This window comes from Sphingomonas immobilis, assembly GCF_030580995.1.
Taxonomy (GTDB): Bacteria; Pseudomonadota; Alphaproteobacteria; order Sphingomonadales; family Sphingomonadaceae; genus Sphingomonas; species Sphingomonas immobilis.
Map to the genome: position 1 here is coordinate 167,959 of NZ_JAUQSZ010000009.1, position 43,887 is coordinate 211,845.

At 64.8% G+C, this 43,887-nt stretch carries 63 protein-coding genes (1 of these 63 only partly in view); 46 read left to right on the plus strand and 17 right to left on the minus strand.

The features are described from left to right. From Q5H94_RS13915 to Q5H94_RS13935, 5 genes are all read right to left on the minus strand, one after another. Window positions 1-558, minus strand: the 5' portion of a protein-coding gene (locus Q5H94_RS13915) for a hypothetical protein (protein ID WP_304561883.1). 9 nt of this gene lie to the left of the window's left edge; only the first 558 of its 567 coding nucleotides appear in the window; it begins with the start codon at window positions 556-558; its stop codon lies beyond the left edge, outside the window. Beyond that, window positions 555-1,220, minus strand: coding sequence for a hypothetical protein (locus tag Q5H94_RS13920; protein ID WP_304561884.1), 666 nt, complete (start codon window positions 1,218-1,220; stop codon window positions 555-557). Before Q5H94_RS13920 ends, Q5H94_RS13915 begins: the two co-directional genes overlap by 4 nt. Then, window positions 1,217-1,525: a hypothetical protein gene (locus Q5H94_RS13925; RefSeq protein ID WP_304561885.1), complete on the minus strand. Its 309-nt coding sequence runs from the start codon at window positions 1,523-1,525 to the stop codon at window positions 1,217-1,219. Before Q5H94_RS13925 ends, Q5H94_RS13920 begins: the two co-directional genes overlap by 4 nt. Beyond that, on the minus strand, window positions 1,522-1,929 hold the full coding sequence (locus tag Q5H94_RS13930) for a hypothetical protein (RefSeq protein WP_304561886.1): 408 nt from the start codon (window positions 1,927-1,929) through the stop codon (window positions 1,522-1,524). Before Q5H94_RS13930 ends, Q5H94_RS13925 begins: the two co-directional genes overlap by 4 nt. Before the next feature lie 186 nt (window positions 1,930-2,115). Then, window positions 2,116-2,751: an XRE family transcriptional regulator gene (locus tag Q5H94_RS13935; protein ID WP_304561887.1), complete on the minus strand. Its 636-nt coding sequence runs from the start codon at window positions 2,749-2,751 to the stop codon at window positions 2,116-2,118. Between the two features lie 71 nt (window positions 2,752-2,822). On the opposite strand from Q5H94_RS13935, the gene Q5H94_RS13940 reads away from it, so the two are divergent. The 42 genes from Q5H94_RS13940 to Q5H94_RS14140 all read left to right on the plus strand — a co-directional run bounded on the left by Q5H94_RS13940 (window position 2,823) and on the right by Q5H94_RS14140 (window position 33,652). Further along, window positions 2,823-3,089 carry a YdaS family helix-turn-helix protein gene (locus Q5H94_RS13940; protein WP_304561888.1) on the plus strand — a complete coding sequence of 89 codons (267 nt, stop codon included), beginning with the start codon at window positions 2,823-2,825 and terminating at the stop codon, window positions 3,087-3,089. A gap of 4 nt (window positions 3,090-3,093) precedes the next feature. Next, a complete protein-coding gene (locus tag Q5H94_RS13945) occupies window positions 3,094-4,155 on the plus strand; it encodes a CHC2 zinc finger domain-containing protein (protein WP_304561889.1) in 1,062 nt (353 codons plus the stop codon). After that, a complete protein-coding gene (locus Q5H94_RS13950; RefSeq protein ID WP_304561890.1) occupies window positions 4,152-5,687 on the plus strand; it encodes a YfjI family protein in 1,536 nt (511 codons plus the stop codon). Before Q5H94_RS13945 ends, Q5H94_RS13950 begins: the two co-directional genes overlap by 4 nt. Then, entirely contained in the window at window positions 5,684-6,337 is a 654-nt protein-coding gene (locus Q5H94_RS13955) for a hypothetical protein (protein WP_304561891.1), read from the plus strand. Before Q5H94_RS13950 ends, Q5H94_RS13955 begins: the two co-directional genes overlap by 4 nt. 141 nt (window positions 6,338-6,478) lie before the next feature. After that, on the plus strand, window positions 6,479-7,150 hold the full coding sequence (locus tag Q5H94_RS13960) for a hypothetical protein (protein WP_304561892.1): 672 nt from the start codon (window positions 6,479-6,481) through the stop codon (window positions 7,148-7,150). A gap of 259 nt (window positions 7,151-7,409) precedes the next feature. Continuing rightward, window positions 7,410-7,592 carry a hypothetical protein gene (locus Q5H94_RS13965; protein ID WP_304561893.1) on the plus strand — a complete coding sequence of 61 codons (183 nt, stop codon included), beginning with the start codon at window positions 7,410-7,412 and terminating at the stop codon, window positions 7,590-7,592. A 250-nt stretch (window positions 7,593-7,842) separates the two neighbouring features. Next, entirely contained in the window at window positions 7,843-8,040 is a 198-nt protein-coding gene (locus Q5H94_RS13970) for an HNH endonuclease (protein ID WP_304561951.1), read from the plus strand. 135 nt (window positions 8,041-8,175) lie between these two features. After that, entirely contained in the window at window positions 8,176-8,604 is a 429-nt protein-coding gene (locus Q5H94_RS13975) for a P27 family phage terminase small subunit (RefSeq protein ID WP_304561894.1), read from the plus strand. Next, window positions 8,597-10,411, plus strand: coding sequence for a terminase large subunit (locus Q5H94_RS13980; RefSeq protein WP_304561895.1), 1,815 nt, complete (start codon window positions 8,597-8,599; stop codon window positions 10,409-10,411). The genes Q5H94_RS13975 and Q5H94_RS13980 overlap by 8 nt, the downstream gene beginning before the upstream one ends. 8 nt (window positions 10,412-10,419) lie before the next feature. Next, window positions 10,420-11,718, plus strand: a complete 1,299-nt coding sequence (locus tag Q5H94_RS13985; RefSeq protein WP_304561896.1) for a phage portal protein — start codon at window positions 10,420-10,422, stop codon at window positions 11,716-11,718. Beyond that, the gene (locus Q5H94_RS13990; RefSeq protein WP_304561897.1) at window positions 11,708-12,571 is read left to right on the plus strand and encodes a head maturation protease, ClpP-related; all 864 of its coding nucleotides are present in this window, start codon (window positions 11,708-11,710) and stop codon (window positions 12,569-12,571) included. Before Q5H94_RS13985 ends, Q5H94_RS13990 begins: the two co-directional genes overlap by 11 nt. Window positions 12,572-12,592: 21 nt before the next feature. Beyond that, a complete protein-coding gene (locus tag Q5H94_RS13995; RefSeq protein ID WP_304561898.1) occupies window positions 12,593-13,852 on the plus strand; it encodes a phage major capsid protein in 1,260 nt (419 codons plus the stop codon). Between the two features lie 61 nt (window positions 13,853-13,913). After that, complete coding sequence (locus Q5H94_RS14000) at window positions 13,914-14,213, plus strand: hypothetical protein (protein ID WP_304561899.1); 300 nt, start codon at window positions 13,914-13,916, stop codon at window positions 14,211-14,213. Between the two features lie 86 nt (window positions 14,214-14,299). Next, window positions 14,300-14,830 (plus strand): head-tail connector protein, encoded by a 531-nt coding sequence (locus tag Q5H94_RS14005; protein WP_304561900.1) that lies wholly within the window; start codon window positions 14,300-14,302, stop codon window positions 14,828-14,830. Continuing rightward, entirely contained in the window at window positions 14,827-15,177 is a 351-nt protein-coding gene (locus Q5H94_RS14010; protein ID WP_304561901.1) for a head-tail adaptor protein, read from the plus strand. Before Q5H94_RS14005 ends, Q5H94_RS14010 begins: the two co-directional genes overlap by 4 nt. Beyond that, window positions 15,177-15,713, plus strand: a complete 537-nt coding sequence (locus Q5H94_RS14015) for a hypothetical protein (protein WP_304561902.1) — start codon at window positions 15,177-15,179, stop codon at window positions 15,711-15,713. Before Q5H94_RS14010 ends, Q5H94_RS14015 begins: the two co-directional genes overlap by 1 nt. After that, entirely contained in the window at window positions 15,706-16,095 is a 390-nt protein-coding gene (gp17, locus tag Q5H94_RS14020; protein WP_304561903.1) for a tail completion protein gp17, read from the plus strand. Before Q5H94_RS14015 ends, gp17 begins: the two co-directional genes overlap by 8 nt. A gap of 69 nt (window positions 16,096-16,164) precedes the next feature. Then, entirely contained in the window at window positions 16,165-16,590 is a 426-nt protein-coding gene (locus tag Q5H94_RS14025) for a phage tail tube protein (protein WP_304561904.1), read from the plus strand. Between the two features lie 10 nt (window positions 16,591-16,600). After that, a complete protein-coding gene (locus Q5H94_RS14030) occupies window positions 16,601-16,873 on the plus strand; it encodes a hypothetical protein (protein WP_304561905.1) in 273 nt (90 codons plus the stop codon). Then, window positions 16,873-17,310: a hypothetical protein gene (locus Q5H94_RS14035; RefSeq protein ID WP_304561906.1), complete on the plus strand. Its 438-nt coding sequence runs from the start codon at window positions 16,873-16,875 to the stop codon at window positions 17,308-17,310. Before Q5H94_RS14030 ends, Q5H94_RS14035 begins: the two co-directional genes overlap by 1 nt. 17 nt (window positions 17,311-17,327) lie before the next feature. Next, window positions 17,328-17,432 (plus strand): phage tail assembly chaperone, encoded by a 105-nt coding sequence (locus tag Q5H94_RS20525; protein WP_431312172.1) that lies wholly within the window; start codon window positions 17,328-17,330, stop codon window positions 17,430-17,432. 12 nt (window positions 17,433-17,444) lie between these two features. Continuing rightward, entirely contained in the window at window positions 17,445-17,669 is a 225-nt protein-coding gene (locus Q5H94_RS14040) for a hypothetical protein (RefSeq protein ID WP_304561907.1), read from the plus strand. 86 nt (window positions 17,670-17,755) lie between these two features. After that, window positions 17,756-20,869 (plus strand): phage tail length tape measure family protein, encoded by a 3,114-nt coding sequence (locus Q5H94_RS14045; protein ID WP_304561908.1) that lies wholly within the window; start codon window positions 17,756-17,758, stop codon window positions 20,867-20,869. Beyond that, window positions 20,866-21,474 (plus strand): hypothetical protein, encoded by a 609-nt coding sequence (locus tag Q5H94_RS14050; RefSeq protein ID WP_304561909.1) that lies wholly within the window; start codon window positions 20,866-20,868, stop codon window positions 21,472-21,474. Before Q5H94_RS14045 ends, Q5H94_RS14050 begins: the two co-directional genes overlap by 4 nt. Then, window positions 21,474-22,115, plus strand: coding sequence for a hypothetical protein (locus Q5H94_RS14055; protein WP_304561910.1), 642 nt, complete (start codon window positions 21,474-21,476; stop codon window positions 22,113-22,115). The genes Q5H94_RS14050 and Q5H94_RS14055 overlap by 1 nt, the downstream gene beginning before the upstream one ends. Beyond that, window positions 22,112-22,543 (plus strand): DUF6950 family protein, encoded by a 432-nt coding sequence (locus Q5H94_RS14060; protein WP_304561911.1) that lies wholly within the window; start codon window positions 22,112-22,114, stop codon window positions 22,541-22,543. The genes Q5H94_RS14055 and Q5H94_RS14060 overlap by 4 nt, the downstream gene beginning before the upstream one ends. Beyond that, complete coding sequence (locus Q5H94_RS14065; protein ID WP_304561912.1) at window positions 22,540-24,645, plus strand: phage tail protein; 2,106 nt, start codon at window positions 22,540-22,542, stop codon at window positions 24,643-24,645. The genes Q5H94_RS14060 and Q5H94_RS14065 overlap by 4 nt, the downstream gene beginning before the upstream one ends. Further along, window positions 24,645-25,175 (plus strand): hypothetical protein, encoded by a 531-nt coding sequence (locus Q5H94_RS14070; RefSeq protein ID WP_304561913.1) that lies wholly within the window; start codon window positions 24,645-24,647, stop codon window positions 25,173-25,175. Before Q5H94_RS14065 ends, Q5H94_RS14070 begins: the two co-directional genes overlap by 1 nt. A gap of 22 nt (window positions 25,176-25,197) precedes the next feature. Next, window positions 25,198-25,608: a hypothetical protein gene (locus Q5H94_RS14075; RefSeq protein ID WP_304561914.1), complete on the plus strand. Its 411-nt coding sequence runs from the start codon at window positions 25,198-25,200 to the stop codon at window positions 25,606-25,608. Next, a complete protein-coding gene (locus Q5H94_RS14080) occupies window positions 25,605-27,107 on the plus strand; it encodes a hypothetical protein (RefSeq protein WP_304561915.1) in 1,503 nt (500 codons plus the stop codon). The genes Q5H94_RS14075 and Q5H94_RS14080 overlap by 4 nt, the downstream gene beginning before the upstream one ends. After that, the gene (locus tag Q5H94_RS14085; RefSeq protein ID WP_304561916.1) at window positions 27,107-28,156 is read left to right on the plus strand and encodes a hypothetical protein; all 1,050 of its coding nucleotides are present in this window, start codon (window positions 27,107-27,109) and stop codon (window positions 28,154-28,156) included. The genes Q5H94_RS14080 and Q5H94_RS14085 overlap by 1 nt, the downstream gene beginning before the upstream one ends. A 1-nt stretch (window position 28,157) precedes the next feature. Further along, window positions 28,158-28,415 (plus strand): hypothetical protein, encoded by a 258-nt coding sequence (locus Q5H94_RS14090; protein ID WP_304561917.1) that lies wholly within the window; start codon window positions 28,158-28,160, stop codon window positions 28,413-28,415. 7 nt (window positions 28,416-28,422) lie between these two features. Beyond that, the gene (locus Q5H94_RS14095) at window positions 28,423-28,857 is read left to right on the plus strand and encodes a hypothetical protein (protein ID WP_304561918.1); all 435 of its coding nucleotides are present in this window, start codon (window positions 28,423-28,425) and stop codon (window positions 28,855-28,857) included. Continuing rightward, window positions 28,844-29,209 carry a hypothetical protein gene (locus tag Q5H94_RS14100; protein WP_304561919.1) on the plus strand — a complete coding sequence of 122 codons (366 nt, stop codon included), beginning with the start codon at window positions 28,844-28,846 and terminating at the stop codon, window positions 29,207-29,209. The genes Q5H94_RS14095 and Q5H94_RS14100 overlap by 14 nt, the downstream gene beginning before the upstream one ends. 3 nt (window positions 29,210-29,212) lie before the next feature. After that, window positions 29,213-29,896, plus strand: coding sequence for an N-acetylmuramidase domain-containing protein (locus tag Q5H94_RS14105; RefSeq protein WP_304561920.1), 684 nt, complete (start codon window positions 29,213-29,215; stop codon window positions 29,894-29,896). Next, window positions 29,893-30,201 carry a hypothetical protein gene (locus Q5H94_RS14110; RefSeq protein WP_304561921.1) on the plus strand — a complete coding sequence of 103 codons (309 nt, stop codon included), beginning with the start codon at window positions 29,893-29,895 and terminating at the stop codon, window positions 30,199-30,201. Before Q5H94_RS14105 ends, Q5H94_RS14110 begins: the two co-directional genes overlap by 4 nt. Further along, complete coding sequence (locus Q5H94_RS14115; protein ID WP_304561922.1) at window positions 30,201-30,557, plus strand: hypothetical protein; 357 nt, start codon at window positions 30,201-30,203, stop codon at window positions 30,555-30,557. Before Q5H94_RS14110 ends, Q5H94_RS14115 begins: the two co-directional genes overlap by 1 nt. Next, complete coding sequence (locus tag Q5H94_RS14120; protein ID WP_304561923.1) at window positions 30,496-30,750, plus strand: hypothetical protein; 255 nt, start codon at window positions 30,496-30,498, stop codon at window positions 30,748-30,750. The genes Q5H94_RS14115 and Q5H94_RS14120 overlap by 62 nt, the downstream gene beginning before the upstream one ends. Before the next feature lie 37 nt (window positions 30,751-30,787). After that, window positions 30,788-32,290 (plus strand): SGNH/GDSL hydrolase family protein, encoded by a 1,503-nt coding sequence (locus Q5H94_RS14125; protein WP_304561924.1) that lies wholly within the window; start codon window positions 30,788-30,790, stop codon window positions 32,288-32,290. A gap of 129 nt (window positions 32,291-32,419) precedes the next feature. Next, window positions 32,420-32,842 (plus strand): hypothetical protein, encoded by a 423-nt coding sequence (locus tag Q5H94_RS14130; RefSeq protein WP_304561925.1) that lies wholly within the window; start codon window positions 32,420-32,422, stop codon window positions 32,840-32,842. Continuing rightward, window positions 32,824-33,333: a hypothetical protein gene (locus Q5H94_RS14135; protein WP_304561926.1), complete on the plus strand. Its 510-nt coding sequence runs from the start codon at window positions 32,824-32,826 to the stop codon at window positions 33,331-33,333. Before Q5H94_RS14130 ends, Q5H94_RS14135 begins: the two co-directional genes overlap by 19 nt. Window positions 33,334-33,391: 58 nt before the next feature. After that, the gene (locus Q5H94_RS14140) at window positions 33,392-33,652 is read left to right on the plus strand and encodes a hypothetical protein (RefSeq protein ID WP_304561927.1); all 261 of its coding nucleotides are present in this window, start codon (window positions 33,392-33,394) and stop codon (window positions 33,650-33,652) included. A gap of 100 nt (window positions 33,653-33,752) precedes the next feature. Here Q5H94_RS14140 and Q5H94_RS14145 read toward each other — a convergent pair whose 3' ends face one another. Both Q5H94_RS14145 and Q5H94_RS14150 read right to left on the minus strand, forming a co-directional pair. Continuing rightward, the gene (locus Q5H94_RS14145; protein ID WP_304561928.1) at window positions 33,753-34,136 is read right to left on the minus strand and encodes a type II toxin-antitoxin system HicB family antitoxin; all 384 of its coding nucleotides are present in this window, start codon (window positions 34,134-34,136) and stop codon (window positions 33,753-33,755) included. Window positions 34,137-34,168: 32 nt separating this feature from the next. Further along, window positions 34,169-34,357 (minus strand): type II toxin-antitoxin system HicA family toxin, encoded by a 189-nt coding sequence (locus Q5H94_RS14150; RefSeq protein WP_304561929.1) that lies wholly within the window; start codon window positions 34,355-34,357, stop codon window positions 34,169-34,171. 268 nt (window positions 34,358-34,625) lie between these two features. On the opposite strand from Q5H94_RS14150, the gene Q5H94_RS14155 reads away from it, so the two are divergent. Next, on the plus strand, window positions 34,626-35,435 hold the full coding sequence (locus Q5H94_RS14155; RefSeq protein WP_304561930.1) for a DNA adenine methylase: 810 nt from the start codon (window positions 34,626-34,628) through the stop codon (window positions 35,433-35,435). Between the two features lie 3 nt (window positions 35,436-35,438). Here the strand turns inward: Q5H94_RS14155 and Q5H94_RS14160 are convergent, their stop codons facing one another. The 3 genes from Q5H94_RS14160 to Q5H94_RS14170 are packed head-to-tail and all read right to left on the minus strand — an operon-like array spanning window position 35,439 to window position 36,149. Then, window positions 35,439-35,663 carry a hypothetical protein gene (locus Q5H94_RS14160; RefSeq protein ID WP_304561931.1) on the minus strand — a complete coding sequence of 75 codons (225 nt, stop codon included), beginning with the start codon at window positions 35,661-35,663 and terminating at the stop codon, window positions 35,439-35,441. Beyond that, entirely contained in the window at window positions 35,644-35,913 is a 270-nt protein-coding gene (locus Q5H94_RS14165; protein WP_304561932.1) for a peptidase S24, read from the minus strand. Before Q5H94_RS14165 ends, Q5H94_RS14160 begins: the two co-directional genes overlap by 20 nt. Next, window positions 35,913-36,149, minus strand: coding sequence for a YozE family protein (locus tag Q5H94_RS14170; protein ID WP_304561933.1), 237 nt, complete (start codon window positions 36,147-36,149; stop codon window positions 35,913-35,915). Before Q5H94_RS14170 ends, Q5H94_RS14165 begins: the two co-directional genes overlap by 1 nt. Window positions 36,150-36,223: 74 nt before the next feature. Here Q5H94_RS14170 and Q5H94_RS14175 point away from each other — a divergent pair, with 74 nt between their 5' ends. Further along, entirely contained in the window at window positions 36,224-36,625 is a 402-nt protein-coding gene (locus Q5H94_RS14175; protein WP_304561934.1) for an HIRAN domain-containing protein, read from the plus strand. Window positions 36,626-36,871: 246 nt separating this feature from the next. Here Q5H94_RS14175 and Q5H94_RS14180 read toward each other — a convergent pair whose 3' ends face one another. The 6 genes from Q5H94_RS14180 to Q5H94_RS14205 form a co-directional block, all read right to left on the minus strand. Further along, on the minus strand, window positions 36,872-37,819 hold the full coding sequence (locus tag Q5H94_RS14180) for a hypothetical protein (protein WP_304561935.1): 948 nt from the start codon (window positions 37,817-37,819) through the stop codon (window positions 36,872-36,874). 116 nt (window positions 37,820-37,935) lie between these two features. Further along, window positions 37,936-39,450 (minus strand): NAD(P)(+) transhydrogenase (Re/Si-specific) subunit beta, encoded by a 1,515-nt coding sequence (locus tag Q5H94_RS14185; protein ID WP_304561936.1) that lies wholly within the window; start codon window positions 39,448-39,450, stop codon window positions 37,936-37,938. A gap of 130 nt (window positions 39,451-39,580) precedes the next feature. Then, window positions 39,581-39,892 carry an NAD(P) transhydrogenase subunit alpha part 2 gene (locus Q5H94_RS14190; RefSeq protein WP_304561937.1) on the minus strand — a complete coding sequence of 104 codons (312 nt, stop codon included), beginning with the start codon at window positions 39,890-39,892 and terminating at the stop codon, window positions 39,581-39,583. A 3-nt stretch (window positions 39,893-39,895) separates the two neighbouring features. After that, a complete protein-coding gene (locus tag Q5H94_RS14195) occupies window positions 39,896-40,228 on the minus strand; it encodes a hypothetical protein (RefSeq protein WP_304561938.1) in 333 nt (110 codons plus the stop codon). Beyond that, the gene (locus tag Q5H94_RS14200; protein WP_304561939.1) at window positions 40,225-41,346 is read right to left on the minus strand and encodes an NAD(P) transhydrogenase subunit alpha; all 1,122 of its coding nucleotides are present in this window, start codon (window positions 41,344-41,346) and stop codon (window positions 40,225-40,227) included. The genes Q5H94_RS14195 and Q5H94_RS14200 overlap by 4 nt, the downstream gene beginning before the upstream one ends. A 9-nt stretch (window positions 41,347-41,355) precedes the next feature. Further along, complete coding sequence (locus Q5H94_RS14205; protein ID WP_304561940.1) at window positions 41,356-41,493, minus strand: aa3-type cytochrome c oxidase subunit IV; 138 nt, start codon at window positions 41,491-41,493, stop codon at window positions 41,356-41,358. A 146-nt stretch (window positions 41,494-41,639) separates the two neighbouring features. Between Q5H94_RS14205 and Q5H94_RS14210 the strand changes: the two genes are divergently transcribed. Next, window positions 41,640-43,064: a sigma-54-dependent transcriptional regulator gene (locus Q5H94_RS14210; RefSeq protein ID WP_304561941.1), complete on the plus strand. Its 1,425-nt coding sequence runs from the start codon at window positions 41,640-41,642 to the stop codon at window positions 43,062-43,064. 11 nt (window positions 43,065-43,075) lie between these two features. Next, on the plus strand, window positions 43,076-43,537 hold the full coding sequence (locus Q5H94_RS14215) for a hypothetical protein (RefSeq protein WP_304561942.1): 462 nt from the start codon (window positions 43,076-43,078) through the stop codon (window positions 43,535-43,537). Here Q5H94_RS14215 and Q5H94_RS14220 read toward each other — a convergent pair. After that, window positions 43,516-43,887: winged helix-turn-helix domain-containing protein (locus Q5H94_RS14220; RefSeq protein WP_304561943.1), on the minus strand; the 372-nt coding region annotated here is incomplete at its 5' end. The two genes, Q5H94_RS14215 and Q5H94_RS14220, sit on opposite strands and share 22 nt — an antisense overlap.

Consider the following 43,887-nt stretch of genomic DNA (forward strand, 5'->3'; position numbering starts at 1 on the left):
GTCTCCCGCCTGCAGGGCGGACAAGAGCTCGCGCTTCACTTGATCAAGGTGGTCTCGGTCCAGTCCGCACGCGCAGACATCGTATTGATCGTCGATCGCCTTGAGCTTGAGTGCGGCGTGTTTGGCATGCGTCACCGGCATGGCGATCATCGCGTCGAATGCCGCGTCCGTCGCCTCGATGATCGCTTCAAGGGCTGGCTCGGCAACCGCCTCTTCTTCGAGCGTCGCGCCGGGCGAGAACGCCTGCTCAGCCTGCCGGCATCGTTCAAACTCAGCGAGCGCTGCGTCGAACTCGGGCGCTGGTGGCTGCGGGGCTTCAATGTCAGCGAGCAATGCGTCCCACCACACGTCGCTGACATCGCAGTCCCGCTCTCGGATCAGCCGAATTTTAAGCGCCACGCTGGCGCGGTCAGGCGCAGGCGTGACGATCAACCCGTCCATCGCGACACAGTAAGCGTCGACGGCAGCGTCCTCGTCTGGCGCGCCCAGCGGCAGGCCGTCCGAATACGCGCGCTTCCGCTGATAGTCTGCGAGCGCCTCGTGCCACGCCGCGCTCATGCGGCTTGCTCCCGGCGATAGCTGGGATCGACCGCCTGCCGCGCGGAGACTGATGCCGCCTCAACGCTGCCGAGAGCCAGGAAATTCTGCGCCTCGGCCACGACCTGTGCGCAGAACCCCTCCGCTGGCTCGAAGCCCTCAATCACGGTCTGCGCAACATGGACGAGTCGGGCGACGACGTCGTCCGGGCACGCCGCGGGAGTGTTCACCAGCTGACGTTCGAGGATCCCGAGGCGAGCATAGATTGCCTCTCGGTCGGTTCCTTCGTTGTCGTCGTCGTTGAGAAACGCGAGATGCTTATTGCGCTCGTCGAGCCAAGTCCGATGCTGGCCCGCGGCCGGCTCCAGCGCATCGAGCGCCTCGATTGCCGACCATATGATCCGGTCGATCATGTCGGCACGATCAACCTTTTCGCGCTGACCGGGCACGCTGCCGCCGAGCGCGAGAGCCATCAGCCAAGGTTCGGCGGCGTTGGTCCAGAGCGCAAGGCGAAGCTGCGCGGCGACGCCTGCCGGCGTATTCGCACGAGCGTTGATCACCACATCGCAGGCGCTTTTGGAGCCCGGCGTAGCTTGGCGCCCATCATGATCCGCCCACAGTATTTCGGAATAGCTGCGCCAGGCATCGAGCAACGCGGCGTCAGGATTGATCGGCGTGATCATTCTGCCTGCTCCTGAATGAAGAGTGACATCGCAACGAGGCTCGCAACGCCGTCCAAGGCGGAGGAGATGAAGTCCTCATTGAGGGTCGAAAGGTCGCTCCCGGCGCCCTTGCGGTTCAACGTCGAGCTGTCGGTCCATGCGGTCGACAACACCTTCAGGATGCCGTGCGCCTCGGTCAGCAAGCCCTGTGCGGCATCAACGTCCGCCATAAACGGCTTGTATCCGTCGACCGTGAAGCGATTTAAGATGCGGCTGGTCGCCGCTCGGTCGGCTTCAAGCGCCGCGAAGTCTGCCGCGGCGCTCACGACTGGGTGCTCCGAAGGTCGGCGTATGCCTTTTCCGTCGTTGCACCGATCACGGCGGAAAGCTCGTCAAGCTTCTCGCCTGCGAGGATGTAGATCATCCAGGCATTGTAGAGACGGTTCCGAACCCCCTCTGGGATGGCGTCATCTTCGAGAAACTCGCCGAAGTCGGCGGTGTTGCTCTTGAACAGCGCGTCGAGCCGTTCGATCGAGCAGCCAATGTCGTCAAGGGCGCCGGTCACGCTGTTAATGGTCGGAACGGAATGGACAATGGCTTCGGTCGGAGCCGTCCGGGCCAGCAGCGAGGCGGAGGCTCCCGCGAGGTTGGTCCGTTCGGTGACGACACGGGGCGCGGACGCGCCCCTTCCTTCACGCGTCGACGACGCGCGCTGTTCTTCGGCGGCCATGAGCCTACCTCCCTGCAAGAGTGGAGCAGGTGGATCGGCGGAGGCTGGCCCCTATCGCTGGTGGCCGAGCGCGACTTTCCTATCCCTGCGCATCGGCGTCTGCGGCCCAAGGGCGCTCAACCGATGCGCAAAACATAGTTAACTATTGGTTTAGGTCAACAGAAAACTATTGATCCGTCGAAACGGCTACGCCTTCCGACCGATCCAGACGACGCGCCCGACCAGGTTGAGCTCATCTTCCGCTGCGGTAATGGGCGGAATTGCGGGGTTGTCTGAAAGGAGATGAAACTGGCCAGATGGCAGTCGCCGGACACGCTTGATCATGCCCAGCTCGCCATAAGTTAAGGCCCAAATTCTGTCTTGCTGCGTCAGCCGCCGCTGTCCTCGGTCCACTATCAGCGTGTCGTTATCGAGCAGCGTCGGCATCATCGAATCCCCGATACCGCGCGCCACGAACAGCATCTGAGGCGGTGACCGGGTAATCGCGATCAGCCAACGGGGATCAAATATCGCCTGATTTTCGTCCGATACGTCCTCTATGAATGTGCCGCCGCCCATCCCGTAGCCGATATCGATTTCGGTCAGCTGCACGAAATCGATATCGCCCATAGTGATCGGACGACCCGGCTCTACGTCTTCTCCGAGTAGCCAAGCGACACTCACGCCGAGCGTTCGTGCGATGTCGGGCAGCCATTTCGATCGCGAAGTTTTTCCATTGATAATCTGTTGGATCGCGCTCTGGCTGATCCCGACCTCTTGGGCGAGGCGGTTCTGACTGTAGCCACGGTTGCGCATGGCTTCGGCAAGGCGTTCGATTAGCATGTAAGCCATCTATCGCACCGCCAACAAGATTTCTATTGGAAGAATGCTACGCAGTGTTCTAAAAGGAGACTATGGAAATCGCATTGTCGCCTGAGGCCCTCGGCTTAGAACTCGCTCTTCGCGCCGTCGACGGCAATCAGACAAAGCTCGCTGAGATTTGCGGCTGCACTCAGGGTGCAATCTGGCAGATGAAGAACAAGCCGCAGCCGGCGCTGTCTGTAAAATACGTGTTGCGGGTAGAGGCGGCGTTGCAGATTCCGCGTCATCTACTCCGCCCCGATTACTATCCTGCTCCAGTCGCCGCCAACGCGCCCGAGCTGATCGCCCAGGCGGGCTGAGCCGGTGGCGGGGGCGCGCCGGGCATCCGGTGGCGGGCGGAGGGGTGGCCTCGATCCGGCGGAATTCCGGCGTCTGGTTGATGATGCAAAGGCGCGCCACAACCTCTCTGACATCGCGGGCCGCTATACGAAGCTGACGAACCGCGGGCGCGCCGAGAAGGCTGGCCTTTGCCCGTTCCACGACGAGAAGTCCCCATCGTTCGAGGTGAACGACGCCAAGGGCACCTATTATTGCCACGGCTGCGGCACGTCCGGCGACGCGATGTCGTTCCTGATGCGCAAGGCGGGGCTGACGTTCGCCGATGCCTATCGGGCGCTAGCTGGCGACGACTTCCCGGTCGTTTCCGAGGAAGAGCGCGCCAGACGGAAAGCCGAGGACGCCGCTATGCTGGCGTATCGGCTGGAAGTGGCGCGCGAAGTGTGGGCCAAATCCGTGCCCGCCGCCGGCACGCCTGCCGAGGTCTATGCCCGGTCGCGCGGCATCACGCGCCCGCTGCCCGACACGGCGCGTTTCGTGATGGCGCCCAGGTGGCGAAATCCCGAAACCGGCGAGGTCGGCCGCGACCATCCTGCTCTCGCCTGCGCCTTGCTGGACGCCGACGGAGCAGTTGTCGGCGTCCAGTGCGTATTCCTCGCAGCCGGTGGTCGGCGCAAATACGAGCGCACCTATGACGATGGCACGAAGGCCAAAGCGAAGCTGAGCTTCGGCGTCATCGTAGGATCGGCGTTTCGGGCCAGCGGAACAGCGTTCTACGGCGATGCGATCGACAATGACCCGGCCCGCGAGATCGTCGTTTGCGAGGGCCCCGAAGACGGCCTGACGCTGGCGCAGGAAATGCCGACGCGATCGATCTGGGTGGCGTGCGGCACGGCGCTAATGCCGCGCCTCGTCCTGCCGCCGGCGATCCGCTCAATAGTGCTGGCTGGGGACAACAATTCCGCAGGTCGTACCGCGGTCGAAGAGGCCCGTTCCGCCTTTGTGGAACAAGGGCTCGCCGTTTCAACCATGTATCCCGAGACGGGGTTCAAGGACTGGAACGATCAGCTGCGGGGCATCCGCGCATGAGCGGCATGTTCGATGATCGGTACGAAGAGGCGGCGCGGGAAGTGTCAGTGCCTCAACCGCTCGGCATTCAGGCAGTCGTCACCGACGCGACCGAGTTCCCGATCGCAGCGCTCAGTGCCACGCTCGGCAAGGCCATCCTCGCGATATCCGAAATGGCGCAGGTGCCGGTTTCGCTCGCGGCCCAGTCGGTGCTTGCGGCGGCGGCGCTCGCGGCACAGCCCTATATCAACGTCGAGACGATCACTGGCCAGTCGCGGCCCGTGTCGCTGTTCTTCTTCACGATCGCGGCGTCGGGCGATCGGAAGTCCACCTCGGACCAGTTCGCGATCGATCCGGTGAAGCGCCGCGAGGAGTTGCTCGCCGTGGACTACCAGCGAGCCAGTCTCTCATACTCGATCGCTGAGGCCGCCTATAAGGCCGCGACGCAGAAGGCGAAGGCCGGGGCCAATAAGACGCGCGACGATATCCGGAAGTGTCTTGAGGATTGCGGGACTCCGCCCCAGCCGCCGGTACAGCCGTTGCTTACGGCGGACGAGCCGACCGGGCCCGGCCTGCAGCGCCTGTTTGCAGAAGCCATGCCGGCGCTTGGCCTGTTTTCCGATGAGGGCGCAACCTTCCTCGGCGGCTGGTCGATGCAGGAAGAGAACCAAGCCGCCACCGGCGGCATGTTGTCGAAGCTTTGGGACGGGTCACCGATCAAGCGCATCCGCGCCGACAAGGAAAACGCTACCACGATCCTGTACGGTCGTCGCCTGAGCCTCCACCTGATGGTGCAGCCCGACATCGCGAACAGCCTGCTCGGCAACAAGGCAGTGCGCAATCAAGGGCTGCTGAGCCGTATCCTTGTCGCGGCGCCGAAGAGCCTAAAGGGCTCGCGCTTCTGGAAGGAGCCCAGTGACGACGCGAGGGCAAACCTCGATCGTTATCAAAAGAAGCTGGCGCTCCATCTTGAGCGACCGTTTGCGTACCGTGAGGAAACCAGTCGCGCGCTCGACCTGGATCTGATCGTGCTGCAGCCTGAGGCACGCACCAAACTCATCGCCTTCAGCGACCACTGCGAAAAGCTCCTTGGACCCGGCGGCAAATACGAGCAGATCGCCGATTTCGCGTCAAAGATGACCGAGAATGCGACGCGACTGGCTGCGGTGATCGCGTGGTTCGAGAGCAGCAGCACGTTGCTGCGCGAAGGGCTCAGCGAGCGCGCCGTGAACGCGGGGATCGCCCTGGTCGAATTCTACGCAGAGGAGGCTGCGCGTCTCTACGGCACGCCAGCGCTCGACGATGATGACGCCAACGCTGCAACCCTAATCGAATGGGTTCGAAAGCGCGAGTTCACGGCGATCGGGCTGCGGTTCCTCAATCGGCGAGGCCCAACGCAGGTGCGTAGCGCGTCAGTGCTGAAGCGTGCCATCCAGATCCTTGTCGAGCACGGCCACCTCGTCGCGATCAAGGGCGGTGCGACTTTGGAGCTTGAGGGCGGCCCCAAGTTCTATGCCGAGGCCTTCACCGTCGTCCCGGTTGACGTCGCATGAGCAGCGACCTGTTCAGCGCCAGTTTCGTCTGGGACGAAGAGCCAAGTGTCGCAGACGATGCGACACCGCTTGCGACACCGGAAAAGCCCGGAATTGCGCCGTTCTACGAAAACTCCGCCGACGGTGTCGCAAGTGTCGCAAGTGTCGCAAAATCCGGTTCGGCGTCCGTGAGTCCGCAAGTGTCGCACGGTTCAGTCGCAGAATTTGCGACACCGGATGCGACACCGGAAACGGCTGTTTTCGTAGGTGCCGCTCCCCGATACGACCCGAGTGTCGCACCTGTCGCAAGTGTCGCAGGCTGGTTCGACGCGGTCGAGATTTTGCGACAGTCGCAGGATCGCCCGTACCTCTATCACGGCGACTGGCGATACATGGCGCGAGACGCGCTTAAATTCGTTCGTGCTTGGGGAGAGGTAGCGCTGGCGGCCGGATGGTCGACGTTGGACGTGTTCGGGATAGAGCCCGACCCGTCTGCGCGTCGGCTCGATCGGATCGGCCTTGTGCCCCTGCTCGGCGGCCGGGAAGTCGCCGCGATCGACGACGTCGCGGCCTGGATCGGCTCAGGCCGCGACGCCACGCGCTTCGACCGACGACTGCGCGCCAGTGGTGCGGTGCCCGTTTGGTACTTGGTGAGGGAGGGTCGGCAGTGATGCCGGGCGTCGCCGCTAGCCTGAGGGGTTGGTTAGGGGAGCGCGCTTGCAGCGCTACCCCTAAACCCGGCCCCGCGTCAACAGGCTTCAGTTTTAGAGAATGGTCGGTCGGTTTTGACGATGGGAAGGGATGGGCTGTCGATGTCGTGCGTTGATAAAATGGATGGTGAGGCGAGCGCATTGCGTCGCTGGTGCATCTTGCGCACGTCCGGCGGCAAGACCTTGGCGCTGGCGAGGTCGTTGTCGGCGGGCGGCATCGAGGCGTGGACGCCGACCCGTACCGTGAAGCGCCCGAAAGGACCAAAGCGCGTTAAGCCGGGCACGCGCCGTCCGATGGTTGAGATCGAGATGCCGATCCTGCCAACCTTCGTCTTTGCCCGCGAAGCGCACGTTGAGACGCTGGCCGCTCTCGCGACGGATGAGCGCAGCAGACATCCCGCATTCTCGGTATTCACTCATGCCGGGCGCGCGCCGCTCATCGGCGAGCGGTCAATCACGGGTCTGCGCGAAGCAGAGCGCGTTGCCGCCGAGCTGATCGCCGTGGCGCGGGAGCACGAAACGAAGGAGGAGCAGCGCCGCGCCCGCGCCGCGTTGCTGCGCACCGAACGTGAGAGGCGCAAGGCGTTAAGGACCGAGCGAAGAGAGTTCACAATCGGGCAACGGGTGACCGTGCCGGATGCGCGAGCGCTGTCCGGTATGACGGGGATCGTTCAGGCGTCGGACGGGACATCGGCATTGGTCGCGTTCGGTGGCTCGCTGACGATGACGATCGAGGCTTGGCGTTTGCTTCCGAATGATCTACAGGCTGGATAGTCCCGGAAGGGGGATACTGTCGCCATAGCGACCACTCGGCCTGTTGATCTGGAGCTTCGTTCTCCTGCGACCGCCGCCCTAGACGTTGGAGCGCACGCTCCAGCGATGTCCGAAGGCATGGTGCAATTGCCGATAGCTTGAAGCTCTGCCCGCGCTGGAGGCGGGGGGGACGTGCGCGGGCAGAGCGAGCAAAGGTCATACACCCGACCTGCCGCCCTTTCTGCGCGCCTTTGGTTAAATCTTCGTCACTGGAGCAGCGATGCCCGAGCCGTCGCACATCGCTAACGCCCGCGCGCTTGAGCAACTGGCTGGCGATCTGCACAACCTAGCGGCCGACGTGTTGGAGCCGTCGCGTTGCGTTGCCCGATCCGATGCACTGACGGCTGAAGGCGAGCGCATCGCTGGTGCGGTGCGCGCTGTGTTCCGGGGTTTCGGTCGATGACAGACGAAGAGCTTCTCTACGGCGATGGGGTCTCGCACTATTGCGGCCTGTTGTGTGATCGGCATCACGGGGCACCGATCCCGCCTTCGACCATGACGAGGCAGCGGCGCAGGGCTGAGGCCCGGCAGGCGACCAAGGCCGCTCGATGACCGAGCGCATCCGTGGCCGAGCAGGCCAAGTCGCACGCAAGCGCCGCCTCGCCCGCACCAACGGCCTGTGCGAGCACTGCGACAAGGCCGGGCGCGTGGCGATGGCAACAGACGTCAACCACATCGTACCCCTCGCGCATGGCGGCGACGATGTTGATGAGAACACCGAGAACCTGTGCGGGCCATGCCACCTCAGGGTCACCGCCAAGCAGTTCGGGCATGCCGATCCTATCAAGGGGCGAGGCATAGCTCGCAATGGTCGGCCGACGAGCCGAGACCACCCGTGGAACAGGGCCTAGCATCCGGGCAACACACCCCACCCCCCGGTCAAAAGTCCCGCCTCGCTGGGGTCGGACACCGGACGGCCCCTCCGTACGCACCGAGAACAGTATTTGAGGGGGGAGGGTTTCGGCCCGGTCGTCCCGGAGGCTTCCATGGCCGACGTCATTACGATCGAAGGCGGCGACGGCGTCCCGCCCGAGCCGAACTGGCGGTCCATATTCGGCCGCGCTGCTGACCGCGAGGCGGCTTCGGCGTACTGGAAGAGCATTATCAGCGAATTGCGCTCGGCAGAAAAACTGGCCGTCGCGAACGCTCATTCGATCAAGCGGCTCGTCGTCGCCTATGTCACTTTCGATCTCAGCGCCCGCGAGGTTCTGAAGACGGGCCCGGTGATGAAGGCGAAGAAGACCGGCGTCCCAACCTACAATCCGTGGTGGACCACGATGTCCAACGCATCCAGTCAGGCGCAAGCCCTCGAAAAGGAACTGTGCATCACGCCTCGCGAGCGCGCGAACGGCGGAACGGTAGCGAAAAAGGAGCGTCGCCCGGCGGGCGGCGGCTACCTGAAGAACCGTGGCTAACCGCTTCCTCGCGGAGCCCGATCCTACAACGGCTTGGGCGAAGGCGGCGGTCGACGGCAAGCTTTTTACCTGCGGCGAGCTGGTCCGGTATGCGGCGGAGCGCCACCTTCGCGATATACGCGACGGAGAGCGGCGCGGTATCTACTGGCGGCCCGACGCGGCGGCGCATTTCCTGAACTTTCTACCGTCTGTGTTTCAGGTGACCGACGGACCCGCCGAGGGTGAGCCGTTCTATCCGCTCGAATATCACACCTTCGTCGGCGGGAACCTCTTCGGCTGGCGCACCGCGACGAACCGCTGGCGTTACCGCACAGGCTGGCTGGAAACCGGCAAAGGGCAGGCAAAGTCGCCGCTGATGGGCGCGATCGGCGTCTACATCATGGGCTGGTGCGATATTCCACGCGCGCAGTGCTATGCCATCGGTGAGGACAAGGCGACCGCCAATGTCATGTTTCGTGACGCGGTCGCAATGTGCCGCGCCGATGTCCCCGGCGGCGAGGACGGTGAAAGTCTAGAGGGCCTCGGCGAGGTCATCATCCGCGGCGAGCTGGAGAACGCTTGGAAGATCGAGCATCCAGACAGCGGCTCGTTCTTTATGCCGATCGCCAGCGGCGAGTCGCAGTCGGGCCCTCGCCCCTCGCTGGTGGCAGCGGACGAGATTCACGAGCTTAAGTCGGAGGCCGCGCTGCTGACGTGGAAAGCGGCGATCGACAAGGTCGCCGGCAACGCATTGATGCTGTTGGGCACGAACACGCCCGCCCGGTCGTCGCAGCACGTCGGCACATCGTATTCCGACACCTATCAATCGATCGTGAAGGGCGATGCGAAAGACGACACGGCGTTCGCCTTCATCGCCCGCATCGACAAAGGTGATCGCGAGACCATCTTCGAGAACGAGCGAGCCTGGCAGAAGTCGCTGCCTGCGCTCGGCGAGACGTTCCCGATCGAGAACATCCGGGAGACGGTCAATTCCGCGAAGCTGCGGCCGTCCACGAAGTCGAGCGTCAAGCGGCTCTATTTCGGCATCGATAGCGCCGCGGCCGACTTCTGGATCAGCGAGGAAAAGTGGTCGGCTGTGCAGGGCGTGGTGGATTCCCGTGCGATGCGGGGCCGCAAATCTTGGCTCTCGCTCGATCTTTCGCAAAAGAACGACCTCACCGCGCTGTCCCAAGCTTGGGAGCTTCCCGACGATCTGGTTGCGGTAAAGACCTGGTATTGGACCACGCTGGAGGGCCTGGAAGAGCGCGCCGACAATGACAAGGCGCCCTATCTCGATTGGGTCGAGGATAACTATCTGACCGCGACGCCGGGCGCGACGATCGATTACACCTTCGTCGCGGTGCAGGTGAAACAGCAAGTCACCGAACACGACGTCGAGGCGCTGGTGGTCGATCCAGCCTTCCTGACCTCTTTCACCGACGCCTGTGATCAGGTCGGGCTCGACTGGTGGCTGTGGGAAGGGCCGGGAAAGCCGGAGGGGCGCGGACTCAAGATCGTCAAGCACGCGCAAGGTCAGCGCATCATGTTCGAGGATCGGCAGCTTTGCATGCCGCACTCGATCACCCGGACCGAAGACCACATTCTCGATGGCAAGCTGATAGTCGACGATTCGCCCGTCACCTATTCGTGCGCCGCAAATGCCGTGCTCGAAGCGGATGGCATGGGCAACCGCATGTTCAATAAGAGAAAATCGCGCGGGCGGATTGATGGCATGGTGACGATCGCGATGGCCGTCGGCGCCGCGACCGCCGCAGAAAAGCCGAAGAAGAAATCGGTCTACGCCTCGCGCGGCGTGCGGCGGGTCTAGGAGGGCGCATGGCACTATCGCCCGACGATTATCGCCGCGCGGCTGGCGGCCGGCGCTCGCATGCGCCGCGCGCCACGGTGGGCCCGCCGACATTGGCAGGTCCGGTCCTGGCTTACACGGGGTACGATCTATCCGACCCCGCGCTGCTCGAAATGATGCGCGGCGATGGCGGAAGAACGGGCGTTGCCGGCGTCGCGATCAACGAACGACGGGCGTTGCGCAACAGCACGTTCTTCCGGGCCATGTCGCTCCAGTGCGGATCGATGGGGATGTTGCCGCTGCATCTGCGCAAGCGAGATGGCCGCAACACGGAAAAGGCGACGGACCACCCGCTCTACAATGTGCTCCTGCGCAAGCCGAATGACTTTCAGACGGCCAGCCGGTTCAAGTCGTACATGCAACTGTGCGCGCTGCTCGACGGAAACGCTTATGCGCTGAAAGTGAGATCGCGCGGCGCGGTGCGGCAGCTGATTCCGTTGCCGCGGCGCCGGGTGAAGCCCCGGCTGACAGACACCTACGATCTGGTGTTCGATTATGACCGCCCGCAGGGCGGCCAGGCCGTCCTTTCGGCTGACGACGTCTTTCACTTCGGCACGCCCCTGACGCTCGACGGCATCAACGGCATTTCCCTGCTCGATATCGCCGCTGACACGCTCGGTTTGTCGCTGGTTGCGCAACAAGCCGCCGGTCGCTTGCTGACGAAAGGATCGATGGCGCGCGGCGCGCTGGAAACGGCCGACACTCTCGGCGACGAAGCGTACGACCACCTGAAGGCGAGCCTCCGCGAGAACTACGCTGGCTCGGGTGCTGAAGACGACTGGATGATCCTTGAGGAGGGTCTGACCGCGAAGCCGTTCGGCAGCAATGCGCGTGATGCACAGCTTGTCGAGATCATGAAGCGTGAAGCCGAAGAGGTTGCACGATTCACCGGCGTTCCCCGGCCCCTGCTCATGTTCGACGAGACGAGCTGGGGCAGCGGCATCGAGCAGCTGTCGCTGTTCTTCATCACCTACTGCCTGATGCCGTGGTTCGTGATCTGGGAAGAGGCGATCTGGACCTGGCTGCTGACGCCCGCCGAGCAGCAGACGCTCTACGCAAAATTCAACGAAGGCGCTTTGCTGCGCGGTTCGATGAAGGATCAGGCCGAGTTTCTGAAGGCCGCGCTCGGCCCGAACGCCGCCTATCTCACCCCAAACGAAGCGCGAGACTTCATGGACCGGAACCCGCTGCCCGATGGCGACGACCTGCCCCGCCCCGGCACGACCGCGGCGACGATGATGCAAGAGGAAAAGCCAGATGCTGCGTAGCGGTCTCTTCGCGGTGCGCGCCGCGCGCCCACCGGAAATGCCCGACCTCGGCGCTGGCAACGATTGGCAGTTTGAGACGCAGGCGCTCGATCCCGGCTTCGCAGCTTTCGAGGTGAAGGCGCTCGCGTCGGACAAGCCGACCATCTCGATTTTCGATCGGATCGGAGCGGACTACGACGGCAATGGTGTGACCGCCACACGAGTTGCGGGCGCGCTGCGGTCAATCGGCAATCGCGCGGCCACCGTCGAGATCAACTCGCCGGGCGGCAACTATTTCGAGGGCGTCGCCATCTATAACCTGCTTCGGCGTCACCCAGCGGCGATCGACGTGCAGATCCTTGGCATAGCGGCTTCGGCGGCGTCCATCATCGCCATGGCGGGCGACACGATCGCTATTGCCCACAATGCCGAGATAATGATCCACCAGGCGCAGGGCGTGTTCTTCGGCAATGCCGACGACATGGAAGCCGCCATCCCAGTCCTGCGCAAGCTGGATGGCGCTATGGTCGACGTTTATGCGGCCCGGACCGGCAAGCCCGGCGACGAGTTGCTCCAGATGATGCGCGCCGAAACCTACATCGGCGGTCGCGATGCAGTGGCAGCCGGCTTCGCCGACACGCTGATGGAGCGTGACGCCGAGATGCCGGTCTATGCCTCGGCTGACGCCCCGACCGACAAGGCGTCCCTCGATAAGTTTCTCGCGACGAAGGGAGTGCCGCGGTCCGAGCGGCGCGAGCTTTACCGCGCGATGGGGATCACCACGCCGCGCGCTGCGGATCCCGACCCTGCCACGCCTCGCGCTGGCGATGAACCGGAGGCGCTCGCGCGCCTTCTTCAGGCCATGTCGGCCTAACCCCACAGAAGGAAACCACCCATGTTCATGCAGAACACCGTGCGGACGGCTGGTCCGCGCGCTCGGGGTCTCATCGCCGTGCGCGCCGAGGCTCCTGGCACTATCGATGCACTGGCGCGCGGCTTCGAGGCGTTCAAGGAGACGCACGCCCGCCAGATCGAGGAAATGAAAAAGGGCCTCGAAGACGTTGTCACCGCCGAGAAGCTGGAGGCCATCAACGCGGCGCTCACCGAGCTTCAGACGGCCGTCGACGATCAGGCGAAAATCCAGGCGGCCGCCAAGCTCGGCAACGGCGGTGTGATCGGCGATATTCAGGCCGACCCCGAGTATACCGCAGCGTTCAAGGCGCACATGCGCAAGGGCGATAAGGCGCCGGCCGAGATCGTCGCGGCGATGTCGAAAGGCACCGATGCCGACGGCGGCTATCTCGCTCCGATCGAGTGGGATCGCACCATCGGCGAAAAGCTGAAGCGCATCAGCCCGATGCGTCAGGAATCGCGCGTCATCACCATCAGCGTCGCCGGCTTCCGCAAGTATTTCGGCGACCGCAACGTGGGCTCGGGCTGGGTTGGCGAGACGGCCACCCGCGCCGCTACCACGACGCCGCAGATCGGCACGCTCGATTTCATCCCCGGCGAGCTGTACGCGAACCCGGCGATCACGCAGCAGCTGCTCGACGACGCCGCGGTCGATCTCGAGCAGTGGCTCGGCAGCGAGGTCGATACCGAGTTCAACCGTCAGGAGGGCATCGCCTTCCTTTCGGGCGACGGCGTCAACAAGCCGTATGGCGTGCTGACCTATGTCACAGGCGCTGCGAACGCAGCGCGGCACCCTTACGGCGCGATCAAGGCCATGCCCTCGGGCTCGGCGGCGGCGCTGACCGGCGACGGTCTGCTCGACGTCATGTACGACCTGCCGAGCGAGTTCGCCGCGAACGCGAAATGGCACCTCAACCGCTTGACCATCGGCGGCATCCGCAAGCTGAAGGACGGCCAGGGCAACTATCTCTGGCAGCCGAGCTACGCGTCGGGAACGCCGCAGACGCTCGCAGGGGCGCCGGTGGTCGAGTACCCCGACATGCCGCTGGTCACTGCGAACGCCATCGCGGCGCTGTTCGGCGACATGGAGGCGACCTATCTCGTCATCGACCGTGTCGGCATCCGCATCCTGCGCGATCCCTTCACGAACAAGCCGTTCGTCCACTTCTACACGACGAAGCGTGTCGGCGGCGGCGTGCATAACCCCGAGCCGATGCGCGCGTTGAAGGTCGCCGCTGCCTGATGAGCGATCCGAGCCGACTATGTCGGCTCGGACGTCTCGCCCCCGTCACGAGGAACCTACCATGACCGACAAACCGAACACCAAGGCCACTCAGGCTAAGCCCGCCGAGGTTCTCGCTGCCTCGATCTCCACTTCGGGCGCGCTCGATAATTCGGGCGCGGCAGACATCACGCCGGCCGCCGAGTTTTCCCCGTCCGGCGCGCCGCGCCAGGTGACCGAAATCGACATCGATCATCCCGCCGTCGATAACGATCCGCGCGCCGGTACCACGAACAACCAGAACCGTATCGACTTCAACGATCCGACCATTTCGGGCCAAGAAGCCGTTGAAAAGGCGCTCGCGGCCAATCAGGCCAAGTAACCCCCTCCCAAGCCGCCTCTACCCTCGGGCGGTTACCTCGGGCCGCGCTTTCGGGCGCGGCCCACTTTTCGCGGAGGCGCGCTTAGATGACCCTCCCCGTCTCGATCGAAGAGGCACGCGCTCAGCTTCAACTGGGCGGCGACACCTCGCACGATACCGAAGTTTCCGGCTTCATCGCCGACGCGGCCGCCTGGGTCGCGAAATACACTGGCCACCGACTTGAAGCGGCCGACGTCACCGAGACCTTCGACGGCTTCGGACGGCTCGAACTGCGGGCATGGCCGATTTTTTCCGAGGCGATCCCGGCTGTCGCTTACGCCGATGTATCCGGGACGCCGGTCGGCGTGACGGGCGCCCGCATTGATGTAAGCGCGCGCCCCGCGCGCGTTCTTGCGGCACTCGGGGCGCGCTGGCCCACTGTTTCATCGGGTACGCTGACGACCGTCACCGTCCGCGCAGGATATGCGGCTCCGGGCGATGTGCCCCGTAACTTCAAGCGCGCGATGCTCATCCTCATCAGCGCCTATGACGCAGATCGCGAAGGCGGCGACGTGTTCGCGAAAGCTGAGGCCGCCGCAAAGAGCCTTTGCCGTGATTACAGGCTTCGCCGCCTGTGAGCATTGGCGAGGGCCGATCCAGCCGCTTCCGCGATCGCGTCACGATCCAGGAAGCGAATACGATCGACAATGGCCGTGGCGGTCGCAAAGTGCCGCCTGGCGAAGACCCATGGCGCGACCTCGCCACCGATGTCGCCTGCGAGGTTCTGCCACTGCGCGGCGGCGAGGCGCTGAGCTTGGGCGTGCAGCGGGCGACACAGCTTTATCGTGTCACGATGCGCCCGAGGAGCCTCACGCCAGCACACCGCCTGCTTTGGAACGGCGTGCCGCTCAATATCCGCACGGCTCCGCCGCCGCAGCGCGGCGCCGACCTCGTGATGACATGCGAAAGCGGGGCAACAGGCTGATGGCGCGATCCAAGTTGCCTGGAATAGCTCGATTTCGTCGTCTTCTTCGTCGCCTGCCGGACGAGACGCGCGGCGAACTGGTGGTTGAGCTCAGCGTCACGGGCCGTCAGATTGCACAGGCGATGCGCGCGAAAGCTCCGCACAAGACGGGCGCGCTGCGGTCGGGCATTTCCGAGAAGGTGCTGCCCCGCTCGCTTCGTCTTCAGGTCGGCCTGCTCGGCACGCGCAGCGGTCGGTCGAGCCTGTTCTACGGTCGCATTCAGGATCTCGGGCGTCGCGCGCAGGTCGTACTGGTGCAGCGCCGGCGCAGGGTATCGTTCGAGGCTGGTGGTCGAAAGCTGAACGCGCTGCTGACGTCGCGCGGCCGCAAGCGTGCGGAGGATGTCGTCGCAACCTACCGCATGAAGGTAAAAGCGATGCAGCCGAAGCGGTTCATCACCGGGCGCTATCCTGATCTGCGCAGCACGCTCAACGCCAACCTGCGCGGCATTTTCGGCCGCGCGCTCGGCCGCATTGCCGGAGGCGCGAATGAGTAAGGCAAAATCGATAGTCGAGGCCGTCACGTTCGACGCCCTTGAAGCCGTGATTACCGGTGCGACGGTCTATCAGGATGCTCCCGAGAATGCACCGGGCAACCTCGTCATACTCGGCGATATGAAGAGCGTCCGGCTCGCGACGAAGGGCACAGACGCCGATCGTCGCGTTTCGATCAGCATCGTCAGCATTGTCGAGGCCGAGGAGCGCGCGCCGCTGCTCGCGCTGCAAGAACAGATCGACGACGCTCTCGACGGCCTCAGTTTCGAGCGGGACGGCTGGACGCTCGCATTCGAGTTCGAGGATGACGACGCGGTCCTCGCCGAGGACGGTTCGACCTACAACGGCATCAGCAGCTACAGCGTGCTCGCGCTCGCTCCCTGACGCTCCACCGACAGTTTTACCAACCCCGCCGCGCCTCGCCAGCGCGGCTTTTCACATGGGAGAAGCACGATGGCGAAGAAACTCGGCAATAACTACCGGCTGTTCGTCCAGTCGGCGACCCCGGATACTTTCAATCAGCCCGCAGGTCAGGGCAACTTGTCCATCCAGCGCGGCAAGAACTTCTCGTCGAACGCGACCAAGGATCAGGGCGGCGTCGACACGCAGCAGCCGGGCCTGCGTACGATCTCGCTCAAGCAGGATCTGATCCCGGATCTGCCGGACGCCAACGGCTACACCCGCATGGAGACGCTCGACCAGTCGAACGCGACGGAGAAATACCAGATCCGCAAGAGCCCGTTCGCCGTCGGCGATGTCGTGTTCGAGTGCCTGATGTACACCTCGCTCGACAATCAGGATTTCAACCAGGGCGAAAGCGTCAAGGTCGGCGTGACCCTCGCGCCGGCCGCGCAGCCGACCGTCGATGCCCTCACGTAAGGAAAAGGCGATGATCCGCATTAACGGAACAGACCTGAAAACGTCGCGTCCGTCGAACCTCGATGAGCAGCTGATCGCTGCTACCGGCTGCTCATCGAGCGAAATCGGCACGGTATTGGCGGGCGGCCCCGATCTCGCTGCTCGGGCGCTCCGCCCTTTCATCGACCCGGAGACGCTGCCCGGCGGTCAGCTGGCGGCGGCTATCGCTGCCGATGGCGATGCGTTGCTCGCGATCCGTAAGCTGTACGACGACGCACCCGCGTCGAAGGCGGAGGGCAAATAATGGCGAAGGCAGCTTCCAAGCCAGCCGCGCCGATCGTGGAGGATCGCGGCGAATTCTCGCTGGTGCTGGATGGCGCTACCTACGGGCTGCGCCCGTCGTACGAGGCGATCGAAGCCGTCGAGGCGGCCACCGGGCAGGGCCTGATCGATCTCGCGCGCGCCGGCCTCGCCGCAAAGCTGTCCCTCGCCGTTACTTCGCAGGTTGCGACGGAGTTCATCCGGGCGTGGGGCCGGGCCAATGGCGACAAGGGCGCATCTGGGGCCAATGCGCCGCGGATCGCGAAGCTGATCCTGAACAGCGACGGCGGCTTCCACGCCGCTCTGCAGACCCTGTCCGGCGTCCTTTCGCTCGCAGTTACGGGCGGCTTCGACGCTGAGGGGGAAATGAAGCCGTCGACGACGCCGAATCCGGCGAAGGAAGCCCGCGTCGACGGCTGATGGGTGCGGCGGCCGCCATGTTGGGTTGGCGGCCGCAGGAGTTCTGGGGCAGCACACCGTCTGAATTCTGGGCCGCTGCTCGCGCGTACGAACGCATGCATTGCGTGCGCGATGAACAGTGATAGGCTTGTCCGATGAAAGTCGCGCTCGCATTGTTTCTCGGATTCGCCTTGGCGGGATGTGGCTCGATTGGCGTGTCTAACGCCAAAGATCGTGTTCGCACCGCCCGAGCCAGCGGAGACCGAGACGCGGTTTGCAGCGCCGAAACGGCGCTTGCTCAGGCGTATCTCGACGCAGGCGATTCTGAAAACTATCGCCTGCAGGCCGCTATGGCGCGTTTGGCGTGCATGGCCGCCTAGACCGCAGCCACTTGTCGGCTGAGTGCCTTGGGCTTGGATCAAGCGCCGATCGTCACAAGCAGCGTTAGCCTGATAGAGGAGGTCGCATGGCCGACCAAACCGAGCGCCTGCTCCTGCAGGTCGATGCGGCGACCGAGTTGCTGCGTCGGCATCTCGCCGAAGGCGAACAGCCGCTTGACCGTTTCGAGAAGCGTGTCGGAAAGATGGCGGAAAACGTCGATCGCTCGATCGGCGATATGGGCAAGCGGTTCGGCGCGTTCAGCGCGCTTGCCGAGGATGCCGCCACGCGGGCGCAGAAGTCGTTCGAGGACAGCTTCACGCAGGTGCAGCGCATCGCTGCGACCGCGATCAAGGGCCCAAACATCAACGGTAGCATCAATCTCGGCGCCGATGATATTCGCGCTGGCGCGGCGGCGGCCCAAGATCAGGCGCGCGCCTTCGCATTGATCGGCGAGGCCGCGCAACGTGCGGCAACCGAGGTCGGTGACACCAGCGAGGCGACCCGCCTGTTCATCGCGGCCACCACCGCCTCGCGGATCGAAGCCGAACAGAAGGCAGCCGCATTGCTCTCGGAGGCTGGCGCGCTGGAGCGAGTAGAGATCGAGCTTCGCCAGAGCGCGGAAGCGGTCGACCTGTTCGTCGGTAAGCATCAGCAAATTGCCATCGCGGCAGAACAGGACAAGCTGCTAGCGTTGTCGGCAACAGAAGCTGCGGCCGCGCAGCGTGCCCTTGCCGCCTCTGCCGATGTGCTTCGCGCGCAGATCGACCCGATGTTCATCGCGCAGCAGCGTTTCGACCAGGAACTGACGCGCGCCGACGTGCTGCTGAACGCCGGCACGATCAGCCAGCGCGAACATGCACAGGCAATCCAGTTCGCTCGCGAAGCACTCTACGCGCACGCGCTGGCTGTGGGCGGATCGACAGCGTCGCAGGGCCGCCTGACGGTTTCCACCGGCCAGCAAAAAGCCGCGATGCAGCAGCTTTCCTACCAGATCAGCGACGTCTCGACGTCGTTCGCCGGCGGCATCAATCCGATGGTGATCTTCGCGCAGCAGGGCAGCCAGGTCATCCAGGCGCTGACGCTGATGAAGGGAGAGGCTGGCGGCCTGATCGGTTTCCTCGGCGGGCCTTGGGGAGCGGCGATTTTGGGTGCCGTCAGCGTGCTCGGCGTCCTGATCGACAAGCAGTTGACGGCGGCTGCGGCAGAGGATGCTCATAGCAAGGCGGCGGACCTGCTCGCGGCCGCGATGAAGCGGCTGTCGGACGCTGCTGCGGATCAAAACCACAAGACCGAACAGGGTATTCGGCTCGATATTCAGGCCGCTCAAACCGCGCGCGCTCGCGCCGTTGAAGAGCTTCGTTTGGCGAAGGCAAAGCTCGGTGCTGCTCAGGCAACTGAGCAGATTCCCGGCGGCACTGTCCCCGGCGCGGCGATACCTGGTCGAGGTGTGGGGACTCTAGGCGTCCAAATCACATCGCTAGACGCGCAAATTGCAGCTGCCACGAAAGATATTCGAGTTGGTCAGGTCCAGCTATCGCTGCGCCGTCTCGAAGCATCGATGGACGCCGGTACGGCAGCTACTCGCCGTTACGAAAACACGATCGACCGCCTTAGCCGCCGGCGCGAAAGCGGCGAAATCTCGCAGGAATCTTTCAACCAGCTCAGCAGGATCGCCGCCGAGCGTCGAGACCGCGTTCAGGAGGCGGCAAAAACTGTAGGCGATCCGACCGCGGCTATTTCCCAGCGGCGGCAGCAGATTGCGGATCTGGAGAAGCTCAAGGTCACCGCGAGCGGTAAAGACCTTGAAGGCATCAAGCGGCAAATCGCTCTCCGCGAAAAGCAAATTCGCTACTTGGAGCAGGGCGTAGGCGTCGGATCGGCGGTCGCCGCGACGCAGGGCGGTGGCGGCAGCGGCAAGCGCGGGCCATCCACCGAAACCTTGGCCAAGCGGGCCGAGGCCGCGAGGGTCAAGCTGCTCAACGACGACACAGCCTATGCTGACGAAGAGCGACAGGCGCGGCATCGTCTGCTCGACGCAATGAAAAAGACCGCAGCGACTGAGGAGCAGCGCGACGCGCTCGTTCGCGAAGACATCAATGCGGAAGCCGACGCGCAGGCTCGTAAGATCGCCAACCAACGATCCGCGGGCAAGATCAATGCGGCGGAGGAAAAGAACCTCAACGACCTGAACGAGCGTAACCGCACGCAGCGTCTGCTGAACGTGACGCTGGATCGCGCACGGGCAAAGGTCAGCGCGCAGTTCGAGGCCGACCAGTCCGATTTACAGTCTCGGCTCGCGGTCCTCCGCATCCGGCAGGATATGGCCCTCACCGAAGGCGAGCGCAGGCGCATCGGGAGCGAGATCCTCGCGATCGAGCAGGAATTGCGGCGCAAGGCTCTCGAGAACCTGCGCGACACATCGGACGATCCGAACAAAGTGCAACTGGCCAAGGATGCGCTCGGACGCCTGCCCACGCAAGAGGCGGCTGAGCGCGATCAACAGGCGCAGCGCACGTCCGACCCGCTCGATCAATACCGGCAACGGCTTGAGGGCACAGTAGGCAGCGCCGACGCGCTCAAGACAACGCTTGAAAGCATCGAGGTCCGAGGCCTCGATCGCGCGACAGATGATCTCGCCGGTGCCGTGACGCAGGCGCTGAAACTCAAGGGCATTGCGGGCGACATTGTGCAGGAGTTCTTGAAGATCGCCTTCCAGAAGGCACTGTTCGCGCTCTTTCCGTTTGCGCAGGGCACGGTCCCCGGCTTCGCGACGGGTCGCATTCCCGGATATGCCGACGGCGTCATTCGCGGTCCTGGAACCGGCCTGTCCGACAGCATCCTCGCGTTGATGGAAGGCAAGGGCCTTATCCGTGTCAGCAACGGCGAGTCGATCCTCACGGCGGCGGCGACCCGCGCTAACGGCCCGTGGCTCAAGGCGATGAACCGGGGCCTCAAGCTGCCGTCGTTCGCCACTGGCTCTGTGCCGGTGCTTCGATACCCCACGCTCCGCGTTTCGGGCCCGAGCGGCGGCCAGCAGGGGATGCGCGAAATGCTCTACGTGCAGGTCGACAAGTCGGAACTGTTCGATGTCCACGTGCAGCGCGCCTCGGCCCCGCTCGCGCAGCGCGCCGCCATCGCCGGCAGCCAGTTGGCGCAAAACGATATCGCCGAGCAGCGAATGCAGGCGATCCCGCTGTGATCTCCGGGCCGATCCTGCTTCCCGACACGCCGGGTTTGAAGACGGACCGACCCGCCATGATGGATTTCGGCGGCACGCTGACACCGCCGCTTGGCGGGCCGGTGCAGCGGCTTCTCCGCCTCGGCACGCGGCATTCGCTGACCTTCGTAATGCCGCAGATGGAAACCGAGCCGCACGGCCGGATCTGGTCGGCAAAGCTCCGCATGGCGAAGCTCTATGGCGTGCTGCTGCCGTTCGGGCAGGACGGGTTCAACATCGGGGCTCCGGGGGCGCCGGTTGTCGATGGGGCTGGCCAGTCGGGCTCGACGATCCTGTTGAAAGGCTTCACGCCGAACTACACGGTCATGTTCGGGCAGGCCTTCAGCCTTGTCCACAACGGCAAGCGGTATCTGCATTTCGCGGCGGCGCAGGGGCAGGTCGGTGGCGACGGCAAGGTCACGCTCGACATCTTTCCCATGCTGCGCGTCTTGCCCGCCAACAATGCCGTATGCGAATTTGGCAAGCCGATGATTGAGGGCTCGCTGTCCGGCAACGAGGTCGCCTGGGACCGGCTCACGATGCCGTGGAGCGACTTCGGCACCATCACGGTATCCGAGGACGAATAATGTCCGAGCTGGATGCGCTGCTCAGCGACGCCTTGCGCGCCGCGCGCCCGGTCCTGTTCGGGTCGGTCGAGATCAACCTGCCCGGCCATGATCTGCTGCTGCTCGACGGCTCTGCGGAATTGATGGTCGACGGGCGCAAGTTCGTCGGTCGCGATCCTGCCTACGGGGTGCTCGACAGCATCAAGGGCCTTTCGGACAGCATGGACGATCAGGCCCCGATGCTCACCATCGGCCTGATCGCGGCGAACACGACCGCTCTTGCGACCCTGATCGATCCAGCGGTGCAGGGTTCGCCAACCAAGGTTTCGATGGGCTGCGTCGATATGGCGACCGGCCTGTCGGTCGGGACGCCGTACCTGCTCTTTTCGGGCGAGTTGGACGTGCCGACGGTCAGCTGGAACGACCATGACCGCCGCCTCGAATACAAGGCGATTTCGATCGTCGACCGTCTCTTCACCGTTGAAGAAGGGCGGCGTCTGTCGAACGCCTTTCACCAGTACGTGTGGCCCGGCGAGCTTGGCTGCGCCTTCGTCACCAATGTCGAGACTTGGGTGCCGTGGGGCCAGAAGCTCAACACGGCCAGCGTCGAGACCCGCACCAACCTGCCCGGCTATGGCAACATAACGACGGCGCGCACATGACCTCAGCCCCGCACCCGCTCGTCAAGCGCGCTGAGGCAGCGCAGGCGACGGTCGATCGATTTCTCAACCAGCCCTTCGCGCTCGGTAAGCGCGATTGCGCGCAGATGCTGCTCTTCCATCTCCGCAGCATGGGCCACGTCGTGAAACTGGCGGGCGTCGGTGATTACAAGACGGTCCTCGGTGGCAAGCGGGCGCTACGTCGGCTTGGGTTCGCTTCGCTGACGGAAGCGATGGATTCGCGTTTCCCGCGCATCACGCCGGCTGCGGCGATCGTCGGCGACGTCATCGCGCTCGCATCCGGTGAGGCGCTCGATGCGCTGGCTATCGCGGTCGGCAATGGCCGGGCGCTCGGCTATCACGAAAATGCGGAGGGCGCCGTCATCATCCAGCCGCGCCAAACCGACACCGCCTGGCGCGTCGATCCATGAAGATCCTGAAGTTCGTCGCCGATATCGTCGTCATCGCCGTCGGCGTCGTTACCGGTACGCTTCCGCTGGTGCTCGTCGGTGCCGCGATGCTCGCCGGCGACGTCTCAGGCCCGAAGCAATCCCAGGGCGGCTCGCAAACGAAGTGGAAGGCGGACCCTTATGCGGGCCTCCCCTATGTGATCGGCCGCACGCTGGTCGCCGGCAACATCATCTATCGTCGCGGCCACGGCCAAAACAACGTCTACGAGACCTTCGTCACGGTTCAGAGCATCGGACAGATCCAGTCGATCGACACGACGTTCATGAACAAGACGACGACGACGTTCAACGGCGCGGGAAACGCCAACGGCACCTATTCGGGCCTGGTCTATCAGCGCACGCAGCTGGGCGCTCTGCCGGAAGCATCGGCGTTTTCGCCGCCGATCGGCTCACCGCCCGGCTGGACCAGCGCCCACAAGCTCTCAGGCCTCGCGGCCGTGATGAACACGTTCGTCTATAATTCGCAGGACGAGAACGGGCTGACGAGCGAGCCTTCACCCTCGTGGATCATTCACGGGGTCAAGGTATACGATCCGCGCCTCGACAGCACGTACCCCGGCGGATCGGGAAGCTGCCGAGCGCGAAACGAAGCCACCTATGTCTATTCCGAGGATCCGCACCTTCACGGGCTGACGTGGATCATCGGGCGTTGGCAGAACGGTAAGCGGGTGGCCGGCATTGGTGCCGATCTGACGTCGGTCGACGTCGCTGCCTATGTCGAGGGCGCGAACCTGAACGACGCGCGCGGCTGGAAGGTCGGCGGGCAGGTTTACACCCGGCCGGACACGTCGTGGAACACGCTCAAGGCCATCCTGCAGGCCGGCGCGGCGCGGCCGGTGATGATCGGCGGCATGATTTCATGCGTGAACCATGCCCCTCGCGTTAGCCTGGCGACGATCGGACCGGGCGATATCGCGGGCGCCTGCACGTTTTCTGGCACTCAGCCGCGCCGCAAGCGCCCGAACGGCATCATCCCGTCCTACCGTTCCGAAGAGCACGACTGGGAGATGGTGCCCGCCGACATCGTGCAGGTTGCGGATTACGTCGCCCTCGATGGTGACGAGCGCACGAAAGACGTCGCATATCCGCTCGTACAAGAGGTCAACCAGGTCGCGCAGCTGGCGGCCTATGACATCTGCGACGGCCGAGAGGCCGGGCCCGGAACGGTGCCGCTTAAGCCGTGGTGGCTGAATTATCGGGTCGGCGACTGTGTGACCTTCGCACCCGAGCCCGGCTTCAGCACGAAGGTGTTGATCACCGGCCGCGAGATCAATCCGCAGTCGGGCGTCGTCACCTATACCCTGATGACCGAAACGGACTCGAAGCACCCCTTCGCTCTCGGGCTGACCGGCACGCCGCCGCCGACCGCGTCGATCACCTATTCGACGGACGTCGATCCGCCGCCCAGTGCCGACTGGAATCCGGTGGGCGCGACGCTTACCGACAACGGCGTGTCGATCCCGGCGATCGTCATCACCGGCGCGGTGAGCAACCCGAGCGCCGAGGCTGCCGAGTTTCAGTTTCGCGTGCACGGCGTCTCAACGTGGACGAATGCGGGCCTGGAGCCGCCGACCGTTGTCCGCAAGGAGATCACCGGCCTGACGCCTCTGACGCTGTACGATATCCGCGTGCGCTACAGCGTGCGCGGCGTGCCCGGCGGCTGGACGGAATATCCCTCGATCGCCGCAGGCGCTTTCTCGGCGGGCGCATCGCGCGGCGCGTACCGGCTGATCGGCCAGAGCATCGACTATCCGCTGACGAGCAACGACACGACGATCACGATCGCGACGTTCGACGGGCTGCTCGACGATGGCACGACGATCGCATTCCCGGCCGGCTCGATCGGCAGCCTGACGGGGAGCACGAACTACGGCGTGTTCTGGAGCATCTCGGGCTCCGCCTATTCGGTCGAGGCCGATCCCGCGCTGACGTCGCTTGCCGATCCGGACCTGGTGTTCCTCGGCTGGATGGTGACGTCGACCGGGGGCACGTTCCCGACCGCGCCCACGCCGCCCGGCGGGTTCGGCGGCAACGGCACGCGTCCGAAGAACGAGTTCGCCTGATGTCCGACCCGATGCCCATCCCGGCCACGCGCCGGCTCAACGTCTCGGTGCAGCCCGGCAGCACGCCGGGGATGATGGCGTTCGTGATCTCGACGCTGTCGACCGGCTTCGCGGCCTCGGCGGCGCGCTTCCTCTGGCGCGGTTCGATGTCGGGTGACGACCTTTCGATCCCGTTCGTCAGCGACCCTTCGCTGGTGAAGGGACCGAAAGGCGACAAGGGTGACAGTGTCAAAGGCGACCGGGGCGACGCGGGCGCGCCGGGAGCAACGCTGATCGGAACAACGACGATCTCGCAGACGGTTACGCTCGTTGCCCTGTCGCTCGGCGTCCATGAGTTCACGGTGACGCGCGCAGGCGTGGCCGTCGGCGACAATATCCTTCTCTTCCCCGCCAGCGCTCTTCCGGCTGGATATGCCATCCACGGGGCGGTGGTGACCGCAGCGAATACCCTGAAAGTGACGATGACGACGCCGCTGCTGGCGATCGGCACCGCAATCTCGATCCCCTGCCGCGTGATGCGGATCGGCTGACCCCTCAGGCACTGGAGTTACAATGGCAGGACCGACCACGCCCGGGCGGGTGAACTGGCGCGTCAATCGCTGGGTGCCCTTCGTCGATACGATCGCCGTTCGCGGCATTGATCTGTCGGCCGGACCCTTTCTGATGCAGGTCAGGCTTTTTCGCGACGCACCGGGGGCGCCGCTGCTCAATCTGGTGGCGGCCGCTGCCAATGCAGAGGGCATTTCCGCTTCGGTAGCGACAAGCGGCGGCGTGCCGACGACCACGATCCAGATCAGGGTCAACGAAACGACTATCGAAGGCCTGCTTCCCTATCCGGGCAACGGCGTCCAGCCTGGCGCGGACGTGCCGCTCGTCTGGGACATGCTGATCGGAAGCGGCGCGACGAAGTCCCGCTGGTTCGAGGGCAGCTTCACGATCATTCCGGGAGTGACGCAGGCATGACCGCGACGTTCGAATATCTGGCCAGCGAGCAGGTGATCTTCCAGATCGATGGTGCCGATTTGCTGGCGCCGCTGGTCGAGCGCGCGGAGGCGGCTGCGGCCTCTGCTGAGGACGCTGTCGACGATGCCACCGCGCAGGCAGGGATCGCGGCAGCCGCCGCTGCGACTGCCGCGCAATCCGGCATTGCGCTCAAGGGCGATATTCTCGCCGATGGCGCCAACCACCCGAACTATTCGGCGATGGGTAGCTGGCCCGCGCAAAACCGAGACGGCACCTATACGGCTACCGGCGCCGCGGGCGGGGGCATGTCGCGGACCTATGCAGCCACGGGCTTGCTGGCAGCGGGTAACGCCGTTGCGCTCTCGGCGAAGATCAAAACCGGAGCTTTTGCCGCCGGTCGACCGCAAATCACGTTTCAGCCGAGCGGGACGATCGCCGTCTGCGCGGCTCCCGACGCGAACGGTGTTGCGCGCACGGTTGCTACGACCATCCCGGGCGGCACCACTTCGATCGTCGTCAATGCCCCGTCAAATGCCAATGGCGATAAGATGTGGATCGCCCTTGTCCCCAGCGCGATCTCGCAGGGCGCGGAACAGTACGCGACTGGCAGTGCGTCGGTGTTCACGACCGCCGCGCCGCAGGTCGGCGCGCAGATGCGGGTCGTAGCGCGCGGGCAATCGGTGCAGGTCATCCACGACATGAACGGCACCGCCGCGATGTTCGAGGTGGCGTTGCTGTCGCGCGGCGTCACGCCGTTTTCGGCAACGCTGGTGGCCGCGAAGATGGTCGAGGAAGCCATTCGCAGTGCGGGCCTTCTGTCGAGGCTCGATTATTTCAACATGTTCTGGGGTGCGGACGACTGGCTCGCCCTGCGGACCCCGTTTCTGTCCAAGGGCTATCTCGACCTCGATAACGTCCGGACGGCATTACTGGGCTCGGCGAGCGAGGCGGCGGGATTACCGGCAGGACTCAACGCGAATTTCGACACCGGCATCATTCCAGGCATGCTCGGAGAGACGCAGTTCGGGTTCGGCGGCGTCGTTTATGGGATGAACGATCAGGCGACGGACATTGCGTTTCCCGTATGGGGCGAGCCCATCACAGGCCAGTTGGGTTTCTATCCGCGTTACGTGAACCTGCATATCTTCGACCGCGGCAACGGCGGCGGAACCGGGCGCGTGCAGGTCAGCGCCGCTGGCGGCAGCTATGCGGCCACGACGTACACGACCAAGGGTCCGCTCGGCTTCCTATCCGATCGCGGTGGCGTAGGGCGCATATTCAAGGCGGGCGTCGAGCTCGGCAACGATGTGCGCGGTCCAGCCGGGACTGAAGCGGCGTGGAACAATCCGCTTGTCATCAACCCGCAGTATCTCGGCGTCGGCGGCATCGCGTTCGGTCACGGCTTCAATCCGGGCGACATCGCGACGCTCGGATACATCATGCACGATGCGCGCAAGATGATCGGCAGCGCCGTGACCAACGTGGAGGGGCTCTACTGATGGTCGGCGATTACGGATATCGCGAGGTCTTCGACCCCGCCAGCTTCAGCGAAAACGGTCGCGCGTCGGTGTTCACGGCTGTGGGTGGCGCGGCGGGTGCTGGCGGGTTTTGGAACCTTGGACCCGGCGCGCGTCGCACTTGGACCGGATCGACCCGGCGCGCGCGCCTGCTCGTCTATTCGACCGGGCTCGTTCGTCAGCCAGGCTTGCGCATCACGAACAATGCCGGGACGGTGCAGCGCGATGTCGTCAGCAGCGATGTCCCGGTCACGAACGGCTATTCGTGGTGCTATTTCGACCGCCTTCCGAAAGATCCGGCGGGCGCTTCGAAGATAGAGCTGTTCGTCGGCGGCCAGCACGCGCTTTCGGCGGGCGGCCCCGCGCAGGGGACATTCCCGGTCGCGATCGAGTTCGACGGCAAGGTGACGCCGGTCGCGCCGGTTACTACGGGAAATCATCTCGTGCTGATCGCCGATAGCATTCCGGTCGGCGGCAATGCCGTGATCGAAAGTCAGCTCGGCTTTGCCGGGTTGATGCGCCGCCCGGTCGCGCTGGGCGGTTACAACGGCCGGGTTACGCTTGTCGGACACGGCTATGCGATGATCCGCGACGACATGAACGGCGCGCCCGCGCAAGCCGCGTTCGCAGCATTCATCAATTCGCTCGGGCCCACAAAGATCGGCGTCGGTCGCATCGTCAACGACTGGTTGGCTGGCGGTGGAACCGCAGCGGCGACGCAAGCTATGCTCGCTGGATTCCTGAACGCGCTCAGCTCCACGGCGTCGGCGGCAGTGCCGGTGATCCTGCAGTCACCGTGGCTGACCGGCGTGCGCGAAGGCACAGGCGCGAGCGGCGACAACATGGATGCGTACCGCGCCGCTATCGCCAATTGCGTGACGGGCGGTTCGGCGGGCGTCACCAAGACGGGCGTGACGCATCTCGTCGGGAAGACTGTCCATACCACGGCCGACATCGCGCCCGACGGCATTCACCTTCTCGGCCTTGGCGGACACCCGAAGGCACAGACAGCATGGCAGGCGGTGGCTTAGCATGAAACCCTTCAGCATCATCCTCACGGGGCCGGCCAACTCGGGCAAGACCGAGAACGCCGAGGCCATCAAAAAGCACTACGGCATGTCGCGCATCGTCGATGATTGGGACGGTGAGACGACGCTGAAGCACGGCACGCTCGCCATCACGCGCGACGCTCGCGAGGATTGGGTGCGCGATCCGGACTATCATCCCGTCCATATCAACCGGGCGCTGGAGGATCTCGCGTCGACCCGCGCCGCGACGGCAACATCGTGAGGCGCGCGTGCTAATCGTCCGCTTCCGCCAGACCTTCCGCGAGCGCGCGAGCGAGTGGGTCGTTTCCTTCATCCTGTGCTTCTGGGGTTTCACGGTCCTGCAGTCGGTCGGGCTGTTTGATCGCCCGTTCTATGCGCCGCTGTCACACGCCGCGCCGCAGAGCGTCTGGGGGTGGGGTGCCTTCATGATCGGCCTGCTGCGGCTGGTCGTGCTGTTCATCAACGGGGCTTGGTGGCGCACGCCGATGTTCCGCCAGATCGGCGCGGGCTTCGGCATGATGGTCTGGATCATGCTGATGATGGGCGCGCTATCGATCGAATGGCGTTCGCCTGCGATCGCGGCCTACCTCGGCCTGTTTGCTCTCGACGCTCTCAATCTAAGCTTCGCCTCCCGCGACGCTGCAAATTCCACGCGCGGGAGCCGGGCACATGGCAGCGACTGACGAAGCGCCGGTCTGGCTTCAGCAGATCATCGGGGTGGCTGCGTTCCTCGGCACGGCCGGAACCGCAATCTGGGCTGGTCGCAAGAGCAAGAAGGAAGAACCTGTAGCCGGATCCGCGACTGTCGTCGCCGCGAGCTTTGTCGGCGGCCGGCAGATGGACGACGTCGTGACGGCGATCACCGGATTGCACGGCACGCTGATCGAGGTTTGCGATCACCTCGAGAAGATCAACGAGCGGGCGCAGAAGGAAGAGTTCAAGCACGAGGTGGTGAGCGACCTCGTAGCGCTGGCGGCCGAGCGCGGCGCGGCCTCGCCCGAACTGCTCGCGATGCTGAAGCAACTGAAAGCCTGACACATGGACATCGCCGATCTGCAGACGCGCCTCGGCGCGCATGGATACCCCGTGCCCGTCGACGGGCGGTACGGGCCGCTGACGCGCGCGACGGTGCTTGCGGCCATGACGGACCCGCCCGACAGGCTGGTGACGGCATCGAACGTGAAGGCGCTGGCGGAAAGCTGGGCGGTCGATCCGGCAGCGGTGTGGGCGATCCGCGACGTGGAGGCGACCGGCAAGCCGTTCGTCGAGGGCCGCCCGACGATCTTGTTCGAACCACACCGGTTCAGCCGGGCAACGGGGCGGCGCTTCGACGCGGACTATCCGAAGATCAGTTACCGCGTGTGGGACCGATCCAAATATCCCGCGACGCAGCGCGCGCGGTGGGACCAGCCGCTCGACGCGGTGAGGCTCGACGTCGATGCCGCGTTCGCATCAGCCAGTTACGGCGCGTTCCAGGTGCTGGGCGAGAATTTCGCGGCATGCGGCGAGGCGGACAGCTTCGCGTTCGCACTGTCGGAAGCGCAGGGCGAGGACGCGCAGCTGAAGCATTTCGGGCGGTTCGTCGAGCAGGCCGGACTGGTGCCCGCGCTGCGCCGGCTGGACTGGGCGGCGTTCGCGCGCGGCTACAACGGCAGCGCCTATTTCGTGAACCGGTATGACGAGCGGCTGGCCACTGCCTTCCGCGAAAGGAGGAAGGCATGAGCGAGACACCCGACACTGGCACGATCGCACCGATCGCGCAGGCGGAGACGGTAAACGTCTCGGCGGGGTCGCAGGGCGACGTTCATCCGGCGTATGTCTGGATCATCGGCGGTTTCACGATTGCGGTGCTGATCGGCTTCGGCCTCGTCACCTGGGCGGTGCTGAAAGGCGACGTCGGCGCGGGGATCGATGCCGCCACCAAGGGCTCGATCATCCAGACGTGGAACAACCTCGCGGTCGGGGCCTCGGCCGTGTGGACCGGCACGAAGCTGGTCGACGCGATCGCGAAGCGGCGGACCTCGTGATGGGCGGGTTCGTGCTGAAGGACTTCCTCACGAAATGGTGGCCGGTGCTGGCGGGCGGCGCGATCGTCGCCGTGCTGCTGACGCTTGCGTTCTGTTCCGGCCAGCAGGCGGGCACATCCGGCGCGGTCGTGAAAGAGCAGGGGCGCACGATCGAGACGCAGCGGCAGGTGGGCGATGCCAACACCAACGCCTCGGCCGCGCGCGTCGGCGATGCCGTCAAAACCGAACAGCAGAAACAGGAACTTCACGATGCGGTTGAGAACGCCACTGATCCCGATGATGCTCGCCGTCGTCTTGGGTGCGCCGTCATGCGGCAGCAGGGTCGAGACACGGCTGGCATTTCCGCCTGCCGCTGATCTGAAGGCCGAGGCCGAGCCGCCCTATCCCGAGGCGGCGCTGCAGCCCGGCAAGGCGGGCGCGGAGGCGGAACGCGCCTGGTGGAGCGAGGTGCTGATCTGGGGGCGGATGCATCACGACCGCGTCGCGCGGATCTGTGCGTGGGCGCGCGATCTGAAGATGCCCGTCGAGCCCGGCCAGTGCGGCGACTGACCTAAGTTTTTTCCGAAACTCAACGAAGGAGACGAATATGAACCTGCTTTGGCGGCGGGCGCTCCAACGCGCCCTCTTGATGCTGATGATCCTGTCGATCATCACGCCGGCGTCGGCACAAAATCCGAACATCACCGGCCGCCCGCTCGCCGCCCCCACGAAGGGCACGGAGTGGGTAGATTTCCGGCAGGATGGCCAGCCCGTCACTGCCCCGGTCGCGACCGTCATCAGCGGAGTGAACGCCGCTGCGGGCGTCACGCCGTCGCGGTCGTACCTGCGCCACGTTGCGAACAACGTGTTCCAGAACACGGCGATCAGCACGACGCTGCGGCAGGTGATGATCAAGACCTCGCACGTCGCGCGCGGTGACATCACTGCGATCGCGCTGCTCGAGGCGAATTTCTACATCAACAACCCGGCCTTCGCCGAGACGGGATCGGGCTCGCCGCTGACCGTCCACGCTTCGATCGAATATCCGAAGAACACCTTCACGGAGCTCAAGTGGAGCGGCAACGCCAACGGCACCGTCGCCGATGGCCTGATCGGGCAGAGCGACTTCCTGACCATCGCGATCCCTGACGGCGCGGTGTTCGGCGTGCGGCGCCTGATCACCTCGACTACCGGCATCATGTTCAAGGGTGCCTATTTCGCCGCGCAGAACACGTTCGGCGAGGGTGCGGTCGGCTCGACCACCACCACGCCCGATCTCGTGATGGGCGGCACGATCGACGACAGCACGCCGAGCCCGTCGATCTCGCATCCCTACGGCTTGGTGGGCTTCACCAAGAAGCCGGTCGTTCAGGCGGTTGGCGACAGCATCGCAGCGGGTGCGCAGGATTCGGTGCGCACGGCGTCGGGCGACTACGGCTTCATCGCTCAGGCGCTCGGCGCGGCCAACATCCCCTTCATCAACACCGGCGTCGCCAGCGACCAGGCGCAGAATTACGTCAAGTCGCACATCGGTCGCGCCGCTGCTTCGCGGTACGCCACCGACATCATCATCCAGTACGGCGTCAACGACTTCAACGCTGGCCGAACCGCGGCGCAGCTCGCCACCGACATCTCGACGATCGCGAGCTATTTCTATGATCGCCGGGTGTGGCTCACCACGATCACGCCGCGCGCGACGAGTACGGACACCTTCGCCACGCTCGCCAACCAGACGACGCATTCGAGCAACGCGCAGCGCGTCATCTACAACAATATGGTGCGCAACGGGCAGATCCCCGGCGTGGCCGGCTATTTCGAAGTGGCCGACCAGGTCGAGAGCGCGCGCGACAGCGGCCTGTGGAAGGTGAACGGCGCGGCCGGGTACTTCACTGCAGACGGCATCCATCCGTCGACGGCGGCGTCGCTGGCGGCTGCAACGGCGATCCAGACGAGCCGGTTTACGGTGAGCGTGGCCGCGAACGACAATCACGGTGGCGCGCAGGTGGCCGCGCTGCGGGCGCTCACGTCCGTGGGTGGTGGCCGCTCGTGGGTGGCCGCGAACGATGTCTGCGAGGTAAAGCGACCGCTCCGTCTCCCGCTCTGCGGCTGAAGGCTGGCCAGGGGGGCGGTTGTTTGCTCGAAACGAAGCGGCCGCCCCTGTCGTATGGAGACCAAGCTTTCGACGTTCTCTTCTTTTCCATCCTCTTGAATAATTCTGGATGTAGGCGACAGTGCCGTCGTGGAAACGGATCAAGTAATTTCCGAGGCGGGGCTTCGTCGCCGAATCGAAAGCAAGCGAGCGGTGGCAATGGCGATGGTCGGTGATCGGGAACACTGCCGTGAAGCCTGGGTGGCTGCGGGATTTGCTGTCGAGTTGGCGGTTAAGGCATTGATCGTTAGACAGCGACAGTTGGGCTTTTTCCCTAGTAAGGATGCGGCTCCCGAACTTCACATTCATAATTTGCGGCGCTTGATGATAGAATATGCGGGGCTAAACTTGGCGCAGGCACCTGCTTCGTCGCGGGCGTCAATACGGCAGGCTCTGGATTGGGAACGTCGGCACGACTATTTCGAGGCGCCGATGTCCCGTAAAGCCGCCCGCTCGATGGTTGACGCGGCGTTCGGTGAGAATGGAGTGGTGCAATGGCTCAACTCGCTCTAGAACCTACCTTAGACGAAGCGCGGATCGACTCAGGCCGACGCTTCTATAGCGCCATTACTGAGTTGGGCATTCAGCCTGATTTCTTGTGCTGGATGCTGTTCCAAGATGATTTGCAGCTAGTAATGGTGACATCGCTAGTCGATCGCGTCGGGTCTCTCCAAATTTATGAAATGCTGTTTAAAGCACAGGATGCTGGGCTGATTCCAGAAGACTTCAATTTATGGGAAGTTTCACTTTATAGCCAGCATTCCGAGATTGGAGTTGATTTACCCCGTCAGCTTAATCGAATTGGCAGAGAGGGCTTTGTCACGTTTGGTGAAGGGATGCAGGACATCGCGGTCGAGAGGACAATGTTTTTGTCTGGTGAACTTGACCCTGCTGCCATCGCGGGCCTCGGCGTGTATTCGGTTGCTGCAACGAAATTTAACGCAACTGAAGACCTCCGTCGATGGAAGTTTGCTGAACGAAAAATCATGAGCAGGGCGGCGTAAGAGCAACAGCGCAAAATCACTTGCCCCGCGTTCCATTTTCGTTCTCATCTGCGCGGCCATGCTGAACCCGCGCTCTCCAGCCCGCAACAGCGGCGATATCCCGCTCGACGAAGCGGTCGGCTACGCGACGCACGTCAGGATCAAGTGCAGCCCGGCCTCGTGTTTCGAACTATGCGGGCGGTCGGTGGTCTGGCTGACGTCCGATCTGTACGCGAAGCTGCCGAAGTGTCGGACCATCGGCGAATTCAAGGAGCGGCTGTATTGCAGCCGGTGCAAGCATCGCGGCTGGGTGACGATCGAGGCGGCCGGGCGGGACTAGCGCAAAGCCGCTTAGCACGTCCCGGCGACCTTCTAAGAAATCGGGGATTTCTTTACACGAGCTATGTCCCCCGGATCCCGGCGGACATAGCCCTCCTATTCTACGCGGCGGCAAGCGCCGCGCGCGCTGCGTCAGCGATGAACCGCGAGCGATTGCGTGCGACCTTATCGATCCGCGCCAACAGCGCCTCTTCTAAGGTGATCTGAACGCGCACCGATTTACCGGGGCGCTCGCCCCGAACGAGGATCCGGCACACCTCGACGCTGCCCTCGGCGGCTTCAATCCCATCGATCGCCGAAGGTGCGGGAATAGGATCGCCGTAATCGGCCATCACCTTGAGATGCCCGACCAGCGCCTCTTCCGCGCCCATCGCCGCCTCCGTTACGGTGCGTCCAGCCGACACGCACCCAGGTAGATCGGGGAAATATACCCCGAAGCTGTCGATACCGGCTTCGACGATCGCCGGGTAATATACAGTCGCCATATCGAGCCCTCCTTGGCTTTGGTGGGTGCCCCTCAAGGGAGGGGCACCCCGGTTTGTTTTGAAATGCTGCGTAGCGTGCCTATCGATAAGTCTGCTTTGGGGTGAGGGACGGTGGCGGTGCCGGGCTTGGTGGGGTGGCGAAAGTGCTTGTGGCTCCCACTCTGCCGGACCTCGAACCACCCATCTGCCTCGATCCGCTTTATGACTTCCCTGCTTCGCATTGTCCCTCGCTCCTTATGTGTATCTTATACACAGTGACGCGCGGGTGCGCAAGCAATAGTACACATTATCTACACATAAAAGCTGACTAGAGCCAACGTCTTTGAAGGCGGGAAGTCAGCGCCGAACACGTCCGCCGGCGAAGGCCGAGCGGGGGTGCCGTGTGTCACCACGGCAACCGACGGGCCACAGACCCGCCACGCGCAGCTGGCCTAGCTGCAACGCCCCGCACCCGCGCAACGGGCGGGGCCATCTGGACCCCACAAACCTATGATTTCCCTAACGACCCCTGTCGGGCCGGTGAGCCCGGCTGCGCCCTATCTTGGCGGCAAGCGCAATCTCTCCCGCCGCCTCGTTGCCCTGATCGCGACGATTCCTCACGATACCTACGTCGAGCCGTTCGTCGGCATGGGCGGCGTCTTTCTCCGACGCGCGGCGAAGCCCCGCGCCGAGGTGATCAACGACCTATCGATGGATGTCGCCACGCTCTTCCGCATCCTGCAACGCCACTATCAGGCGTTCATGGATCTGCTGAAATGGCAGATCACCAGCCGTGCCGAATTTGAGCGGCTGGTGGCGGTGGACCCTGCGACGCTGACCGACCTAGAGCGCGCCGCGCGCTTCCTGTATCTCCAGCGCACCGCGTTCGGCGGGAAGGTCGTCGGTCGCAGCTTCGGCGTCGATCGGCGCTCGCCCGGCCGCTTCGACGTGACGAAGCTGGTGCCGCTGCTCGAGGAAATCCACGAGCGCCTCGCTGGCGTCGTAATCGAGCGCCTGCCCTATGCGGACGTAATCCGGCGCTACGATGGCCCGGACACGCTGTTCTACCTCGATCCGCCGTACTGGGGATGCGAGGCTGATTACGGGGCAGGGTTTGCGCGTGCCGACTTCGAGCAGTTGTCCGATATCCTCGGACAACTGAAAGGCCGCTTCGTGCTGTCGATCAACGCGGCCGACGGCGCGCGAGAGGTGTTCGGGCGCTTCGCGATCGAGGAGGTAGAGACGACCTACACGATCTCCACCGCTGCGACCGGCGGCGGAAAGCGGGTCAGGGAGTTGATCGTCACGGGGCCGGGATGAGGCTCAGTGACGTGCCTGCATCGTCTTGACGGCTGTCGCGGCGAACTGGCGAAATACGTGCCGCCAATATTCGCTGGCCTGATCCCAAGGGCTTTCGTCCAGCGTGCCGACGCTCTGGTATTTCCATAGCTCGGCCGCCAGCTCCTCGACCAAGGCGTCAACGTCGTTGGCGCTGCATAGGCGGCACCGTCCGCCCTGCGCGTGAGCGTCAGGCTGCGGCGTCTGCATCACGTGCTTCGCCGAACTCAAACGGATCGACGCGGAAATAGGCGGCAAGCAAGTCCCGGTCCTTCCGTTCAAGCCGCTCAGGCGCGCCATCGCGCACGAAGGTGGCGAGATAGCCGTCCCGGCGCCGCAGCATCCGCGACAGCGAGGCAAGCGAGGCGTCCTTATCTCTGCTCGCGAGATCATCCAGGCGCGAACGAGCATCGGCCGGCGAAACCGGCGCAGGCACACGGAACCGATGAAAAATCCCCATCAGGACGCCGCCCAATCCGTCTCAGCATCATCGACCGCAGCAAACACGTCGCCATCGGCCTGCTGACCGCGTAGATGCTTGCGCACCGCTTCGGGATCCCCATCCTTGGGGAATGTGCGATCGGCCCGCGCCGCATTCGCCAGATCGTCGATCCAGTCGCCCCGATCGCGCTGCGAGAGCAGCCAGCGGCCAAATGGCTCGGCTTTCTGCATATACCTTGCCCGCTGCTCGACCATGATGCACTCCCTTGCCCGAATCGGCGCTGGCGCTAATATAGCGTTCCACGTTTGTTCTCACAATCGGGGGTGCCGTGGACGATCGCGAATTAAGCCTGGCAGTGGTGGGGCTCGACCACGCCAATTCGGATAAGAGCCGCAGCAACCGTCGGTTCGAGGTGGCGTTGTGCGCGCCGGGCGACCCGGTGGAATTGCGCCGGGAACCGAAGAACAAAGCCGACCGCAACGCGGTGGCAGTGTTCAGCGAACGCGGCATTCAACTGGGGTATCTGACGGCTGAGCGCGCCCCGTGGATCGGCGGCAAGCTAGCGGCTGGCGAAGAGGTCAGCGCGGTCTTCCAGGAACGATTGGCTGCCGTCGCCGTGATCCGCGTGCGCTTCGGCGGCGCTGCTCCGACTCTGCCCCCTCCGCGTGCAGTGCCCGTCTACAGCCACGATTTCACACCGGATCCTGACGGACCGGAGTGGGGTGCCTGATTAAATGCGGGGTCTTGTTTCAAAGTGGTGCAAAGTGCGGGGGCACCACTGGGGGCAGTTTTATTCTAAACGGCACGATGAGGCACGCAAAACTGCCATAAATAGCGGTTAGTTCGGTAGGGTCATCGCCCACCACCGCGACGCGATCGAGACAAATCAGCGAATGCTGATTTGCACGATCGCTAGCGCGGCCAGCGCTGCGAAGCGCGCCACAAGGCGCGGCTTTGCCGCGACTGACGGCGCACCTCACGCGATCCTGAGCCCTGCGCGCTTCACGGCGCCGGAGTAACGGCGCATCCCCTCCAGCGCGGTGGGGGACAGGCCCATGAAGGCGCGGCGGCGGTCGAACGGATCGGGGTGGCGGATCAGGAGCCCGGCCTCGGTCATCTTGGCGATCCAACGCAAGGCGGTTGTCGGCGCGACGGCGGCGGCTATGCACAGGCTCGACACCGACACCTGCGCACGTTCGAGTTCGGCGGCGAACAGATCGAGCAGGATATCCCAGGCGGGATCCTCGAACAGGCCGCTTTCGAAGTACTGATCGCGCAGGCGGCGCGCGCGGATCGCGGCGCGTACCTCGCGCGCGGTGACGGCGGGGAGCGGATCGTCGGTCGATACGGCGGCGGCCTCTCGCTTGCGATCGGACGGTGCCTCACGAGTTGGGGGCGTGGCGTCTTCGCGCGAAAGCCGGGCAAGCGTCTCGGCAATGCGGGCGATCTCGTCATTGAGGCGCTGCAAACGCGAGGTATCGGCATCGCGCGACGCTTCTTGGAGGACGTGCGATCCGGCGCGGAGCAGCGTGAGGCTGAGCGCCGCGACGAGATCGAGCTGCGAGGGTGCGCAGAGCAGATCGACGTCCGGGCCGAACAGATTCGCGACGACGATGTCGATCTGCGCCTGCTCGAATGCCACAATGATCCGGGTATCGTGGGCGTGCGCTACGGCCAGGATATGCGGCAGCGCCAGCGCCAGTACGGTATCGTCGGTGCCTACACAGTCGACCGCGAGGACAGACAATGGGCCCGGCGTGCGCAACCGCTCTGCGACTTCATTCCAGCTAGCGCTGGCTGCCAGGCGGCCGCCGGCGGCGAGCACGGCGGCTTCCATTTTTGTCGCGCCGCCACCAGCTATGACGAGAGCGCTGGGCTGATCCCGGTTCAGCGCCGCGCCGCCCCAGCCATCGCGTTCGATCATACCCGCGCCCTTCCCCAAAGACAGTGCGCGAATTACGCATTAATCCGAAACGGACGGAACCGGCATTTCTTCCGATTTGGTCGGGTCGTGCGAAAGATCACTCCATTTTGGAGGGATCAGTCGAGCGACTTGACGATCTCTTCCACCATCTTCTTGGCGTCGGCGAGCAGCATCATGGTATTGTCCATGTAAAAGACGTCGTTGTCGACGCCCGCATAGCCGACGCCGCCCATCGATCGCTTGATGAACAGCACGGTCTTGGCCTTTTCGACGTCGAACACCGGCATGCCGTAGATCGGCGAGCCCTTGTCGGTCTTGGCGGCGGGGTTCACGACGTCGTTCGCGCCGATGATGAAGGCGACGTCGGTCTGCGCGAATTCGGAGTTGATATCCTCCAGTTCGAACACTTCGTCATAGGGTACGTTGGCCTCGGCGAGCAGGACGTTCATGTGCCCCGGCATACGCCCCGCGACCGGGTGGATCGCGTATTTCACGCGGACGCCGTGCTCCTTCAGCTTGTCGGCCATCTCGCGCAGCACGTGCTGCGCCTGCGCCACCGCCATGCCGTAGCCGGGGACGATGATGACCTGCTCGGCCTGCTGCATCAGGAACGCCGCGTCCTCGGCCGAGCCGCGCTTCCACGGGCGCTGCTCCTTGGCGGCACCACCGCCGCTCGTGTCCGCCGCCGCGCCGAAGCCGCCGGCGATGACGCTGATGAAGCTGCGGTTCATCGCCTTGCACATGATGTACGACAGGATCGCACCCGACGAGCCGACCAGCGCGCCGGTGATGATCATCGCCGAATTGTGCAGCGTGAAGCCCATCGCCGCCGCCGCCCAGCCCGAATAGCTGTTGAGCATCGACACGACGACCGGCATGTCCGCGCCGCCGATCGGGATGATCAGCAGGAAGCCGATCACGAAGCTGAGCGCGGTGATCGTCCAGAAGATCCATGGGCTCTGGTCCTGCGTGAAATAGGCGATCAGGCCGAGGATGCCCGCCAGCACGCCGAGGTTGATGACGTGGCGGCCCGGCAGCATGATCGGCGCGCCGCCCATGTTGCCGTTCAATTTCAGGAAGGCGATAACCGAACCCGAGAAGGTGATCGCGCCGATCGCGACGCCGAGGCCCATTTCGATGCGGCTTTGCGGATAGATCGCCCAGAACGGCTGGCCAATCATCGGGATCACCTGATCGGCGATGCCGAACGCCTGCGGATTGAGGAATGCAGCCGCCGCGACCAGCACCGCCGCAAGGCCGACCAGCGAGTGGAAGGCGGCGACAAGCTGCGGCATGTCGGTCATCGCGATCTTCCGCGCGGTGACCACGCCGATGACCGCGCCGATGGCGATCGCCCCGAGGATTTCGATCAGGGCGAGGGTGTCGAGATGCAAGGCACCAAACTGCTCGCAAAGCGCAACGCCGTTGGCAGGTTGGGGACAGGCGACAGCCAGCACCGGCGCATGCGTAATCAGCGTCGTCACCACCGCGATGGTCATGCCGATGATGCCCATGCGGTTGCCGCGCTGCGACGTCGACGGGCTCGACAGCCCGCGCAGCGCGAGGATGAAGCACACGCCCGCCACGAGATAGGCGAGTGCCGCCCAGGGATTGACCGTTACGTGTTCCATTCGCCTAACCCTACCCCGTCCCCAATTCCGTCATGCCAGCGAAAGCTGGCATCTCCCCGTGGCGGGCGCTGCGCCCTGCCTCCGCGAGACCCCGGCTTTCGCCGGGGTGACGGGCGTGTTGCTGTGTCGCTCAGTGCTTCGCCGCCGCCGGCCGGTCCTTCTTCTTGTACATCGCCAGCATCCGCGCGGTGACGGCGAAACCGCCGAAGATGTTGACGCTCGCCAGCACCACCGCGAGCAGACCCAGCCACTTCGAGATCGCCCCGCCCGCGCCCAGCCCGGCGGCGGCCGCCGCGATCAGCGCGCCGACGATGATCACCGACGAGATCGCGTTGGTCACCGCCATCAGCGGCGTGTGCAAAGCGGGCGTGACCGACCAGACGACGTAATAGCCCACGAAACAGGCCATCACGAAGATCGACAGGATGCTGATGAAATCCATGATCTACTCCTTCGGCGCGGCTGGCGCGGCCAGCGTCTCTGCGACCAGCTTGCGGAAATCACCGAGGTTGACGCGGTATACGCTCGTTATCGAGAAACAGCTGCCCGGCATCCCGCTCGCGGGCTGTTTGGGCGGTGAGAACGCCTTCTTGCCATAACGCTCGATCAGCTTGCGCCGCAGGTCCGCGAGTTCGGCATCGAGATCGCCGCTGCCGCAGTTCAGCTCATGCGCGCGCTGCTGGAAAGCCAGCATGCGATAAAAACTGAATTGCAGGCCGGGCGGCGGCGCCGGCAGCGACGCCGCTCCCGCGATCATGGCGGCGGCGATCAGGCTCACCCGAGCAACCGCGCGTTGACGATCTTGCCGCCCTGCGTCAGCCGGATCGCATCGCCGATTTCCTCGTCGAGCACCGGCGCGTTCTTTTCCTTGTCCCAGAAGGCGCTGAGGAAATTGAACAGATTGCGGCTGAACAGCGCGCTCGCATCGGCGGCCATCGTGCCGGCCATGTTCTTCGCACCGATCACCTTGACGCCGTGGATCACCACCGTCTCGCCGGCGACCGCACCCTCGACGTTGCCGCCGCTTTCCGCCGCGAGGTCGACGATCACGCTGCCGGTGCGCATCGTCGCGATCTGCGCGTCGGAGATCAGGCGCGGGGCTGCGCGACCGGGGATCAGCGCCGTCGTGATGACGATGTCCTGCTTGGCGATGTGGCCGGAGACCAGCTCGGCCTGCGCCTTCTGATATTCCTCGGACATTTCGGTGGCATAGCCGCCCGAACCCTCGCCCTCGATGCCCTTCACGTTCTCCACGAAGATCGGCTTGGCGCCGAGCGACTGGATCTGCTCCTTGGTGGCGGAGCGCACGTCGGTCGCCGAGACCTGCGCGCCCATGCGCCGCGCGGTCGCGATCGCCTGCAAGCCCGCGACGCCGACGCCCATGACGAAGCACTTGGCGGCGGAGACGGTGCCCGCCGCCGTCATCATCATCGGGAACACGCGGCCATATTCGGAAGCCGCGAGGATCGCCGCCTTGTAGCCGGCGAGGTTCGACTGCGAGGAGAGGATGTCCATCGACTGTGCGCGCGTGATGCGCGGCATGAATTCCATCGCCAGCGCCTCGAGCCCGGCGGCGGCATAGGCGTCGATACGCGCGCGTTCGGTAAAGGGGCTCAGGCTGGCAACGACCAGTGCGCCGGGAGCAACCCCGCCGAGACTCGCCGGATCGGGGCCCTGAATGCCCAGGACAATGCCGGCGCCCGCGAGCGTTTCAGCCCGGGCACCGACGGTCGCGCCGGCGGCGGCATAATCCGCATCGGCGATCGAGGCGTTCAGCCCCGCGCCCGATTCGACCGCGACGCTCGCGCCGAGGGCGACGAACTTCTTGACCGTCTCAGCGGTCGCAGCGACACGGGGCTCGCCTGCGGCGAGCTCCTTCACGACAGCGATTTTCACCGATGTGGCTTACTTGCTAACAGGCGCGAGCGCGAAATAGATCAGCAGCAGAACGAGCACGAAGATGACCGCGCCGCCACATTGCAGCAGGCCGAGAACCCGGTGGTAGGTCGCTTCGTGGACCTTGATATCGCCGTCGTCGGCCATGTGCGCACTCCCCAGATGCTTGAATTTATATGCCGCTTAGCCGCTGCGGGCCCGTCCCTCAAGTCCCGGTTCGGGGCGTTTAAGGCGGCTTTCACATCTCATTGCTACAGCGTTGCCGGATTAGGGACACAAATCGAGGTAGCTGGATGACGCGCAACGGGCAACGCCTGCTGATGCTGATCGACGACGAACCGGCGCAGCGCAGGCTGGTCGCGGCGATCGCGGCCAGGCGTGGCTGGCGCGCGATTTTCGCGAATGACGGCGAGATGGCAATCGCGATTCTGGGCACGCAGGACGGGATGCAGCTCGATGCGATTCTGCTCGATCACTGGGCACCCGACAGCGATCCGACCGCGCTGATCGAGGAATTGCGCAGCCGCCGCCCGGCGCTGCCGCTGCTGCTGCTCACCGCCAACGGGTCGGTCGCGCAGGCGGTGAACGCGATGCGCGCGGGCGCCACCGATTTCCTCACCAAGCCGCTCGCCGCCGACCGGCTGCTCGGCGCGCTCGACGCCGCCGTCGCCGGCAAGACCGCGGGCGAGCTGCGCCCGCTGACCGAGAAGATCCCGCAGCTGCTCGCCTTCGACGAGATCGTCGGCTCCGCGCCCGATTTCCGCGCCGCGCTCGCCATCGCGGCGAAAGCGGCACGCGCGCGCGTCTCGGTGCTGCTCGAAGGCGAAAGCGGCGTCGGCAAGGAAGTAATCGCCGCCGCGATCCACGCCGCTTCGCCGCGCGCGAAAAAGCCGATGATCGCGGTCAATTGCGGCGCGATCCCCGCCAACCTCGTCGAGAGCGAGCTGTTCGGCCACGAAAAGGGCGCCTTCACCGGCGCGTTCGAGCGCAAGATCGGCCGCTTCCAGGAGGCCGACGGCGGCACGATCTTCCTCGACGAAGTCGGCGAGATGCCGCTCGAGGCGCAGGTGAAGCTGCTGCGCGTGCTGCAGAACGGCGATATCCAGCCGATCGGCGCGCGTCACAGCCGCGAGGTCGATATCCGCGTGATCGCCGCGACCAACAAGAAGCTGATTGAGGAAGTAGAGGCCGGGCGCTTCCGCGAGGATCTCTATTACCGCCTCAACGTCGTGCAGGTGACGATCCCGCCCTTGCGCGAGCGGACCGGCGACATTCCGGCGCTGGCCCGCCACCTGCTCGCGCGGATCGCGACGCAGCCCGGCCTGCGGCCGCTGGGCGTGACCGACGATGCGCTCGCCCTGCTCGGCAAGTACGACTGGCCGGGCAATGTCCGCCAGTTGCAGAACGCCCTGTTCCGTGCGGCCGTGCTGTGCGACGGCGCGGCGCTGACCGCCGAGGATTTCCCGCAGATCGCGGCGCTGGGCGCGCAGAAGCACAGCCTGCCCGCCGGCCCCGCGCCGATGGCGACCTCGGGCGGCGTCACCCTGTTCCGCGCCGACGGCAATCTACGCGCGCTGGAGGAGATCGAGGCCGACGTCATCCGCCTCGCCATCGGCCACTACCGTGGGCGGATGACTGAGGTCGCGCGGCGACTGGGGATCGGGCGCTCGACCTTGTACCGCAAGCTCGGCGAGCTGGGGATCGATAACGCGGCGTGATGGAGGGGCGTGTGAGCAGTCGGATGCTCGGGCGCTGGGCGGGCGATGCGGCGATCGCGTTCGCGGCGACCCTGCCGGCCTATCTGCTCGCCACCTGGTGCGTCGGCGCGCAGTATTTCGCGCACGCCAACAGCGACCAGATAGGCTGGGCAATCATCCTGTGGCCCCTGTTCTTCGTGCCGCCGCTGCTGCCGTGGCTCGCCGCCGCAATGCCCGTCGCGGTCGCCGTCGGCGTGCCGTCGGCCGGGTGGCGCGTCGGCTTCGGCATCGCCACGTTCCTCGCCCTGATCGGCCCGTGGCAGCGGCTGGCCGGGCCGCAGGCGGATCGCTACGGCAACGTTAGCGAGACGCTGCCGATGGGAACGTTGTCGCCGACGCTGTTCGCAGCCGCCATCTGCCTGCTGGCGGGCGGAATGGCGATCGTCCTCCACACCACGCGGGCGTCCGCCCCTCACGGCGCCGCCAGCCGGTAGCCGACGCCCTTTTCCGTCAGCAACATCGGCTTGCCGAAACCCCGGTCCAGCTTCGCGCGCAGGCGGGAGACGTGGGCGGCGATGACGTTGGTGCCGGGGTCGTAGCGCAGTTTCCACACCTCGCTGCGCAAGGCGTCGCGCGACACGACGGCACCAGCGTGGCAGGCGAGATAGAGCAGCAGCGCATATTCGCGCGGCAGCAGCGCGAGCGGGCGGCCCTCGCGCGTGGCGACATGCTCGACACGGTTGATGGCGAGCGGGCCGACGTGGAGCGCCGCCGGTTCGCCGCAGCGGCGCAACAGGGCCGCGAGCCGCGCGGCGATCAGCGCGCTGCCCGCCGCCGCCTGCAC

Excerpts from the sequence above, each read along its gene's own strand:
- Q5H94_RS13920 (WP_304561884.1), bottom strand. The coding sequence starts at position 1,220 with ATGATCACGCCGATCAATCCTGACGCCGCGTTGCTCGATGCCTGGCGC.
- Q5H94_RS13930 (WP_304561886.1), bottom strand. The coding sequence starts at position 1,929 with ATGGCCGCCGAAGAACAGCGCGCGTCGTCGACGCGTGAAGGAAGGGGC.
- Q5H94_RS13935 (WP_304561887.1), bottom strand. The coding sequence starts at position 2,751 with ATGCTAATCGAACGCCTTGCCGAAGCCATGCGCAACCGTGGCTACAGT.
- Q5H94_RS13940 (WP_304561888.1), top strand. The coding sequence starts at position 2,823 with ATGGAAATCGCATTGTCGCCTGAGGCCCTCGGCTTAGAACTCGCTCTT.
- Q5H94_RS13950 (WP_304561890.1), top strand. The coding sequence starts at position 4,152 with ATGAGCGGCATGTTCGATGATCGGTACGAAGAGGCGGCGCGGGAAGTG.
- Q5H94_RS13955 (WP_304561891.1), top strand. The coding sequence starts at position 5,684 with ATGAGCAGCGACCTGTTCAGCGCCAGTTTCGTCTGGGACGAAGAGCCA.
- Q5H94_RS13960 (WP_304561892.1), top strand. The coding sequence starts at position 6,479 with ATGTCGTGCGTTGATAAAATGGATGGTGAGGCGAGCGCATTGCGTCGC.
- Q5H94_RS13965 (WP_304561893.1), top strand. The coding sequence starts at position 7,410 with ATGCCCGAGCCGTCGCACATCGCTAACGCCCGCGCGCTTGAGCAACTG.
- Q5H94_RS13970 (WP_304561951.1), top strand. The coding sequence starts at position 7,843 with ATGGCAACAGACGTCAACCACATCGTACCCCTCGCGCATGGCGGCGAC.
- Q5H94_RS13975 (WP_304561894.1), top strand. The coding sequence starts at position 8,176 with ATGGCCGACGTCATTACGATCGAAGGCGGCGACGGCGTCCCGCCCGAG.
- Q5H94_RS13985 (WP_304561896.1), top strand. The coding sequence starts at position 10,420 with ATGGCACTATCGCCCGACGATTATCGCCGCGCGGCTGGCGGCCGGCGC.
- Q5H94_RS13990 (WP_304561897.1), top strand. The coding sequence starts at position 11,708 with ATGCTGCGTAGCGGTCTCTTCGCGGTGCGCGCCGCGCGCCCACCGGAA.
- Q5H94_RS13995 (WP_304561898.1), top strand. The coding sequence starts at position 12,593 with ATGTTCATGCAGAACACCGTGCGGACGGCTGGTCCGCGCGCTCGGGGT.
- Q5H94_RS14000 (WP_304561899.1), top strand. The coding sequence starts at position 13,914 with ATGACCGACAAACCGAACACCAAGGCCACTCAGGCTAAGCCCGCCGAG.
- Q5H94_RS14005 (WP_304561900.1), top strand. The coding sequence starts at position 14,300 with ATGACCCTCCCCGTCTCGATCGAAGAGGCACGCGCTCAGCTTCAACTG.
- Q5H94_RS14015 (WP_304561902.1), top strand. The coding sequence starts at position 15,177 with ATGGCGCGATCCAAGTTGCCTGGAATAGCTCGATTTCGTCGTCTTCTT.
- gp17 (WP_304561903.1), top strand. The coding sequence starts at position 15,706 with ATGAGTAAGGCAAAATCGATAGTCGAGGCCGTCACGTTCGACGCCCTT.
- Q5H94_RS14025 (WP_304561904.1), top strand. The coding sequence starts at position 16,165 with ATGGCGAAGAAACTCGGCAATAACTACCGGCTGTTCGTCCAGTCGGCG.
- Q5H94_RS14030 (WP_304561905.1), top strand. The coding sequence starts at position 16,601 with ATGATCCGCATTAACGGAACAGACCTGAAAACGTCGCGTCCGTCGAAC.
- Q5H94_RS14035 (WP_304561906.1), top strand. The coding sequence starts at position 16,873 with ATGGCGAAGGCAGCTTCCAAGCCAGCCGCGCCGATCGTGGAGGATCGC.
- Q5H94_RS20525 (WP_431312172.1), top strand. The coding sequence starts at position 17,328 with ATGTTGGGTTGGCGGCCGCAGGAGTTCTGGGGCAGCACACCGTCTGAA.
- Q5H94_RS14040 (WP_304561907.1), top strand. The coding sequence starts at position 17,445 with ATGAAAGTCGCGCTCGCATTGTTTCTCGGATTCGCCTTGGCGGGATGT.
- Q5H94_RS14045 (WP_304561908.1), top strand. The coding sequence starts at position 17,756 with ATGGCCGACCAAACCGAGCGCCTGCTCCTGCAGGTCGATGCGGCGACC.
- Q5H94_RS14055 (WP_304561910.1), top strand. The coding sequence starts at position 21,474 with ATGTCCGAGCTGGATGCGCTGCTCAGCGACGCCTTGCGCGCCGCGCGC.
- Q5H94_RS14060 (WP_304561911.1), top strand. The coding sequence starts at position 22,112 with ATGACCTCAGCCCCGCACCCGCTCGTCAAGCGCGCTGAGGCAGCGCAG.
- Q5H94_RS14065 (WP_304561912.1), top strand. The coding sequence starts at position 22,540 with ATGAAGATCCTGAAGTTCGTCGCCGATATCGTCGTCATCGCCGTCGGC.
- Q5H94_RS14070 (WP_304561913.1), top strand. The coding sequence starts at position 24,645 with ATGTCCGACCCGATGCCCATCCCGGCCACGCGCCGGCTCAACGTCTCG.
- Q5H94_RS14075 (WP_304561914.1), top strand. The coding sequence starts at position 25,198 with ATGGCAGGACCGACCACGCCCGGGCGGGTGAACTGGCGCGTCAATCGC.
- Q5H94_RS14080 (WP_304561915.1), top strand. The coding sequence starts at position 25,605 with ATGACCGCGACGTTCGAATATCTGGCCAGCGAGCAGGTGATCTTCCAG.
- Q5H94_RS14085 (WP_304561916.1), top strand. The coding sequence starts at position 27,107 with ATGGTCGGCGATTACGGATATCGCGAGGTCTTCGACCCCGCCAGCTTC.
- Q5H94_RS14090 (WP_304561917.1), top strand. The coding sequence starts at position 28,158 with ATGAAACCCTTCAGCATCATCCTCACGGGGCCGGCCAACTCGGGCAAG.
- Q5H94_RS14100 (WP_304561919.1), top strand. The coding sequence starts at position 28,844 with ATGGCAGCGACTGACGAAGCGCCGGTCTGGCTTCAGCAGATCATCGGG.
- Q5H94_RS14105 (WP_304561920.1), top strand. The coding sequence starts at position 29,213 with ATGGACATCGCCGATCTGCAGACGCGCCTCGGCGCGCATGGATACCCC.
- Q5H94_RS14110 (WP_304561921.1), top strand. The coding sequence starts at position 29,893 with ATGAGCGAGACACCCGACACTGGCACGATCGCACCGATCGCGCAGGCG.
- Q5H94_RS14115 (WP_304561922.1), top strand. The coding sequence starts at position 30,201 with ATGGGCGGGTTCGTGCTGAAGGACTTCCTCACGAAATGGTGGCCGGTG.
- Q5H94_RS14125 (WP_304561924.1), top strand. The coding sequence starts at position 30,788 with ATGAACCTGCTTTGGCGGCGGGCGCTCCAACGCGCCCTCTTGATGCTG.
- Q5H94_RS14135 (WP_304561926.1), top strand. The coding sequence starts at position 32,824 with ATGGCTCAACTCGCTCTAGAACCTACCTTAGACGAAGCGCGGATCGAC.
- Q5H94_RS14140 (WP_304561927.1), top strand. The coding sequence starts at position 33,392 with ATGCTGAACCCGCGCTCTCCAGCCCGCAACAGCGGCGATATCCCGCTC.
- Q5H94_RS14145 (WP_304561928.1), bottom strand. The coding sequence starts at position 34,136 with ATGGCGACTGTATATTACCCGGCGATCGTCGAAGCCGGTATCGACAGC.
- Q5H94_RS14150 (WP_304561929.1), bottom strand. The coding sequence starts at position 34,357 with ATGCGAAGCAGGGAAGTCATAAAGCGGATCGAGGCAGATGGGTGGTTC.
- Q5H94_RS14155 (WP_304561930.1), top strand. The coding sequence starts at position 34,626 with ATGATTTCCCTAACGACCCCTGTCGGGCCGGTGAGCCCGGCTGCGCCC.
- Q5H94_RS14160 (WP_304561931.1), bottom strand. The coding sequence starts at position 35,663 with ATGCAGACGCCGCAGCCTGACGCTCACGCGCAGGGCGGACGGTGCCGC.
- Q5H94_RS14165 (WP_304561932.1), bottom strand. The coding sequence starts at position 35,913 with ATGGGGATTTTTCATCGGTTCCGTGTGCCTGCGCCGGTTTCGCCGGCC.
- Q5H94_RS14170 (WP_304561933.1), bottom strand. The coding sequence starts at position 36,149 with ATGGTCGAGCAGCGGGCAAGGTATATGCAGAAAGCCGAGCCATTTGGC.
- Q5H94_RS14180 (WP_304561935.1), bottom strand. The coding sequence starts at position 37,819 with ATGATCGAACGCGATGGCTGGGGCGGCGCGGCGCTGAACCGGGATCAG.
- Q5H94_RS14185 (WP_304561936.1), bottom strand. The coding sequence starts at position 39,450 with ATGGAACACGTAACGGTCAATCCCTGGGCGGCACTCGCCTATCTCGTG.
- Q5H94_RS14190 (WP_304561937.1), bottom strand. The coding sequence starts at position 39,892 with ATGGATTTCATCAGCATCCTGTCGATCTTCGTGATGGCCTGTTTCGTG.
- Q5H94_RS14205 (WP_304561940.1), bottom strand. The coding sequence starts at position 41,493 with ATGGCCGACGACGGCGATATCAAGGTCCACGAAGCGACCTACCACCGG.
- Q5H94_RS14210 (WP_304561941.1), top strand. The coding sequence starts at position 41,640 with ATGACGCGCAACGGGCAACGCCTGCTGATGCTGATCGACGACGAACCG.